Source organism: Variovorax atrisoli, from assembly GCF_014195185.1.
GTDB lineage: Bacteria > Pseudomonadota > Gammaproteobacteria > Burkholderiales > Burkholderiaceae_C > Variovorax > Variovorax atrisoli.
Genome location: NZ_JACIBG010000003.1, coordinates 774,812 through 830,025, shown reverse-complemented (window position 1 = coordinate 830,025; position 55,214 = coordinate 774,812). Strand labels below are relative to the sequence as shown.

Annotated in this window: 57 protein-coding genes and 1 pseudogene (2 of these 58 running past the window's edge); 38 read left to right on the top strand and 20 right to left on the bottom strand. The window is 68.9% G+C overall.

The window, feature by feature from the left end; all coding sequences use genetic code 11:
• The 6 genes and pseudogenes from FHY06_RS15160 to FHY06_RS15140 all read left to right on the top strand — a co-directional run.
• Positions 1-1,996 (top strand): annotated as a pseudogene (locus FHY06_RS15160) (YadA family autotransporter adhesin); its annotated part reaches 843 nt to the left of the window's first position; the annotation flags it as partial.
• Complete coding sequence (locus FHY06_RS35155) at positions 1,979-2,389, top strand: YadA-like family protein (protein WP_409327456.1); 411 nt, start codon at positions 1,979-1,981, stop codon at positions 2,387-2,389. The pseudogene FHY06_RS15160 and the gene FHY06_RS35155, both read left to right, overlap by 18 nt.
• Before the next feature lie 91 nt (positions 2,390-2,480).
• The gene (locus tag FHY06_RS15155; RefSeq protein WP_184605651.1) at positions 2,481-3,632 is read left to right on the top strand and encodes a DUF2827 domain-containing protein; all 1,152 of its coding nucleotides are present in this window, start codon (positions 2,481-2,483) and stop codon (positions 3,630-3,632) included.
• Positions 3,629-4,753: a DUF2827 domain-containing protein gene (locus FHY06_RS15150; protein WP_184605650.1), complete on the top strand. Its 1,125-nt coding sequence runs from the start codon at positions 3,629-3,631 to the stop codon at positions 4,751-4,753. Before FHY06_RS15155 ends, FHY06_RS15150 begins: the two co-directional genes overlap by 4 nt.
• Before the next feature lie 8 nt (positions 4,754-4,761).
• Positions 4,762-5,373: a hypothetical protein gene (locus FHY06_RS15145; RefSeq protein WP_132797192.1), complete on the top strand. Its 612-nt coding sequence runs from the start codon at positions 4,762-4,764 to the stop codon at positions 5,371-5,373.
• Positions 5,374-5,550: 177 nt separating this feature from the next.
• Positions 5,551-7,821, top strand: a complete 2,271-nt coding sequence (locus FHY06_RS15140; RefSeq protein WP_184605649.1) for an acyl-CoA dehydrogenase — start codon at positions 5,551-5,553, stop codon at positions 7,819-7,821.
• On the opposite strand, the gene FHY06_RS15135 is transcribed toward FHY06_RS15140, so the two are convergent.
• A complete protein-coding gene (locus tag FHY06_RS15135; RefSeq protein ID WP_184605648.1) occupies positions 7,715-8,572 on the bottom strand; it encodes a helix-turn-helix domain-containing protein in 858 nt (285 codons plus the stop codon). The genes FHY06_RS15140 and FHY06_RS15135 overlap by 107 nt on opposite strands.
• A 134-nt stretch (positions 8,573-8,706) precedes the next feature.
• Between FHY06_RS15135 and FHY06_RS15130 the strand changes: the two genes are divergently transcribed.
• The 11 genes from FHY06_RS15130 (at position 8,707) to FHY06_RS15080 (ending at position 21,207) form a co-directional block, all read left to right on the top strand.
• Positions 8,707-9,120 (top strand): hypothetical protein, encoded by a 414-nt coding sequence (locus FHY06_RS15130; RefSeq protein WP_126185366.1) that lies wholly within the window; start codon positions 8,707-8,709, stop codon positions 9,118-9,120.
• 196 nt (positions 9,121-9,316) lie between these two features.
• Entirely contained in the window at positions 9,317-12,184 is a 2,868-nt protein-coding gene (locus FHY06_RS15125; RefSeq protein ID WP_126185367.1) for an aconitate hydratase, read from the top strand.
• A 118-nt stretch (positions 12,185-12,302) separates the two neighbouring features.
• Positions 12,303-12,764: a metallophosphoesterase family protein gene (locus FHY06_RS15120; protein ID WP_184605647.1), complete on the top strand. Its 462-nt coding sequence runs from the start codon at positions 12,303-12,305 to the stop codon at positions 12,762-12,764.
• A gap of 187 nt (positions 12,765-12,951) precedes the next feature.
• Positions 12,952-13,788, top strand: coding sequence for an iron uptake transporter permease EfeU (gene efeU / locus FHY06_RS15115; protein WP_184605646.1), 837 nt, complete (start codon positions 12,952-12,954; stop codon positions 13,786-13,788).
• Positions 13,789-13,796: 8 nt separating this feature from the next.
• Positions 13,797-14,987: an iron uptake system protein EfeO gene (gene efeO / locus FHY06_RS15110; protein ID WP_184605645.1), complete on the top strand. Its 1,191-nt coding sequence runs from the start codon at positions 13,797-13,799 to the stop codon at positions 14,985-14,987.
• Between the two features lie 20 nt (positions 14,988-15,007).
• The gene (efeB, locus tag FHY06_RS15105) at positions 15,008-16,297 is read left to right on the top strand and encodes an iron uptake transporter deferrochelatase/peroxidase subunit (RefSeq protein ID WP_221404247.1); all 1,290 of its coding nucleotides are present in this window, start codon (positions 15,008-15,010) and stop codon (positions 16,295-16,297) included.
• Positions 16,298-16,356: 59 nt separating this feature from the next.
• Positions 16,357-17,193, top strand: coding sequence for an iron uptake system protein EfeO (efeO, locus tag FHY06_RS15100; protein WP_184605643.1), 837 nt, complete (start codon positions 16,357-16,359; stop codon positions 17,191-17,193).
• A 211-nt stretch (positions 17,194-17,404) separates the two neighbouring features.
• Positions 17,405-17,707 (top strand): FeoA family protein, encoded by a 303-nt coding sequence (locus FHY06_RS15095; RefSeq protein WP_019654612.1) that lies wholly within the window; start codon positions 17,405-17,407, stop codon positions 17,705-17,707.
• Positions 17,700-19,595 carry a ferrous iron transporter B gene (gene feoB / locus FHY06_RS15090; RefSeq protein WP_019654613.1) on the top strand — a complete coding sequence of 632 codons (1,896 nt, stop codon included), beginning with the start codon at positions 17,700-17,702 and terminating at the stop codon, positions 19,593-19,595. Before FHY06_RS15095 ends, feoB begins: the two co-directional genes overlap by 8 nt.
• Before the next feature lie 131 nt (positions 19,596-19,726).
• Positions 19,727-20,017: a DUF6587 family protein gene (locus FHY06_RS15085; RefSeq protein WP_184605642.1), complete on the top strand. Its 291-nt coding sequence runs from the start codon at positions 19,727-19,729 to the stop codon at positions 20,015-20,017.
• Between the two features lie 5 nt (positions 20,018-20,022).
• A complete protein-coding gene (locus FHY06_RS15080; RefSeq protein WP_184605641.1) occupies positions 20,023-21,207 on the top strand; it encodes an FAD-dependent monooxygenase in 1,185 nt (394 codons plus the stop codon).
• A gap of 135 nt (positions 21,208-21,342) precedes the next feature.
• Here FHY06_RS15080 and FHY06_RS15075 read toward each other — a convergent pair whose 3' ends face one another.
• The 8 genes from FHY06_RS15075 to FHY06_RS15040 form a co-directional block, all read right to left on the bottom strand.
• Positions 21,343-22,593, bottom strand: a complete 1,251-nt coding sequence (locus tag FHY06_RS15075; protein ID WP_184605640.1) for an SMI1/KNR4 family protein — start codon at positions 22,591-22,593, stop codon at positions 21,343-21,345.
• A 128-nt stretch (positions 22,594-22,721) separates the two neighbouring features.
• Positions 22,722-23,582, bottom strand: coding sequence for a tryptophan 2,3-dioxygenase (gene kynA / locus FHY06_RS15070; RefSeq protein WP_126185374.1), 861 nt, complete (start codon positions 23,580-23,582; stop codon positions 22,722-22,724).
• Positions 23,579-24,865 (bottom strand): kynureninase, encoded by a 1,287-nt coding sequence (kynU, locus tag FHY06_RS15065; RefSeq protein ID WP_184605639.1) that lies wholly within the window; start codon positions 24,863-24,865, stop codon positions 23,579-23,581. The genes kynA and kynU overlap by 4 nt, the downstream gene beginning before the upstream one ends.
• 10 nt (positions 24,866-24,875) lie before the next feature.
• Positions 24,876-25,529 carry an arylformamidase gene (gene kynB / locus FHY06_RS15060; RefSeq protein WP_184605638.1) on the bottom strand — a complete coding sequence of 218 codons (654 nt, stop codon included), beginning with the start codon at positions 25,527-25,529 and terminating at the stop codon, positions 24,876-24,878.
• Between the two features lie 83 nt (positions 25,530-25,612).
• The gene (locus FHY06_RS15055; protein ID WP_019654620.1) at positions 25,613-25,927 is read right to left on the bottom strand and encodes a YkgJ family cysteine cluster protein; all 315 of its coding nucleotides are present in this window, start codon (positions 25,925-25,927) and stop codon (positions 25,613-25,615) included.
• Positions 25,924-26,478: a hypothetical protein gene (locus FHY06_RS15050; protein WP_126185377.1), complete on the bottom strand. Its 555-nt coding sequence runs from the start codon at positions 26,476-26,478 to the stop codon at positions 25,924-25,926. Before FHY06_RS15050 ends, FHY06_RS15055 begins: the two co-directional genes overlap by 4 nt.
• A gap of 37 nt (positions 26,479-26,515) precedes the next feature.
• Complete coding sequence (gene argF, locus FHY06_RS15045) at positions 26,516-27,445, bottom strand: ornithine carbamoyltransferase (RefSeq protein WP_019654622.1); 930 nt, start codon at positions 27,443-27,445, stop codon at positions 26,516-26,518.
• Positions 27,442-28,650: an aspartate aminotransferase family protein gene (locus FHY06_RS15040; protein ID WP_132797218.1), complete on the bottom strand. Its 1,209-nt coding sequence runs from the start codon at positions 28,648-28,650 to the stop codon at positions 27,442-27,444. Before FHY06_RS15040 ends, argF begins: the two co-directional genes overlap by 4 nt.
• 161 nt (positions 28,651-28,811) lie before the next feature.
• On the opposite strand from FHY06_RS15040, the gene FHY06_RS15035 reads away from it, so the two are divergent.
• Positions 28,812-29,177 (top strand): DUF3579 domain-containing protein, encoded by a 366-nt coding sequence (locus tag FHY06_RS15035; protein ID WP_126185378.1) that lies wholly within the window; start codon positions 28,812-28,814, stop codon positions 29,175-29,177.
• Between the two features lie 156 nt (positions 29,178-29,333).
• Here the strand turns inward: FHY06_RS15035 and rpsT are convergent, their stop codons facing one another.
• Positions 29,334-29,648, bottom strand: coding sequence for a 30S ribosomal protein S20 (rpsT, locus tag FHY06_RS15030; RefSeq protein WP_019654625.1), 315 nt, complete (start codon positions 29,646-29,648; stop codon positions 29,334-29,336).
• Positions 29,649-29,766: 118 nt separating this feature from the next.
• On the opposite strand from rpsT, the gene murJ reads away from it, so the two are divergent.
• The 7 genes from murJ (at position 29,767) to FHY06_RS14995 (ending at position 36,809) form a co-directional block, all read left to right on the top strand.
• Positions 29,767-31,320: a murein biosynthesis integral membrane protein MurJ gene (gene murJ / locus FHY06_RS15025; RefSeq protein WP_184605637.1), complete on the top strand. Its 1,554-nt coding sequence runs from the start codon at positions 29,767-29,769 to the stop codon at positions 31,318-31,320.
• 82 nt (positions 31,321-31,402) lie between these two features.
• Entirely contained in the window at positions 31,403-32,254 is an 852-nt protein-coding gene (locus tag FHY06_RS15020; protein WP_184605636.1) for a SirB1 family protein, read from the top strand.
• Positions 32,255-32,258: 4 nt separating this feature from the next.
• Positions 32,259-32,687 (top strand): bleomycin resistance protein, encoded by a 429-nt coding sequence (locus FHY06_RS15015; RefSeq protein WP_132754738.1) that lies wholly within the window; start codon positions 32,259-32,261, stop codon positions 32,685-32,687.
• Between the two features lie 138 nt (positions 32,688-32,825).
• Positions 32,826-33,257 carry a YciI family protein gene (locus tag FHY06_RS15010; protein WP_019654629.1) on the top strand — a complete coding sequence of 144 codons (432 nt, stop codon included), beginning with the start codon at positions 32,826-32,828 and terminating at the stop codon, positions 33,255-33,257.
• A 34-nt stretch (positions 33,258-33,291) separates the two neighbouring features.
• The gene (locus FHY06_RS15005; protein WP_184605635.1) at positions 33,292-33,717 is read left to right on the top strand and encodes a YciI family protein; all 426 of its coding nucleotides are present in this window, start codon (positions 33,292-33,294) and stop codon (positions 33,715-33,717) included.
• Entirely contained in the window at positions 33,714-35,006 is a 1,293-nt protein-coding gene (locus FHY06_RS15000) for an RNA polymerase sigma factor (protein ID WP_132797226.1), read from the top strand. Before FHY06_RS15005 ends, FHY06_RS15000 begins: the two co-directional genes overlap by 4 nt.
• A gap of 195 nt (positions 35,007-35,201) precedes the next feature.
• Complete coding sequence (locus FHY06_RS14995; RefSeq protein WP_184605634.1) at positions 35,202-36,809, top strand: M14 family metallopeptidase; 1,608 nt, start codon at positions 35,202-35,204, stop codon at positions 36,807-36,809.
• 6 nt (positions 36,810-36,815) lie between these two features.
• Here FHY06_RS14995 and FHY06_RS14990 read toward each other — a convergent pair whose 3' ends face one another.
• The 5 genes from FHY06_RS14990 to purM form a co-directional block, all read right to left on the bottom strand.
• Positions 36,816-37,820 carry a GlxA family transcriptional regulator gene (locus FHY06_RS14990; RefSeq protein ID WP_184605633.1) on the bottom strand — a complete coding sequence of 335 codons (1,005 nt, stop codon included), beginning with the start codon at positions 37,818-37,820 and terminating at the stop codon, positions 36,816-36,818.
• Positions 37,781-38,413, bottom strand: a complete 633-nt coding sequence (locus tag FHY06_RS14985; protein WP_184605688.1) for a DJ-1/PfpI family protein — start codon at positions 38,411-38,413, stop codon at positions 37,781-37,783. Before FHY06_RS14985 ends, FHY06_RS14990 begins: the two co-directional genes overlap by 40 nt.
• Positions 38,414-38,427: 14 nt before the next feature.
• Positions 38,428-38,988 carry a cysteine hydrolase family protein gene (locus FHY06_RS14980; protein ID WP_019654634.1) on the bottom strand — a complete coding sequence of 187 codons (561 nt, stop codon included), beginning with the start codon at positions 38,986-38,988 and terminating at the stop codon, positions 38,428-38,430.
• A gap of 126 nt (positions 38,989-39,114) precedes the next feature.
• Positions 39,115-40,206, bottom strand: coding sequence for an AI-2E family transporter (locus FHY06_RS14975; RefSeq protein ID WP_126185385.1), 1,092 nt, complete (start codon positions 40,204-40,206; stop codon positions 39,115-39,117).
• A gap of 53 nt (positions 40,207-40,259) precedes the next feature.
• Positions 40,260-41,309, bottom strand: coding sequence for a phosphoribosylformylglycinamidine cyclo-ligase (purM, locus tag FHY06_RS14970; protein WP_184605632.1), 1,050 nt, complete (start codon positions 41,307-41,309; stop codon positions 40,260-40,262).
• 129 nt (positions 41,310-41,438) lie between these two features.
• On the opposite strand from purM, the gene hda reads away from it, so the two are divergent.
• The 5 genes from hda (at position 41,439) to FHY06_RS14945 (ending at position 46,183) form a co-directional block, all read left to right on the top strand.
• The gene (gene hda, locus FHY06_RS14965; protein ID WP_026346369.1) at positions 41,439-42,125 is read left to right on the top strand and encodes a DnaA regulatory inactivator Hda; all 687 of its coding nucleotides are present in this window, start codon (positions 41,439-41,441) and stop codon (positions 42,123-42,125) included.
• Positions 42,126-42,151: 26 nt separating this feature from the next.
• On the top strand, positions 42,152-43,765 hold the full coding sequence (gene pcnB / locus FHY06_RS14960; RefSeq protein WP_132754724.1) for a polynucleotide adenylyltransferase PcnB: 1,614 nt from the start codon (positions 42,152-42,154) through the stop codon (positions 43,763-43,765).
• A 164-nt stretch (positions 43,766-43,929) separates the two neighbouring features.
• Complete coding sequence (folK, locus tag FHY06_RS14955) at positions 43,930-44,388, top strand: 2-amino-4-hydroxy-6-hydroxymethyldihydropteridine diphosphokinase (RefSeq protein ID WP_019654639.1); 459 nt, start codon at positions 43,930-43,932, stop codon at positions 44,386-44,388.
• Positions 44,389-44,513: 125 nt separating this feature from the next.
• Positions 44,514-45,158, top strand: coding sequence for a DUF47 domain-containing protein (locus tag FHY06_RS14950; RefSeq protein WP_184605631.1), 645 nt, complete (start codon positions 44,514-44,516; stop codon positions 45,156-45,158).
• A gap of 14 nt (positions 45,159-45,172) precedes the next feature.
• The gene (locus FHY06_RS14945) at positions 45,173-46,183 is read left to right on the top strand and encodes an inorganic phosphate transporter (protein WP_019654641.1); all 1,011 of its coding nucleotides are present in this window, start codon (positions 45,173-45,175) and stop codon (positions 46,181-46,183) included.
• A 6-nt stretch (positions 46,184-46,189) separates the two neighbouring features.
• Here the strand turns inward: FHY06_RS14945 and FHY06_RS14940 are convergent, their stop codons facing one another.
• Positions 46,190-46,636: a TM2 domain-containing protein gene (locus FHY06_RS14940; RefSeq protein WP_126185389.1), complete on the bottom strand. Its 447-nt coding sequence runs from the start codon at positions 46,634-46,636 to the stop codon at positions 46,190-46,192.
• Positions 46,633-47,157 carry a GNAT family N-acetyltransferase gene (locus FHY06_RS14935; protein WP_126185390.1) on the bottom strand — a complete coding sequence of 175 codons (525 nt, stop codon included), beginning with the start codon at positions 47,155-47,157 and terminating at the stop codon, positions 46,633-46,635. Before FHY06_RS14935 ends, FHY06_RS14940 begins: the two co-directional genes overlap by 4 nt.
• 189 nt (positions 47,158-47,346) lie before the next feature.
• Here FHY06_RS14935 and rpsP point away from each other — a divergent pair, with 189 nt between their 5' ends.
• The 8 genes from rpsP to FHY06_RS14895 all read left to right on the top strand — a co-directional run bounded on the left by rpsP (position 47,347) and on the right by FHY06_RS14895 (position 53,538).
• A complete protein-coding gene (rpsP, locus tag FHY06_RS14930) occupies positions 47,347-47,610 on the top strand; it encodes a 30S ribosomal protein S16 (RefSeq protein ID WP_007831311.1) in 264 nt (87 codons plus the stop codon).
• A 15-nt stretch (positions 47,611-47,625) separates the two neighbouring features.
• Positions 47,626-48,180 (top strand): ribosome maturation factor RimM, encoded by a 555-nt coding sequence (rimM, locus tag FHY06_RS14925; protein WP_132797242.1) that lies wholly within the window; start codon positions 47,626-47,628, stop codon positions 48,178-48,180.
• 19 nt (positions 48,181-48,199) lie between these two features.
• A complete protein-coding gene (gene trmD, locus FHY06_RS14920; RefSeq protein WP_184605630.1) occupies positions 48,200-48,946 on the top strand; it encodes a tRNA (guanosine(37)-N1)-methyltransferase TrmD in 747 nt (248 codons plus the stop codon).
• Positions 48,947-49,056: 110 nt separating this feature from the next.
• Complete coding sequence (rplS, locus tag FHY06_RS14915; protein WP_026346370.1) at positions 49,057-49,437, top strand: 50S ribosomal protein L19; 381 nt, start codon at positions 49,057-49,059, stop codon at positions 49,435-49,437.
• A 138-nt stretch (positions 49,438-49,575) separates the two neighbouring features.
• Complete coding sequence (locus FHY06_RS14910; protein ID WP_019654647.1) at positions 49,576-50,319, top strand: CoA pyrophosphatase; 744 nt, start codon at positions 49,576-49,578, stop codon at positions 50,317-50,319.
• A 51-nt stretch (positions 50,320-50,370) separates the two neighbouring features.
• Positions 50,371-51,372 (top strand): CobD/CbiB family protein, encoded by a 1,002-nt coding sequence (locus tag FHY06_RS14905; protein WP_019654648.1) that lies wholly within the window; start codon positions 50,371-50,373, stop codon positions 51,370-51,372.
• Positions 51,373-51,388: 16 nt separating this feature from the next.
• Positions 51,389-52,498, top strand: coding sequence for a histidinol-phosphate transaminase (gene hisC / locus FHY06_RS14900; RefSeq protein ID WP_184605629.1), 1,110 nt, complete (start codon positions 51,389-51,391; stop codon positions 52,496-52,498).
• Entirely contained in the window at positions 52,495-53,538 is a 1,044-nt protein-coding gene (locus FHY06_RS14895; protein WP_240650123.1) for a hypothetical protein, read from the top strand. The genes hisC and FHY06_RS14895 overlap by 4 nt, the downstream gene beginning before the upstream one ends.
• An 18-nt stretch (positions 53,539-53,556) precedes the next feature.
• Here the strand turns inward: FHY06_RS14895 and rsgA are convergent, their stop codons facing one another.
• The 3 genes in view from rsgA to FHY06_RS14880 are tightly spaced (at most 32 nt apart) and all read right to left on the bottom strand, a layout consistent with a single transcriptional unit that may run on beyond the window.
• Entirely contained in the window at positions 53,557-54,510 is a 954-nt protein-coding gene (gene rsgA / locus FHY06_RS14890) for a ribosome small subunit-dependent GTPase A (protein WP_184605628.1), read from the bottom strand.
• A 15-nt stretch (positions 54,511-54,525) separates the two neighbouring features.
• Positions 54,526-54,879, bottom strand: coding sequence for a 4a-hydroxytetrahydrobiopterin dehydratase (locus tag FHY06_RS14885; RefSeq protein WP_019654652.1), 354 nt, complete (start codon positions 54,877-54,879; stop codon positions 54,526-54,528).
• Between the two features lie 32 nt (positions 54,880-54,911).
• A protein-coding gene (locus FHY06_RS14880) for a M48 family metallopeptidase (RefSeq protein ID WP_145760413.1) crosses the window boundary here: on the bottom strand, positions 54,912-55,214 show its final stretch. It continues 960 nt past the right edge of the window; the window shows 303 of its 1,263 coding nt (coding positions 961-1,263); its start codon lies off the right edge, out of view; its stop codon occupies positions 54,912-54,914.

Genomic DNA, 55,214 nt, shown 5'->3' with positions numbered 1-55,214 from the left:
TAGTACAACCAACAGCAGTGTCGCGAGCCTGTCGACTTCGACGTCGACTGGCCTGAGCACCGCGACCAGCAGCATCGGCAGCCTGTCGACGGGCCTCAGCACGACCAACAGCAGCGTTGCGAGCCTGTCGACTTCCGCGTCCACCGGCATCAGCAGCCTCTCAACCGGCCTGAGCACGACCAACAGTGCGGTCGCCAGTCTGTCGACTTCTACCTCCACGGGCCTGAGTACGGCCACGAGCAGCATCGACAGCCTGTCCACGTCGACCTCGACGGGCCTGAGCACAGCGACCAGCGGCATCAACAGCTTGTCGACCGGGCTCAGCACGACCAACAGCAGCGTCGCCAGCCTGTCGACATCCACATCGACAGGCATCAGCAGCCTGTCGACCGGCCTGAGTACGACGAACAGCGGCTTGGCGAGTCTGTCGACCTCGACGTCCACTGGCTTGAGCACGGCGACCAGCAGCATCGGCAGCCTTTCGACCGGCCTGAGCACGACCAACAGCAGCCTGGCCAGCCTGTCGACCTCGACCTCCACGGGCCTGAGTACGGCCACGAGCAGCATCGACAGCCTGTCCACGTCGACCTCGACGGGCCTGAGCACTGCGACCAGCAGCATCGGCAGCCTCTCGACCGGCCTGAGCACGACCAACAGCAGCCTGGCCAGCCTGTCGACCTCGACCTCCACCGGCCTGAGCACCGCCACGAGCAGCATCGACAGCCTGTCCACGTCCACATCGACAGGGCTGAGCACTGCTACCAGCAGCATCGGCAGCCTGTCGACCGGGCTCAGCACCACGAACAGCAGCCTGGCGAGCCTGTCGACCTCCACGTCGACCGGCATCAGCAGCCTGTCGACGGGTCTCAGCACGGCGACGAGCAGCATCGACAGTCTTTCGACCTCGACCTCGACCGGCCTGAGCACTGCGACCAGCAGCATCGGCAGCCTTTCCACCGGGCTGAGCACCGTGTCGAGCACGGTCGACAGCCTGTCCACCGGCCTGAGCACCACGACGAGCAACATCGGCAGCCTGTCGACGGGCCTGAGTACGACGAACAGCAGCCTGGCCAGCCTGTCGACCTCGACCTCCACGGGCCTGAGCACGGCCACGAGCAGCATCGACAGCCTGTCGACTTCCACCTCGACGGGTCTGAGCACCGCAACCAGCGGCATCGGCAGCCTGTCGACCGGCCTGAGCACGACGAACAGCAGCGTCTCAAGCCTGTCGACCTCCACCTCGACCGGCCTGAGCACGGCGATCAGCGGCATCGGCAGCCTGTCGACGAGCCTGAGCACGACCAACGTCAACCTCAGCAGCCTGAGCACCTCGGTCGGCGACATCTACAACAACGGCACCAAGTATTTCCACGCCAAGTCGACGGCGGGCGACTCGGTGGCCAGCGGCCAGGAGGCGGTGGCGATCGGCCCGCAGTCGGTGGCCAGCGGTGCCAATTCCTTCGCCGCCGGCAACGGCGCGAAGGCGACTGCCGACGGCGCGGTGGCGGTGGGCTTCGGCGCACAGGCGACGGGCACCAACGCGATCGCCATCGGTTCGGGCGCCCTGGCCACGGGCTCGCAGGCCATCGGTGCCAATGCACGAGCGGGCGGCGGCGGCGTGGCCCTGGGCGACAACGCGGATGCCGGCGGCACGCCGCTGAGCCAGGCGCAGAACGTCTCCAAGGGCACGGCGATCGGCTTCGGCGCGGTCGTGCAGCAAAGCGGCGGCGTGGCGCTGGGCTCGGGCTCGGTGGCGTCCACCGCGGCGGGCATGGCCGGCTACGTGCCGGGCGGTGCGACGGCGCAGCAGGAGGCCGCGATCAGGGCCACCACCAGCACGCAGGCCGCGGTGTCGGTGGGCGATGCGGCCAACGGCCAGTACCGCCAGATCACCGGCGTGGCGGCGGGCACGGCCGACAGCGACGCGACCAACGTGGCCCAGCTGAAGGCGGCCTCGGCGGCTGCGAAGGCCAGCAGCGTGCAGTACGCGACCAACCCGGACGGCTCGGTCAACTACAACCAGATCACGCTGGGCGGCGGCCAGGCGCCGGGCGGCACGCGCATCAGCAACGTGGCGCCAGGCATCCTTCCGGGCGACGCGGTCAACGTGCAGCAGCTCAACCAGGTGCAGGGCCAGCTCGGCGACGTGGCGCGCATCGCCTACTCGGGCACGGCCATGGCGTTCGCGATGTCGGGCACCTACCTGCCGACGCTGTATCCGGGCGAGAAGACGGTGGGCGTTGGACTGGGCAGCTACAAGGGCTACAGCGCGGTGGCGCTGACCTTCAAGGCGCTGTCCGACGACGGCAAGATGTCGTGGGGCGCAGGCCTGACGACCACCGGCAAGGAGTGGGGCATCAACGCCGGCATCGGCTGGAAGTGGAAATAAGCCACTGAAAGGCCGCCGAACCGGCCCTCGGCCGGGCGGCTCCCGCGCTTCGCGGCGTGGGAGCCGTTCCTTTTGGTACACACTCCGCCTCATGCGCATCGGCATTTCAGTCCTTACCCATGCGGGGCAGAACATCTGGGAGAACGGAATGGGGCAGAACGTCCTGTTCCTGGCCCGGCTGCTGCAACGCATCGGCTTCGTCGAGTCCGTGACCCTCATCGACGCGGGTGACCAGCAGGCCATGCCGCCGCAGGTCGACATGGCCGCCATGGGCCTGGGCTTCGGCCGCGCCCGCGAGCTCACCGGCGCGCTCGACGTGGTCATCGAGATGGCCGGCGCGCTCGACGTCCAGTGGCTCTCCTACTTCCGCGCGTGCGGCGGCCGCGTGGTGTTCCATTGCGTGGGCCAGCCCTTCGCGGCGCTGGCCGAGCCCATCGTGTTCACCGACAAGGGCCACTTCAGCAGGCCCGACCGCTGCGACGAGGTGTGGCTGCTGCCCAAGGACGAGGCGTTCGCGCCCATGATGCGCACCATCCACCGCTGCCCGGTGCACGAGGTGCCGTACCTCTGGTCGCCGCAGTTCCTGGCCCAGCGCGTCGCCGAGGTCGACGCGGCGGGCTACCCCTTCGGCTACAGGCCGCGCACGGCTGAACAGCCGGGCTTCCGCGTGGCGATCTTCGAGCCCAACATCTCGGTGGTGAAGACCTGCAGCGTGCCGATGCTGATCTGCGATGGAGCGTACCGTGCCGACCCTTCCACGGTGGCCTCGATGCAGGTGCTCAACACCCTGCACCTGAAGGATCACCCGACCATGCTCTACCTGGCGAATTCGCTCGATCTCGTGCGCCAGCACAAGGCGACCTTCCACGGCCGCAACGACTTCGCGGGCTTCATGGTGCAGTTCGCCGACGCGGTGGTCTCGCACCAGTGGCAGAACGACCAGAACTACGGCTATCTCGACGCGCTCTACGGCAACTACCCGCTGGTGCACAACTCGCCCTGGCTGCGCGACGCCGGCTATTACTACCCCGACTTCGACATCGCCACCGGCGCGGCGCAGCTGCGCGAGGCCGTGCGATCGCACGACCGGCAGCTCGACGACTATCGCGCCCGCGCGCAGCGCGTGTTCCAGTCGGTCGATCCCTTCAGCCCCGCGAACATCGAGGGCTACGCGCAGCGGCTGCTGCACCTGGTGGGCGGCAACGCCGACTTCCGCGCCGATGCCGCGAGGGCTGCCGCATGATGCCGGCCAAGCTCAGGGTCGGCGTCTCCATCTTCATCCGCAAGGGCGAACAGAGCCTGTGGGAGAACGGCGTCTACCAGAACTGCCTGTTCCTCGTGATGCTGCTGCTGCGCTCGCCGCGCGTGGAGAGCGCGGTGCTGGTGGCCGGCGGCGGCGACGGCGGCCCGGCGGACGCCACCAGCTTCCTCGCCGATTCGCCGGTGCCCATCATCGACATGGCCACCGCGGGCCAGCAGCTCGACCTCATGATCGAGATGAGCGCCCAGCTCGCCATGCCGTGGTCGGTGGCCTTCCGGGAGCGCGGCGGCAGGATCGTCTCGATGCGCGTGGGCAACGACTACGTGATCGACATCGAGCGCATGATCTTCGACAAGCCGCACGGCCTGCTGATCTCCGGCGCGCCCTACGACGAGGTCTGGACGATTCCTGAGTACGAGGTGTCGTGCAAGCCCTATTTCGAGAGCACCTTCCGCGCGCCGGTGCGCCTCATGCCGCACCTGTGGAGCCCGATGGTGCTGGAGCGCGCCATGGCCCGCGCGCCGCAGAGTCCACCTTTCGCCTACGAGCCCGGCCGCAGGCAGTGGCGCGTGGCCATCTTCGAGCCCAACATCTGCATGGTGAAGACCAGCTTCATCCCGATGCTCGGCTGCGAGGCCGCGCACCGCGCGCAGCCCAGGCTCATCGAGAAGATGTGGGTCTACAACAGCTTCCACCTGAAGGACAAGCCGCTCTTCATCGGCTTCGCGCAGAGCCTGGACATCGTGCAGCACGGCCTGGCCACCTTCGAGGGACGCTTTCCGATGTTCCAGGTGATGCCCGGCAAGATCGACGCCGTGTTCGCGCACCACTGGGAGAACGCGCAGAACTATCTCTATTACGAGGCGCTGTACGGCGGCTATCCGCTGATCCACAACTCGCACCTTGTCGGAGACTGCGGCTACCGCTACCACGGCTTCGACTGCGAGGAGGGCGGACTCGCGCTGCGGCGCGCCTTCGCCGAGCACGACGCCGACCTGCCTGCCTACCGCGAGCGCGCGCGCCGCTTCATCGCAACCCTCGACCCCGAGGGCGAGGAGAACGTGCGCGTCTACACCGCCGCCATCGAGAACCTTTACGCATGAGGACCGGGATGAAGCCGACCCCACGATTCCCCCGCCTGCTCATCGCCGCCCTGGCATGGGCCGCCGCCGGTGCTGCGTTCGCCCAGGGCGTGCTGGTGCCGCAGGCGCCGCCCGCCGCGCCGCAGGACACGCTCACGCGCGCCGCCGCCAGCGTGGGCGTCAAGCGCTGCCTGCCGGCGATCACGCGGCTGTCCACGCTCACTGTGCAGGGCAGCCGCAGCCACGACGTGCTGCTCGACTGGGACCGCAAGCGTCCCGACGCCGGCCCGATGTTCTCGCTGATCGGCATGGAGTTTCCGAACGCGGGCGTGGCGGCGTCGATCACCGCGATTCCCGACGAAAGCGGTGCCTGCACAGTGTCGGCCGAGCGCATCTCGGTGGCGCCCTTCACCTGCGCAAGCGTCGGCCAGCAGGAACTGGCCAGCTACAAGATGACGCGGCTGCTGCCCAACTATGCCGTCTACACCGACGAGAAGGAGCCGACCTCGTCGGTCTCGCTGATCGACTCTCCGCCTGGTTGCCTGATCATCCGGCGCTACGTGGAATACGGCTGGCGCGATCCAGCGGCCGTGCCTGCCGCGGCCCCTGCCGCGGCGCCACAGCCTGCCCGGAAGAAGTAGGACGGCAGTACACACCTGCAAGCCAGGAGGCGCCCGTCTCCGACAAGCGGGGAGGCCCTTGGCCGTCCCCGGGCAAGGGCCGCAGGTTCGAAGAATGGTGCATGTCCGCGCCAATGCTGGATTTGCTGGATTGGATGAGTCGTGAATCCGCCGCGGACGCAAGGAAGGACACGCACCATGCCTCTGGCTTCATTCATCGGCCGCCGGGCCATGCAAGCTTTCTCGAAGGCGCTGCCGCCGCTGGGCGACACCGAGCGCGCGGCGCTGGAGGCCGGCACCGTCGGCTTCGAGGGACGGCTGTTCGCGGGACACCCTGACTTCGACGCGCTCTCAGCCATGGGCCCTAATCGCCTGAGCGAGCGCGAGCAGGCCTTTCTCGACAACGAGGTCCGCGAGTTGTGCCGCATGCTCGACGACCACGCCATCGACGAGGCCCGCGACCTGCCGCCCGAGGTATGGCGCTACCTGCGCGAGAAGCGCTTCTTCGGGATGATCATTCCCGAGGAGTTCGGCGGCCTCGGCTTCGGCCACCACGCGCATGCCACGGTGGTGGCGCGCATCGCCACCGTCAACGTGGCCACCGCCGTCACGGTCATGGTTCCCAACTCGCTGGGGCCGGCCGAGCTGCTGCTGCGCTACGGCACCAATACCCAGAAGGCCCACTACCTGCCGCGCCTGGCCGACGGCCGCGAACTGCCGTGCTTCGGCCTGACGTCGCCCTACGCGGGCTCCGATGCGGCCTCGATCCCCGACCGTGGCGTGTTGGTGGAGCGCGAAGTCGACGGGCACGGGGTGCGCGGCTTCCTGGTCGACTTCGACAAGCGCTACATCACGCTCGCGCCGGTCGCCACCGTGGTCGGGCTGGCCTTCCATGCCGTCGATGAAAGCCGGCCCGAAGGCGAGCGCGAACTGGGCATCACCTGTGCGCTGATCCCGGTGCCGCAGGCCGGCATGGAGATCGGCCGCCGCCACCGGCCGATGGACAGCGCCTTCATGAACGGACCGATCCACGGCCGCCAGGTGTTCGTGCCGATGGACTGGATCATCGGCGGCGAGCAGCAGGTCGGACAGGGCTGGCGCATGCTGATGGAATGCCTGGCCGCGGGCCGCGCGATATCGCTGCCGGCGCTGGGCTCGGCGATGCAGCAGACCGCGCTGTACGTGGCCAATGGCTACGGCCAGATCCGCGAGCAGTTCGGCATGCCGGTGGGCAGGTTCCACGCGGTCGCGGGGCTGGTCGCGCAGATATCGGCCGAGCTGTACGCGAGCGATGCGGCGCGGCGCTTCACGGCGGCCGCGCTCGACAAGGGCGAGCGGCCCAGCGTGGCGAGCGCCATCCTCAAGGTGCAGCTGACCGAGGCAGGGCGGCGCGCGGTGAACCACGGCATGGACATCCTCGGCGGCAAGGGCATCATCTCGGGCCCCTCCAATCTGCTGGGCGTGGCCTACAGGCAGGCGCCGATCGCGATCACCGTGGAGGGTGCCAACATCCTGACGCGCGCGCTGATCGTGTTCGGGCAGGGCGCGGTGCGATGCCATCCGCACGTGCTCGATGAGATGGCGGCAGTGCAGGCAGGGGACGAGACCGCGCTCGGCGAGGCGCTGATGGCGCACGGCAGGCACGTCGCGGTGAACCTGTGGCGCAGCCTGTTCGGCGCGCCGCTGGTCGGCTCGCCGCCCGACGATCTGGCGCACGAGGCGCGGCTCATCGCGCGCATGAGCGCCAAGTACGCGCTCACGGCCGACCTTGCGATGGGCCTGCTCGGCGGCAGCCTCAAGCGCATGGAGCTGCTCTCGGCGCGACTGGGCGACGTGCTCGCGCATCTCTACCTGGCGAGCGCCTGCGTGTGGCGCTATGGCGTGGAGCAGGCGCCGGAGATGCTGCCCTTCGCCAGGGCCGCGATCAGGCTGCAGATCGACGAGGCGGGCAGCATCCTGCGCGATCTGTACGCCAACCTTCCGACGCGAGGGCGCCGCCTGATCGGCGCGATGGTGCTGCGCCGCACCGCTCACCTGGCACCGCTGCGCGACGTGCAGCTGCTCGAGCTTGCCGAACTGCTGCGCAAGGACCCGCGCATCGTCGAGCGCCTGGCGCCCGACCTGAGCGAGCCCGCCGCGGGCGGCCTGCGCGACCTGATGCAGGCGATGGAACTGGGCGCGAAGCTCGGCGACGGCACCGCGGCGCTCAACAAGGTGCTGCGCCGCACGAACTCGCTCGAAGAGGCGGCGCGCTCTTCAACCGACCCCGAACTGGCGCTGGCCTACCTGAAGGCGGCCGACAAGGTCATCCAGGTGGACGACTTCGAAGGCCCGCCGCGCGACGGGGAGGGCAGGGCGGACTTCAGCGAGCTGGCTGCTGCTGTTGCTGTGCCGCCAGCGCCGCCAGTGCGGCCGCCGTCTGTTCGTCCGCCGGAAAGAACGATTCGACCGCGAGTTCCTGCAGCGTGACGTCCACCGGCGTGCCGAAGATTGTGGTGGTGCTGATGAAGCTCAGCACGCCGCTGGGCATCACCACCTGGAAGGGCACGGCCACCGCCGACAGCGCGGTGTCGATGACGGGCGCGTCGTGGCTCACGGAGGGCGCCGGATAGGCCTCGAGTTCGTCGTGCAATGACTGCAGCTCGGGGTCGCCCGTGGCGGCGATCTGCTGCTGCAGCCGCTCGAGCAGGTGCAAGCGCCACTGCGCCAGGTTGGCGATGCGCGGCGCCACGCCTTCGGGGTGCAGGCTCAGGCGCAGCACGTTGATCGGCGGCTTCAGCAGCTCGGGTGATGCGCCCTCCATCAGCAGCGGCACCAGCGCGTTGTGCGCCACCAGGTTCCAGTGGCGGTCGACGGCAAGTGCCGGAAAGGGCTCGTGGCCCTTCAGGACCATCTCGATGGCGCGGCGCGCGGAAGCCATCGCTGGGTCGTCGAGCGAGCGCTGCCTGTACATCGGCGCGAAGCCGGCGGCCACCAGCAGCGCGTTGCGCTCGCGCAGCGGAACTTCCAGCCGCTCGGCCAGGCGCAGCACCATCTCCCGGCTGGGGGCGGCGCGGCCGGTTTCCACATAGCTCAGGTGGCGGGTCGAGACCTCGGCTTCCTGCGCGAGGTCGAGCTGGCTCAGGCGGCGATGGGTGCGCCAATGCCGAAGGTGCGCGCCGAACGGATCGCGCGCGCCGGGCTGGCTGGCCTTGTTCGTGTGGGAGCGGGTGGTGTTCATGGGCCTGCATTCTGGCGCGGCGGTGGAGCGGCGCCATGACCTCCCAGGTCATCGACCCGATGCGCGCGGCCCGGAATCATCGACCCCAACGCGGCAGGACCGGCTTGCAGCGTAACCACCCAAGGAGAGATTCCATGTCCGTCTTCGCATCCCCCCGCTTCCTGCCCAACGTGATGTGGGCCGACGCCGTCTCCTGCGCCGCCACCGGCGCGCTGCAGGTGGCCTTCACCGGCGTGCTGGCTCGCCTGACCGGGCTGCCGGCACCGCTGCTCATGGGCACGGGCGTGTTCCTCCTGGCCTACGCGGCCGCCGCGGCCTTCATGGCGAGCCGCAGCACGCCGCCGCGCACGCTGATCGGGCTCGTGGTGGTCGGCAACTTCGGCTGGGCCGTGGCCTGCGTCGCGCTGCTGGTGAGCGGCATGTTCCCGGTGACGGCGGTTGGCGTGGCCTGGGTGCTGGCGCAGGCCGTGTGCGTGATCGTGCTGGCCGAGCTGCAGTGGACCGGACTGCGCCGCAGCCGTGGCGGCGCGAACATGGCCCTGGCCTGAAAGGCTCACGGAGCCTTGTTCGAGAAACACCGAGGATCCGGCTCTGCCGGTCCTCGGCCGTTGTCCCGGATCAGGGACGGGTGAAGCGACACGAAGTGCGCGCAGCCTGAGGGCGAGTCAAGTTTCCCGACTAAGCCTGTTGACATTGATCCCCGCTATCCTTGAGAGGCTTCCACGAACAAACAGGAGTCTCTCTATGGCCAAAGCCCCGGCGCATGCCTTTGCGTCCACCCTCAAGACCTTCAAGACCCCGTCGGGCAAGTCCGGCAAGTACTGGTCGCTGAAGGAGCTGGCCAAGCAATATCCCTCCGTCGATCGCCTCCCCGTCTCCATCCGCATCGTTCTGGAATCGGTGCTGCGCAACTGCGACGGGCAGAAGGTCACGGCCAAGCATGTCGAAGAACTGGCCCACTGGGCGCCGAACGCCGAGCGCGTCGACGAGATCCCCTTCGTCGTCACCCGCGTCGTGCTGCAGGACTTCACCGGCGTGCCCCTGCTGGCCGACCTGGCCGCCATGCGCAGCGTGGCCGGCAAGCTGGGCAAGTCGCCCAAGACCATCGAGCCGCTGGTGCCCGTCGACCTGGTGGTCGACCACTCGGTGATGGTCGACCACTACGGCACGCCCAAGGCGCTCGACCTGAACATGAAGCTGGAATTCCAGCGCAACAACGAGCGCTACCAGTTCATGAAGTGGGGCATGCAGGCCTTCGACACCTTCCGCGTGGTGCCGCCCGGTTTCGGCATCGTGCACCAGGTCAACCTCGAATACTTCGCGCGCGGCGTCTACAAGAGCCCGAACGACAAGGAAGACAAACCTACGTACTACCCCGACTCGCTGGTCGGCACCGACAGCCACACCACCATGATCAACGGCATCGGCGTGGTCGGCTGGGGTGTCGGCGGCATCGAGGCCGAGGCGGCCATGCTGGGCCAGCCGGTCTACATGCTGACGCCCGACGTGGTGGGCTTCGAGCTCACCGGCCAGCTGCGCGAAGGCGTCACCGCGACCGACCTGGTGCTTTACGTCACCTCGATCCTGCGCGCCGAGAAGGTGGTGGGCAAGTTCGTCGAGTTCTTCGGCCCCGGCGCAGCCTCCATCGCGGTGCCCGACCGCGCGACCATCGGCAACATGGCGCCCGAGTACGGCGCGACCATGGGCTTCTTCCCGGTCGACGAGATGACGGTGGCCTACTTCGAGGGCACCGGCCGCACCAAGGAAGAGGTCGAGCGCTTCGAGGCTTACTACAAGGCGCAGGGCCTGTTCGGCATGCCCAACCCGGGCGATATCGACTACACCAAGGTCGTCAGGCTCGACCTGAGCACCGTGTCGCCCAGCCTGGCCGGCCCGAAGCGCCCGCAGGACCGCATCGACCTGGGCCACCTCGCCACCAAGTTCTCGGAGCTCTACAGCAAGCCGAACGACGCCAACGGCTTCAACCAGCCGGCCGACAAGCTCAAGCTGCGCTATCAGCTCGCCGCCGCCGGCAAGAGCGGCGACGACGAAGCCGCCCCGCCGCCCGCGGGCGCGCCGCTGGACGTGGTCGAGATGGTGGCCAACCGCTCGACCAAGGCCGCTGCGCATGTGAGCGCCAGCGCGCCCGCTGCGCCAAAAGGAGCGGTCACCATCGGCAACGGCGACGTGCTGATCGCGGCCATCACCTCGTGCACCAACACCTCGAACCCCAGCGTGATGCTGGCCGCCGGCCTGCTCGCGAAGAAGGCGGTGGAGGCCGGCCTCAAGGTCAAGCCGCACGTGAAGACCTCGCTGGCCCCGGGCTCGCGCATCGTCACCGAATACCTCGAGAGGGCCGGCCTGCTGCCGTACCTCGAGAAGCTGGGCTTCTACCTCGCGGGCTACGGCTGCACCACCTGCATCGGCAACGCCGGCGACCTCACGCCCGAGATCAACGAGGCCATCGTCAAGAACGACCTCGTCGGCGCGGCCGTGCTCTCGGGCAACCGCAACTTCGAGGCGCGCATCCATCCGAACCTGAAGGCCAACTTCCTGGCATCGCCGCCGCTGGTGGTGGCCTTCGCCATCGCCGGCAACGTGATGGTCGACCTGATGACCGAGCCGGTGGGCAAGGGCAAGGGCGGCAAGGACGTGTACCTGGGCGACATCTGGCCGACCGCCAGGGAGATCGACGAGAACCTGCGCTACGCCATGAATGCCAAGTCGTTCCGTGCGAACTACGACAAGGTCAAGACCGACCCGGGCAAGTTCTGGAGCAGCATCAAGGGCACCACCGGGCAGGTGTACGACTGGCCCGAGTCGACCTACATCGCCGAGCCGCCGTTCTTCGAGGGCTTCAAGATGGAGCCGCATGCGTCGGACGCGGGCTTCAAGGGCGCGCGCATCATGGCGCTGTTCGGCGACTCGATCACCACCGACCACATCTCGCCGGCCGGCTCCATCAAGGAAAGCTCGCCCGCGGGCATCTGGCTGAAGGCGCACGGCGTCTCGAAGGCCGACTTCAACAGCTACGGCTCGCGCCGCGGCAACCACGACGTCATGATGCGCGGCACCTTCGCCAACGTGCGCATCAAGAACCTGATGATTCCGCCGGACGCCAACGGCACGCAGGAAGAAGGCGGCGTCACGCTGTTCCAGCCCTCGGGCGAGAAGATGTTCATCTACGACGCGGCGATGAAGTACATCGCCCAGAACACGCCCACGGTGGTGTTCGGCGGCGAGGAATACGGCACCGGCTCGTCGCGCGACTGGGCCGCCAAGGGCACGCAGCTGCTGGGCATCAAGGCCGTGGTGGCACGCAGCTTCGAGCGCATCCACCGCGCCAACCTGGTCGGCATGGGCGTGCTGCCGCTGCAGTTCCGCGGCGCCGATTCATGGCAGACGCTGGGCCTCACCGGCAAGGAGCAGATCGACGTGGTGATCGGCAGCGAGCTGAAGCCGCAGATGGACGTGAAGCTGGTGGTGCACCGCGCCGACGGCACGCACCAGGAGGTGACGGTGCGCCTGCGCATCGACACGCCGATCGAGGTCGACTACTACAAGCACGGCGGCATCCTGCCCTTCGTGCTGCGGCAGCTGCTGGCTGCCTGAACCCAGCCGAGCGAGGCGGCGGAAACCGGCCCGGCTCGACTTGCTGCCGGCGGCGTCGAGCCGCCGCGCAAGGCGGTCGAGTACGGGGCCGGTCTTCTCGCCCGCGCTCCTTCCTCCCATGCTTCGCATCGGCCTGATCTCCGACACCCACGGACTGCTGCGGCCCGAGGCGCTCTCCTTCCTGGAGGGCAGCGACTTCATCGTCCATGGCGGCGACATCGGCAACGCCGCCATCCTCGAGACGCTGGCGCGCATCGCGCCGTTGACGGTCGTGCGGGGCAACAACGACCGCGAAGCCTGGGCCGATCGCATCGCGGAAACCGAACTGGTGAAGTTCGGCGGCGTGTGCGTCTACGCCATCCACGACCTCGCGCAGATCGACATCGACCCGCGCGCGGACGGCGTGCGCGTGGTGGTCTCGGGCCATTCGCACAAGCCGAAGGTGGAGGAGCGCGACGGCGTGCTCTACGTCAACCCAGGCAGCGCGGGTCCGCGGCGCTTCAGGCTGCCGATCTCCGTGGCGGAGTTGCGCATCGATGGCGGCGCGGTCAGCGCCCACGTCGTCGAACTGGCTTCCTGATGCCGCTGCCCCGACGCGGGGCAATCATTACCATTCGGCAAGAAAAGCCCACAGATGAGAATGTTTCTTATTTGATGCGCTATGCTCGGACGCTCCTCCGTGGAGCCAGAAGCAAAGGCAAACGCAGACTCGCGCGCTGACCCATGCCGGCTCCGGAGAGCTTCAACCGCCTCCATTTCCGAAGCCGATGCTCATTCCATTCCTCATCATGCTGCGCGAAGGCATCGAAGCCGCGCTGATCGTCGGCATCGTTGCCAGCTACCTCAAGCAGAGCGGGCGCGGCGCGCTGATGCCCGCGGTGTGGGTCGGCGTGCTGCTGGCCACGGCGCTCTCACTGTTCGCGGGCGCCGGCCTGCAGCTGCTGGCGGCTGAATTCCCGCAGAAGCAGCAGGAGCTGTTCGAAGGCGTCGTCGGCCTGATCGCGGTGGTCATGCTGACCTCGATGGTGTTCTGGATGCGCAAGGCCGCGCGGTCCATCAAGGGCGAACTGCAGGCTTCCATCGACAAGGCGCTGGGCAGGGGCGCGGACGGGCAGGGCTGGGCGCTGATCGGCATGGTGTTCCTCGCCGTGGCGCGCGAGGGGCTGGAGTCGGTGTTCTTCCTGCTGGCCGTGTTCCAGCAGAGCAGCGGCTGGGAGGCGCCGGTGGGCGCGCTCGCGGGCATCGCCGTGTCGGTGGCGATCGGCTGGGGGCTCTATTCGGGCGGCGTGCGGCTCGACCTGAGGCGCTTCTTCCGCTTCACCGGCCTCTTCATTCTCCTGGTGGCCGCGGGCCTGCTCGCCGGCGTGCTGCGCAAGCTGCACGAGGGCGGCGTGTGGAACCACCTTCAGACGGTGGTGTTCGACATGAGCGCCACGCTGCCGATGGACAGCCCCCTGGGGGCGGTGCTCTCGGGCCTGCTGGGCTACCAGGCCGCGCCCGTGGTGGGCGAGGTCGTCGTGTACCTGGCCTTCCTGGCGGTCTCCCTGTTCTTCTTCCTGCGCTCGGGCGCTGCGCCTGCGCCTCGTACGGCCGCGGCCCGCTGAAACCTGCAATGTCTTCCTCCTCTCCCGACAACAAACCCCCTTCTTCGAACCTGATGCGCGTGGCGGTGGCCGCGTCGGCCCTGCTGGCGGTCGCCGGCCTCGCGGCCTTCTGGTACGCCTCCGGCGAAGCGAAGAAGGCGCCGGCCAAGGCGGCCGACAGCGCCGTCACCGTCACCATCCAGGGCAACGCCTGCGAGCCCAACGAGATCACGGTGCCCGCGGGGCGCACCACCTTCACCATCGTCAACAAGTCCAACCGCGCGCTCGAGTGGGAAATTCTCGACGGCGTGATGGTGGTGGAGGAGCGCGAGAACATCGCGCCGGGCTTCTCGCAGACCATGACGGTCAAGCTGCAGCCGGGCGAGTTCGCGATCACCTGCGGGCTGCTGAGCAACCCGCGCGGCAAGCTGCGCGTGACGCCCTCTGCCGCCTCCGAGGCGGAGGCCGCGCGGCCCTCGCTGGTCAACTACGTGGGCGCGCTGGCCGAGTACCAGACCTTCCTGCGCCTGGAGGCCGGCTCGCTCGACGATGCGGTGCGTGCCCTGGCCGACGCCATCAAGGCCGGCGACCTGCAGCAGGCGAGGGCGCTCTACGTGCCTGCGCACCAGGCCTACAAGCGCATCGAGCCGATGGCGGAGCTCTTCGCCGACCTCGACACCCGCATCAATGCGCGCGCCGACTACTTCGAGAAGCGCGAGGCCGACCCGGGCTTCAGCGGCTTCCACCGCATCGAGTACGCGCTGTACGGCCAGAACGACACGAAGGGCCTCGCGCCCGTCGCCGACAGGCTGATCGCCGACATCGGCGTGCTCAAGGAGCGGCTGCGCGGCCTGAACGTGCCGCCCGAGCGGCTCGCCGGTTCCGCGTCGAAGCTGCTGCGCCGCGTGGCCGACAACCTGCCGGCGGGCGGCGAGGACCACTACGGCCACGCCGAGGCGGCGAACCTGCAGGGCACCTACGAAGGCACGAAGAAGATCGCCGACCTGCTGCAGCCGCTGCTCGTGAAGGCGGCGCCCGCGCTGCAGAAGAGCGTGGACGAGCGCTTCGCGGCCCTCGATGCCGCGCTGGCGCCTTACCGCGATGGCGACGGCTTCAAGCCCGCGCCGCTCGACGAGGCGCAGCGCAAGGCAATGGCCGAGACCGTGCGCGCGCTGGCCGAGGAACTCGGCAAGGTGAATGCCGCGCTCGGCCTGGAATGAGTCAGTTGAGAGACAGCACCATGGACAAGTCGAACGAGCCCGTTTCCCCGCACCGCCGCCGCATGCTTGGCGCGGCAGGTGCCGCCTTCGCCGGCCTCGCCGCCGCATCGGCCCACGCCGCCGCTGCGCCCGCTGCCGCGGACGGCGGCGCGCAGGTCACCGACGCGCCGCAGAGCACCCACACGCAGGACCGCGTGCCCTTCCGCGGCAGGCACCAGGCCGGCATCGTCACGCCGCGTCCGACCGCCGGCATGATCGCGTCGTTCTACGTGCTGGCCGAGAACCGCGCCGACCTGGAGCGCCTGTTCCGCACGCTCACCGAGCGCATCGCCTTCCTCACGCAGGGCGGGCCGCAGACGGACCCCGACCCCAGGCTGCCGCCGGCGGGCTCGGGCATCCTCGGTCCGGTGGTGCAGCCGGACGGGCTGACGGTGACGGTGTCGGTCGGCTCATCGCTCTTCGACGAGCGCTTCGGCCTCGCGAAGAAGAAGCCGCTGCGGCTGAACCAGATGCAGCGCCACCCCAACGACGCGCTCGATGCCGCGCTGTGCCACGGCGACCTGTCGATCCAGTTCTGCGCCAACACGCCCGACACCAACATCCACGCGCTGCGCGACATCATCAAGAACACGCCCGACCTGCTGGTGCTGCACTGGAAGCAGGAAGGCACGGTGCCGCCGATCCCGGCGGTGCCGGGCAAGCCGGCCGAGAGCGCGCGCAACTTCCTCGGCTTCAGGGACGGCTCGGCCAACCCCGACTCGGCCGATGGCGGGCTCATGGACCGCATCGTCTGGGTGCAGCCCGGCAGCGACGAGCCGGCCTGGGCCGCGGGCGGCAGCTACCAGGCGGTGCGCATCATCCGCAACTTCGTCGAGCGCTGGGACCGCACGCCGCTGCAGGAGCAGGAGGCCATCATGGGTCGCCTGAAGCCGACCGGCGCGCCGATGGACGGCGGCAGGACCGAGCACGACGTGCCCGACTACACGAAGGACCCCGAAGGCAAGGTCACGCCGATGGATGCGCACATCCGCCTGGCGAACCCGCGCACCAAGGCCACCGAAAAGAACCTGATGCTGCGCCGGCCCTTCAACTATTCGAACGGCGTCACCAAGTCGGGCCAGCTCGAGATGGGGCTGCTGTTCATCTGCTACCAGGCCAACCTCGAGGACGGATTCATCGCCGTACAGAAGCGCCTCGACGGCGAGCCGCTCGAGGAATACATCAAGCCCATCGGCGGCGGCTTCTTCTTCACGCTGCCGGGCGTGCGGGACGAGCGCGACTGGCTGGGGCGCTCGCTGATGTCCGCCTGAAGGCCGGGCCTTCCGAGGCCCCGCAAGTTTTTTCATCACTGCCCAGAACAAGGAGATCCATGACCGTGCAGTTCCGCCGCCACTTCCTCGCCACTCTCGTCGCAGGCTTCGCCGGGCTCCATGCCGCCGGCGTGCAGGCCGCCGTGTCGCCGCTCGAGCTGGTCGGACCGATCTCCGACTACAAGATCTACGTCGCCGAGAACGTGCGCAAGCTGGCGGCGGACACGCGCGCCTTCACCGCCGCGGTGAAGGCCGGCGACATCGAGAAGGCGAAGAAGCTCTACGCACCCACGCGCACGAGCTACGAGCGCATCGAGCCGGTGGCAGAGCTCTTCAACGACCTCGACAAGGCCATCGATTCGCGCGCCGACGACCACGAGAAGGCGGAGAAGGACCCCGATTTCGGCGGCTTCCACCGCATCGAGTACGGCCTGTGGGTGCAGAAGAGCACCAAGGAGCTCGCCCCCGTGGCCGACAAGCTGCTGGCCAACGTGCTCGAGTTGCAGAAGCGCCTTTCCGCGCTGACCTTCCCGCCCGAGAAGGTGGTGGGCGGCGCCGCCGTGCTGATGGAGGAGGTGGCCGCCACCAAGATTTCCGGCGAGGAGAACCGCTACAGCCACACCGACCTGTGGGACTTCCAGTCCAACTTCGAGGGTGCCTACAAGATCGTCGAGCTGCTGCGCCCGCTGGTCGTGAAGGAGAACAAAGCCTTCTCGGACAAGACCGAAGCCAACTTCAAGGTGGTTTTCGACACGCTGGCCAAGTACAGGACGGCCGAAGGCGGCTTCGAGACCTACTCGAAGCTCAGCGAGCGCGACCGCAAGCTGCTGGCCGGGCGGGTCAACACGCTGGCCGAAGACCTCTCCAAGCTGCGCGGCATGCTGGGGCTCAACTAGGCTCTCCCCCAGGCCTCGCGCACTTCGCGTCGCTGCGCCGACCCCCTTCCGGGGGCACCACCTGAGGCCCGGCAAAGCCGGTTCCTCGGTGTTTCTGGCCTTGCAGCCCCCTTTTTGAGGGGGTAGTCAGGTTTTCGCGAGTGAGAATTGCTAGCATCTGGGTTTTGCTTAAAGAGATGCGCCCGATATTCAGGGCGTCTCCGCCCCCACCGTGCGAACCAACGATTTCGGCGCAGCGCCGACCACCGCCGTCGCCCTGAGCCTCGACCAGCTTCCCGACAACCAGTGGGCCACCGTGCTCGACGTAGCCCGCCCCGACAGCGCCGACGACCGTGACCTCGTGCTGCGCCTGACCGAAATCGGCTTCGTTCCGGGCGAGGCGGTACGCATCGTCGCCAGCGGCATCCCGGGCCGCGAGCCGCTGGCCGTGCGCCTGGGCCACACCACCTTCGCGCTGCGCCGCCACGAGGCCGCGCTGATCCACGTCACGCCGGGAGCCGCCAACCATGGTTGAAGCCGTCATCCAGGGCCCGGGCCGGCTCGCACCCACCGCCCAGCCGGGTCGCATCGCGCTGCTGGGCAATCCCAACTGCGGCAAGACCGCGCTGTTCAACCTGCTCACCGGCAGCCGCCAGAAGGTCGCCAACTACGCGGGCGTGACCGTCGAGCGCAAGGAAGGCACGCTGCGCACGCCCTCGGGCCGGCGCGTCTTCGTGCTTGACCTGCCCGGCGCCTACAGCCTGAACGCGCTGAGCGCCGACGAGGCCGTCACCCGCGACATCGTCACCGGCCAGAGCAAGGAAGCGCTGCCCGACCTGCTGGTGTGCGTCACCGACGCCACCAACCTCCGCCTGAACCTGCGGCTGGTGCTCGAAGCCCGACGGCTCGGCCTGCCGATGGTGGTGGCGCTCAACATGACCGACATGGCGAAGAAGCAGGGCATCGCGGTCGACACCGCGGTGCTCTCGCGCGAACTCGGCGTGCCGGTCATCGAGACGGTCGGCGTGCACACCGGCGGCGCGCAGGGCCTGCTCGCGGCGCTCGACACGCCCGTGGCCGCCGCCGCGCCGCAGCCCTGGCAGGCGCCGGACCTCGACGACGTGCTCGCCACCCAGCGCGAGGTGCGCCGCATCCTCGGCCTCGCGGTGAAGGAGCCGGTCGGCAGCCTCGCCACCAGCGACCGCATCGACCGCGTGGTGCTTCACCCCGTGTGGGGCATGCTGGTGCTGGCCGTCACCATGTTCCTGATGTTCCAGGCCGTGTTCAGCTGGGCCAACGTGCCGATGGACGCCATCAAGGCCGGCACGGAAGGGGTGGGCACCCTGCTGAAGACCTACATGCCCGAGGGCATGCTGCAGAGCCTGCTGGTCGACGGCGTGGTCGCCGGCGTGGGCGGCGTGATCGTCTTCCTGCCGCAGATTCTGATCCTTTTCCTGTTCATCCTCGCCCTGGAAGACTCGGGCTACCTGCCGCGCGCGGCCTTCCTGCTCGACCGCGTGATGGGCACCGTGGGGCTGTCGGGCCGCTCGTTCATTCCGCTGCTGTCGAGCTTCGCCTGCGCCATTCCGGGCGTGATGGCCACGCGCACCATCAGCAACTGGCGCGACCGCATCACGACGATCATGATCGCGCCGCTGATGACCTGCTCGGCGCGGCTGCCGGTGTATGCACTGCTCATCGCGGCCTTCATCCCGGCGCGCACCGTGGGAGGCATCTTCAACCTCCAGGGCGTGGTGCTGTTCGGGCTCTACGTGTTCGGCATCGTCTCGGCCATGACCGTGGCCTGGGTCATGAAGCGCTTCCGCGACAACGCGCAGCATTCGCCGCTGCTGATGGAGCTGCCGGCCTACCGCTGGCCCAACCTGCGCAACCTGGCGCTGGGCCTGTACGAGCGCGCTTGGATCTTCATCCAGCGCGTGGGCACGATCATCCTCACGCTGACGATCCTGCTGTGGTTCCTCTCGACCTTCCCGTCGCCGCCCGAAGGCGCGACCGGCCCGGCCATCCAGTACAGCCTGGCCGGCATGATCGGCCGCGGCCTGGAGCACATCTTCGCGCCCATCGGCTTCAACTGGCAGATCTCGATCGCGCTGGTGCCGGGCATGGCGGCGCGCGAGGTGGCCGTGGGCGCGCTCGGCACGGTGTATGCGCTGTCGGCCACGGGCGACGACGTGGCGGGTGCGCTGGAGCCGCTCATCGCCGGCAGCTGGACGCTGGCCACCGCGCTGTCGCTGCTGGTCTGGTACGTGTTCGCGCCGCAGTGCATCTCGACGCTGGCTGCCGTGAAGCGCGAGACCGGCTCGTGGAAGTACGTCTGGATCATGGCGGGCTATCTCTTCGCGCTGGCCTACATGGCCTGCTTCATCACCTACCACGTTGCGGTGGCACTCGGAGCGGGGTAAAAGAGCACATCCCCAGGCTTGCCAGCTTCGCGTGGCCGCTACGCCCTCGCCAAGGCAATGCCTGCGGCCCGGCAACGCCGGCTCCGCGGTATCCACCGCGGTGTAGGCTTCGGGATTGGAGTATTTGAGATATGACGCAACAACTGATCGTCGGATTGATCGTCGCGGCCGCCGCGTTCTACGCGGTCTGGCGCTGGATGCCCGCAGGATGGCGCCGCGGTGCCGCGCAGAAGCTGGCGGCCGGCACGCAGCGCGCCGGCCTGATCGACGAAGAACGCGCCAGGGAGCTCGCCGCCTCGCTCGCCAAGACATCGGGCTGCGGCTCGTGCGACACCTGCGGGAGCTGCGCTCCCAAGACCCCCCTCAAGCAACCGCAAGCCGACCAGGCCGTCAATCCCAGCCCGTCCACGCACGGCCGCTGAGACCGATGCCCGCGCACATCCTCGTCGCCGGGGGCGGCATCGGGGGGCTGGCCACTGCGCTGGCACTCGCCCAGCGCCGCCACCGCGCCGACGTCTTCGAACAGGCTGCGGCCTTCGGCGAGATCGGCGCCGGCGTGCAACTGGGCCCCAATGCCACGCGGCGGCTCCAGAAGCTCGACCTCGGCACCGGGCTCGCCGCCATCGCGGCGCGGCCCGAGGCGCTGGCGGTCCACAGCGCCGAAAGCGGCTCCGAGCTGGCTCGCATGCCGCTGGGCGACGCCATGCAGCAGCGCTACGGCGCTCCCTACTTCTGCGTTCATCGCGCCGACCTGCACGGCCTGCTGCTCGAGGCCGTGCGCACGCGCGGTACCGGCACGCTGGTGACCGGCGCCCAGATCCGGCAGGTCGAGACCAGCGACGACCTCGTCTGCCTCTCGAGCACCGACGCGCGCGCCTGGGAGGGCGAAGCCGTGGTCGGGGCCGACGGCCTGTGGAGCATGGTGCGGCGGCAGCTCGACAGCCCCGGCGCCGCGCAGCCGCCACGCGTCACCGGCCACACGGCCTGGCGCGCGCTGGTGGAGCAGTCCGCCTTGCCGGCCGCATTGCGACGTTGCCGGGTCGATGTCTGGCTCGGTCCGCGCCTGCACGCGGTTGCGTATCCGGTGCGCCGCGGCGAATGGCTCAACGTGGTCGTGATCGCCGAGTCCGCCCCCGCCGGCGACGCGCGCGACTGGGACCAGTCCACCAGCATCACCGCCCTGAAGCAGGCCATGGGCCGAAGCTGTGCCGGCCTGCAGTCGCTGCTCGACGCCATGCCCGCCTGGCGCGCATGGTCTCTGGGCGACCGCGCGCCGATGACAGGCCCTGCCGACATGGCGCACGAACGCGTCGCGCTGGTGGGCGACGCTGCGCACCCCATGGTGCCGTACCTCGCGCAGGGCGCGGGCATGGCCATCGAGGACGCGGTGGCGCTCGCCGACGCGATGGCCGACGCGGATGCGGCCGACGTGCCCGCAGCCTTCGCCCGCTACGCCGAGGCGCGCTGGGCTCGCAACGCGCAGGTGCAGGCACGCGCACGCCGCAACGGCGAGATCTTCCACGCCACCGGCCCGGTGCGGCTGGGCCGCGACATGGCGATGCGCCTGCTCGGCGCGAAGCTGCTGGACCAGCCCTGGCTGTACGGCGGCTGATATCCGGCTCGGCCTCCAGGCAGCACCCCAATACCAGGAACACCGCGGAACCGGCTTTGCCGGGCCGCTGGTGCTGCCCCCGGTGAGGGGGGGGCGCGGCGACACGAAGTGCGCGATTGCCTGGGGGAGAGCCTTTTACAAGCTGAAGGTCTGCAGATGGTCGATGCGCTCGGCCAGCCCTTCCTGTCCGAGGTAGTGGCCGTACTTGCCGCCCTGCATCTTCGCAAGCGCGGTCTCCAGCTCGAGCAGCATCGCGTCGCGCTCAGCGATGAACGCGGCAGGCACGTCGATGCCCGCCTTCGCGCATGCATCCGCGATCAGGTGCGCGCTCGCCGGCGCACCGCAGGCCGCGCACTTGACGATGGCCGCGACGTTGGGTTCTGCGCCGTTGTCCAGCAATGCGGCCGTGAGTTCGGGCGAGATCTGGCCGTCGATGTTGCGCAGTGCATCGGCTGCCACCGGCGCGCCGGCGCGCACCAGCGCCGAGGCGGCGGCGAAGGCCCCCTGGCCCACCGCGACGTCGGTGGCCAGCGCGCTGCCCTGTTGCGGTCCGTCGAAGGCCACGCCCGCAGCGGCGAGCTCGGCGATGAGCCGCGCGTCGTCTGTTCCGATCGCATGGCGCAGGGCCACCCGCGCCAGTTGCGGCTTGTGGCGCAGTGTGCCTTCGGCCAGCGGCGTGCGCCAGTCGACGACGGCGCGGCAGTAGAAGGTCACCAGCTTGTCCATCAGGTCGAGGTCGAGCCCATGGTCCTCGTGCCTGTCGTCGAGGTAGGCGAGCAGCGTCTGGCCCGAGAAGTAGTCGCTGGTGGGCGCGAGCGGGTCTTCGTCCAGGTGCAGCGCCGCGAAGGCGCCGTGCAGGTCTGGCGCGATGGTGTTCACGCTGTCTTCGTGCAGCGCGTGTGTCCAGGCAGGCGGCAGGCCTTTCTTCCAGGCGACGATCTGCCCGTGCGCAGCGCCGGGCTCGACCACCGCGTAGATCCTGTCGGTGTACTCGAAGCCGCCGAAGGGCAGGTGCGTGAGCTTGCCGCTCCACGGCGTGCCGCTTTCCTCGGCGGCCTCCTGGGCCAGCTCCTGCTCGTGGTCGATCCAGCCCTGCAGGTCGTTGTAGCCGTCGCTGCCGTTCCAGAAGAGCTCGCTCCAGCTGATGCCCTCCAGGTTGCCGTTCATCTCCAGCGACAGGTCGTAGTCGAGACGCCCGCCGGCGGTCTCCCGCCAGAGCGCGACCAGCGCTTCGGGCAGAGGGCCAGAGCAAAGTGCCTGCACCGCGTCGATCTGCTCTTGCGGCATCGGCGGCTGCGCTTCGAAGATCACGCGATCGGCGAAGAGCACGATGCCGTGCTCGCGCAGTGTGGTCAGCTCGTCGGGTGTGAACCGGATGTCGTTCATGTCGGCGCCTCCATCGTTCTCAAAAATGTAGCGCTTTGAGCTCGCGGGGCAATCCGGTCCACCCCAGCTCCATGAGGGCGTTTGCGGCGGGTGAAGGGCGTGCCGGTGCTTCATCCGCCGCGCGCAGGCTACAGATCCGTGCGCAGCTTCCAGATCTCGGGGAACAGCACCACGTCCAGCATCTTGCGCAGATAGCTCACGCCGCCGGTGCCGCCGGTGCCGCGCTTGAAGCCGATCACGCGCTCGACCGTCGTCACGTGGCGGAAGCGCCAGAGGCGGAAGGCGTCTTCCAGGTCGGTGAGCTTCTCGCCGAGCTGGTAGAGGTCCCAGTGGTCGTGCGGGTTGCGATAGACCGTGAGCCAGGCGGCCTCCACGCCGTCGCTGAGCTCGTAGGGCTGGGTCCAGTCGCGCTCCAGCCGGTCGGCGGGCACGGGCAGGCCGTGGCGCGCGAGCAGGCGCAGCGACTCGTCGTAGAGCGACGGTGCGCGGTACGCGGCATCGACCTGCGCGAGCAGATCGGCGCGGTGCGCGTGCGGCTTGAGCATGGCGGCGTTCTTGTTGCCGAGCGCGAACTCGATGCAGCGGTACTGCGCGCTCTGGAAGCCGCTGGAGCTGGCGAGGTAGGGGCGCATGGCCGTGTACTCGGGCGGCGTCATGGTCGACAGCACGGTCCAGGCGTTGACCAGCTGTTCCATGATGCGGCTCACGCGCGCGAGCATCTTGAAGGCGTCGGGCAGCTTCTCCTGCGCGATGCAGGCGATGGCGGCATGCAGCTCGTGCAGCATCAGCTTCATCCAGAGCTCGCTGGTCTGGTGCTGGACGATGAAGAGCATCTCGTCGTGCGCGGGCGACAGCGGATGCTGCGCGTTGAGGATCTCGTCGAGGTGCAGGTAGTCGCCGTAGCTCATGGACTTGCTGAAGTCCAGCTGCGCCTTCTCCTCGTGGACGATGCTCTCGGGGCTCGCGGAGGTGTTGTTGTCGGCGCTCATGTCACTGCGTTCTTGCGGTTGAATTCGGGGCGTCGCCACTCGCCGGTCTCCAGCACCTGCACGAGGTGCTCGACCGAGTTCCACACGTCCTCGAAGCCGATGTACAGCGGCGTGAAACCGAAGCGCAGGATGTCGGGCATCTGCGAGTCGCCGGCGCGGTAGTCGCCGATCACGCCGCGTGCGATGAGGGCCTGCACGATCGCGTAGGCGCCTTCTTCCCTGCTGAGGCAGACCTGCGAGCCGCGCTGGGCATGGTCGCGCGGCGTGACCAGCGAGAGACCGTGGCCGGCGCAGCGCTCCTCGACCAGCCTGATGAACATGTCGGTCAGCGCGAGCGACTTGGCGCGCAGCGCGGACATCGCACCGTGGTCCCCGTTGAAGGACTCGGCCGCGAGCACCGTGTCGAGCCCGCATTCGAGCCCGGCCAGCGCGATGATCGGCTGCGTGCCGCACAGATAGCGGCCCACGCCCGGAGCGGGGCGGTAGTGCGGCGTGAACTCGAAGGGCGCCGCGTGGCCCCACCAGCCGGACAGCGGCTGCTCGAACTGGCCCGCGTGCCTAGTGTTCACCCAGGCGAAGGCCGGCGCGCCGGGGCCGCCGTTGAGGTACTTGTAGCCGCAGCCGATGGCGTAGTCGGCGTTGCTGTCGTTCAGCGCCACTGGCACGGCGCCTGCGCTGTGCGCAAGGTCCCACACGGTGAGCGCGCCCACGGCGTGTGCTGCGGCGGTGACGGCCTTCATGTCGTGCATGGCGCCGGTGCGGTAGTTGACATGCGTGAGCATCAGCACCGCCACTTCCTCCGTCAGCACCGAATTCGGACCTTGCAGTTCGCTCGCGTCGATCAGCTTCAGCGTGAAGCCGCGTTCGCGGCACAGCGACTCGGCGATGTAGAGGTCGGTCGGGAAGTTGCTGCGCTCGCTGATCACCAGCTTTCGGCCGCTCGCCTTCTGCTGGGAGAGCGCGGCGAACAGCACCTTGTAGAGATTGACGGACGTGCTGTCGGTGCATACCACTTCGCCGGGCGCGGCGCCGATCAGGCGGGCCACCTTGTCGCCCAGGCGCTGCGGCAGGTCGAACCAGCTCGCGGTGTTCCAGGAGCGGATGAGGCCTTCGCCCCATTCCTTGGTCACCACTTCGGCGATGCGCGCGGGTGCGGCCTTGGGCATCACGCCGAGCGAGTTGCCGTCGAGGTACAGCACGCCTTCGGGAATAGTGAATTGGTCGCGCAGGGCGCGCAGCGGATCTTGCGCGTCGAGCGCGCGGCAGTCTTCAAGGGTCGTCATGGCGGAGGTTTCAGCGAGGGAGTTCGCGCAGCACGGCGCGAACGGGGGAAGCATCGGCGCTGACCAGCTTGAGCGGCAGCGCGATGAGTTCGTAGTCGCCTTCGGGCACGTCGTCGAGCACGAGGTTCTCGAGCACGCGCAGGTCGAGGCGGCGGATGCGTTGGTGGCTTTCCAGCGTCTTGCTGTCGGCCGGGTCGATGCTGGCGGTGTCGATGCCGATGAGCTTCACGCCCATGGCGGCCAGGCGCTCGACGGTGGCGGGCGCGTAGGCAGCGAGCTCCGGGTCCCAGCGGCCGACCGGCATCGTTGCGTAGGTGCGCACCAGCACGCGGGCGGGCAGGTGGCTGTCGATGGCGTGGGAGATGTGCTCCCACTCGATCAGCGGGCCCTTGTCGATGGCGTGGATCACGCGGCAGGGGCCGAGGAAGGGCGTCAGGTCGACGTCGCCGATGGTCTGGCCTTCGGGGTCGTAGTGCAGCGGGGCGTCGGCATGGGCGCCGACATGAGGCGAGAGCTTGATCTCGCTGACGTTGACCGGGCAGCCCGGCGAAATGGTCGCGGCCCAGCGCTGCTGGTAGGGTGTGTCGCCGGGAAAGACCGGCGCGCCTTCATGCACGGGCGGCGAGATGTCCCAGATACGGGGGCGGGGTTGCAGTGAACGCATGGCGCGAAGTTAGCGCCGGGCGAGGGGTCGTGGTGTCGGTTATTTCCAACACCAGACGTGACGAGTTGAAGCCGGGGCCGCGATCAGTGCAGCGAAGACAGCGCGGGCAGGCCGTGCCGGGCCCGCGCACGCTCGCAGGCGTCGCTGCCGGCCTCCAGCTCGTGGCACGGATTCGGTCGCCACTCGTAGATGCCGCAGCCCACCGACTGCCCGATCTTGCCGGTGAGTGCGGCGCAGCGCGGCGATGCGTGGTCGGTGCCGCGCATGCGGCAGATGGCGTCGTTCACCTCTACGGCGAGGCCCGAAGGCACCTTGCCGCCGTTCTCGTCGAGCTCATGCACGCTGAAGTCGACGCGGTAGCTGGCGCAGCAGGCGCCGCATTGCTGGCAGGTGTTCATGGTTGCAGGGCTGCGTCGTGCACGCGCCGCAGGAGCCGGCGGCGGATGAGCCCGCTCGCGGGACGGATCAGCAGCCAGTAGAGGTTGAAGCGGCGCCGCGAGGCCTCGTCGCCGCACCAGATGCGCGTGCGGGTGGTGAGGCGCGTGCCCTGGCCCTCGGGCTGGGCGGTGAAGTTGAGCACCAGCTTGGCAAGGCCGGTGGCGTCGAGCGCGGTGAAGGCGCAGGCGTCGGCGAGCGGAACCAGCCCATAGTCGGACTGCCAGAAGCGGCCCGCGAGGCCGAAGGCCAGCTCGCTCTCGCCATCGCGGCCCAGCGGCGTGAACTCGGCCAGGCTGAAGGCAGGGCGGTGCTGCAGGTTCGACGCGAAACCCAATCGACCTGCGAGCCGGTTCGGCAGCTCGCGCAGCGCGATCAGCTGGCGGGCGACCGGGTCGTCGACCACCTCGGGGCGGCTCGCGATCTCGAGCACGCGACCGGGCGCGGCCGGCACGTGGAGGCTGTGCTCCTCCGCGAACTGGTAGCGCGGCAGGTAGCGGTTCATCAGTTCCATGCGCGGCGCTTCGCGGCTCGGAAGGTTGCCTGCCCGATCAGAGCCTGCCGAGCAGCAGGAACTCCATCAGGGCCTTCTGGGCGTGCAGGCGGTTCTCCGCCTCGTCCCACACCACCGACTGCGGACCGTCGATGACCTCGGCCTGCACTTCCTCGCCGCGGTGGGCGGGCAGGCAGTGCATGAAGAGGGCGTCGGACTGGGCCGCGCGCATCATTTCCTCGTCGACGCACCAGTCGGCAAAGGCCTTGCGGCGCGCCTCGTTCTCTGCCTCGTAGCCCATGCTGGTCCAGACGTCGGTGGTGACGAGGTCGGCACCGCGGCAGGCTTCCATCGGGTCCTTGAAGACCTTGTAGCTGTCGCCCGAGCGGATGCCGGCGATCGACTGGTCGACCTCGTAGCCGCTGGGCGTGCTCACGTGCACGGTGAAGCCCAGGATCTCGGCCGCCTGCAGCCAGGTGTTGGCCATGTTGTTGCCGTCGCCGACCCACGCCACCGTCTTGCCCTGGATGGATCCGCGGTGTTCGATGTAGGTGAAGATGTCCGCCAGGATCTGGCAGGGATGGAACTCGTTGGTCAGGCCGTTGATGACCGGCACGCGAGAGTGTGCGGCGAAGGCGTCGATCTTGGTCTGCTCGTAGGTGCGGATCATCACCAGGTCGACCATGCGGCTGATGACCTTGGCGCTGTCCTCGATGGGCTCGGCGCGGCCGAGCTGGCTGTCGCCGGTGGTCAGGTGCACGACGCTGCCGCCGAGCTGGTACATGCCGGCCTCGAAGCTCACGCGGGTGCGCGTGCTGGCCTTCTCGAAGATCATGGCCAGCGTGCGGTCGACCAGCGGCTGGTGCTTCTCGTAGGTCTTGAACTTCTTCTTGATGATCGCCATGCGATCGAAGAGGTAGGCGTATTCGTCGGCCGTGAAGTCCGAGAACTGCAGGTAGTGGCGGATGGCGGGCGCGGTCGTCGTCATTGGGCTGCAGGCTCCGACAGGAAGTTTTTGACGATGGGCGCGAGGATCGCGACGATCTCGTCGGCCTCGGCGATGCTCAGGATGAGCGGCGGCACGAGGCGGATCACCTTGTCGGCCGTCACGCTCAGCAGCAGGCCGGCGTCGCAGGCGCGGTTGAGGATGGCGCCGCAGGGACGGTCGAGCTCGATGCCGATCATCAGGCCCTGGCCGCGCACTTCCTTCACGCCGCTCAGGCCGCCGAGCTCGCGCTCCAGCGCCGCCTTCAGGTGGGCGCCCACGGTGGCGGCGTTCTCGAGCAGGTTCTGCTCTTCCATGATGCGGATGGTCTCGACGCCTGCGCGCATCGCCAGCGGGTTGCCGCCGAAGGTGGTGCCGTGGTTGCCGGGGCCGAAGATGTTGGCGGCCCTGGGGCCGGCCACCACCGCGCCGATCGGCACGCCCGAGCCCAGGCCCTTGGCCAGCGGCATCACGTCGGGCTTGATGCCCGCCCACTGGTGGGCGAACCACTTGCCGGTGCGGCCCATGCCGCACTGCACCTCGTCGATCATCATGAGCCAATCGCGCTCGTCGCACAGCTGGCGCACCTGCTTGAGGTAGTCCCAGCGCATCGGGTTGATGCCGCCTTCGCCCTGGATGGTCTCGAAGAACACGGCGACCACGTTCGGATTGCCTTCGGTGGCCTTCTTTAGCGCCTCGATGTCGTTCAGCGGTACGCGGATGAAGCCCTCGACCAGCGGGCCGAAGCCGGCCTGCACCTTTGGATTGCCGGTGGCCGAGAGGGTGGCGATGCTGCGGCCGTGGAAGGCGGCTTCGTAGACGACGATCTCGGGGCGCTCGATGCCCTTGTCGTGGCCGAACTTGCGCGCCAGCTTGAGGGCGGCTTCGTTGGCTTCGAGGCCGGTGCAGCAGAAGAAGGCGTTGGTGAGGCCCGAGAGTTCGGTCAGCTTGGTGGCGAGCTGCTCCTGGCCGGGCACGTGGTAGTAGTTGGAGCTGTGGATCAGCTTGGTCAGCTGGTCCTGCAGAGCGGGCACCAGCTCGGGGTGGTTGTGGCCCAGCGTGTTCACCGCGATGCCGCCGAGGCCGTCGAGATAGGCCTTGCCCGCGGTGTCCCAGACTCGGCAACCCTGACCGTGCGACAGTGCGATCGGCAGGCGACCGTAGGTGTTCATGACGTGGGGCGAGGTGGGCTGGGCGGTAGCGCTCATTCGGGTTCTCCAGATAGGGAAGGCGGATTCTAGGCGTGTGCCTTGACGGCTTCGTTGAGGATTGCGCATCACAGCAATGCCCCATGTTCAGGATGCAAAAAGGGGCGCGGATAGAATCGCTTGCTGCACCGCAGCACCTGCCTCGGTCGCTTCATTCAACGATGATTTCCCCCACAGCCAAAGAAATCTTCATCCAGGGCATCACCAAGGATGGCCGGACCTTTCGCCCGAGCGATTGGGCCGAGCGTCTGGCCGGCGTGATGAGCTCCTTCCGGCCCGGCGGCGCCTTTCCGGGCAGCTACCTGAGCTATTCGCCGTGGTGCATTCCCACGACCATCAACGGCGTGAAGTGCGTGGTCGTGAACCGCGCGCTGCGCGACGCCGAGCCGATGGCCTGGGACTTCTGCGTGAACTTCGCCAGGGACAACGACCTGCAGGTCGCCGAGGCCTGCCTGGTGCCCGACGCACCCATCCCGCCTGCGTCAGCCTCTGCGCAGATCCCTGCGACCCCACCCAAGAAGGCCTGACAGGGCCTTTTTCTTTGCCCGCCGTCCGGGTCCGCCTGCATCTGCCAACCGTTCGGGCATGAAAAAACCGCCCGAAGGCGGTTTTTCACTTTGCTGCAGCGCACCCCGATCAAACGGCGGACCGGAGGATTCCGGTCCGGGCTTGCCTGACAGGTGTCAGGCGGCGGCCTTTGCAGGCGCGAGGGCGAGGGCCTTGACCTTGGCCGACAGGCGGCTCTTGTCGCGGGCGGCCTTGTTCTTGTGGAAGATGCCCTTGTCGGCGATCGCGTCGACGATGCTCTGGGCCTTCGCGAACAGCTCGCTTGCCTTGGTCTTGTCGCCAGCCAGAACAGCCTTTTCGACGTTCTTGACAGCGGTACGGTACTTGGAACGCAGCGAGGTGTTCGCAGCGTTCAGCTTGGTGTCCTGGCGGACGCGCTTACGGCCGGAGGCGAGGCGCGGGTTCTTTTTCTTGGGCTTGGCGGATGCCATGATTTATGTCCTTAGGTGTCTGAGGATGATGCAGCAAAGCCCTCCATTATAGGCCGGGTTGGCTTTTCCGCCGAATCCGGGCGTTTCGGGGCTCCGGCGGGGCCTAAACTCGGCCCCCGTGTCCCTGCTCAAATCCGCCTCCACCGTCTCCCTGCTGACCCTCGCCTCGCGGATCACGGGCCTCGTGCGCGACGTGCTCTTCGCCTCGGTTTTCGGCGTCAGCGCGCTCACCGATGCCTTCAACGTCGCATTCCGCATCCCGAACCTGTTCCGGCGCGTCTTCGGCGAGGGCGCCTTCAGCCAGGCCTTCGTGCCGGTGCTGGCCGCCCGCAAGACCGAGGCAGGGGAGGAGGGCGCCCGCCAGCTCATCGACCACGTTGCCACGCTGCTGACCTGGACCCTGGTGATCGTCTGCGTGGCCGGCGTGGCCGGGGCGCCGCTGCTGGTCTGGGCCATGGCCAGCGGGCTGCCCGGCTTCGACGCCGCGGTGGTCATGACGCGGTGGATGTTCCCGTACATCGGCTTCATGTCGCTGGTGGCGCTGGCGGGCGGCATCCTCAACACATGGCGCAAGTTCGCGGTGCCGGCGGCGTCGCCGGTGCTGCTCAACGTGGCGCTGATCCTGTCGATCCTGGTCGGGGCGCCGCTCTTCCGGCACTGGGGCATCGAGCCGATCTACGCCCAGTGCGTGGGCGTCATGGCCGGCGGCGTGCTGCAGCTGGCCCTGCAGATTCCCGCATTGCGCAGGCTGGGCCTGCTGCCGCGGCTGGGCATGAGCCTGCGGGCGCTGCGCACCGCCTGGACCGACCCGAACACGCGCAAGGTGCTCAAGCTGATGCTGCCGGCGCTGCTGGGCGTCAGCGTGGCGCAGATCTCGCTGCTCATCAACACGCAGATCGCATCTCACCTCGCGGTGGGCAGCGTCACCTGGATCACCAATGCCGACCGGCTGATGGAGTTCCCGACCGCGATGCTCGGCGTGGCGCTGGGCGTGGTGCTGATGCCGCAGCTGGCCGGCGCCCGCGCCGCCAAGGACGACGCGCGCTATTCCTCGCTGCTCGACTGGGGCCTGCGCCTCGTGGTGCTGCTGTCGGCACCGTGCGCGATCGCCTTGCTGCTGTTCGCCAAGCCGCTGGTGGCGGTGCTCTTCCACAACGGGGCCTACTCGGGCGAGGACGTGAACCGCACGACCTTGGCGCTGATGGGCTATGGCGTCGGGCTCGTCGGTATCGTGGCGGTGAAGGTGCTCGCGCCGGGCTACTACGCCAAGCACGACACGCGCACGCCGATGCTCATCGCCGTGGGCGTGCTGGTGTTGACGCAGATCCTCAACGTGTTCCTGGTGCCGGTCCTGCAGCACGCGGCGCTCACGCTGACGATCGCCATCGGCGCGCTGGTGAATTCGGCCTGGCTGCTCGTCGGGCTGATCCGCCGCGGCAGCTACAAGCCCGAGCCGGGCTGGGGCAGGTTCGCGCTGCAGGTGGCCGCCGGCACCGCGGTGCTGGCGGGCCTGCTGGTGTGGGGCTCGGCGCATTTCGACTGGGTCGCGCTGCGCGAGCAGCGCCTGCTGCGCATCGGCCTGCTGGCCGCGCTGATCGCCGGCTCGGCACTGCTGTATTTCGGCGTGCTGGCGGCGGTCGGCGTGCGGTTGCGCAGCTTCATCCGCCGCTGAGACCTTGCAGGGGCCTTTCAGGCGTGCGCAATACGCGTGTGCCCCTTCTTGACGCTCCGGAAATGCTCCTCTACAAAGCCACATGACGTTCAGCTTTCAGGTTCCGACCGCCCTGGAATATTTCGAGTCGCTGGTGCGCAGCGACGACCAGTTTCCGCTGCTCGAAGCCGCCGCCAGCCTGGCGCAGGACGAGTACCCCGACCTCGACGTGCAGCAGGTGCTGGGCGACGTCGACCAGCTCCTGGCCCGCCTGCGCCGCCGCCTTCCGGCCGACGCCGCACCGCTGGCCCGCCTGCGGGCGCTGAACCAGTTCTTCTTCAGCGACCTGAACTTCGGCGGCAACGTCAACGACTACTACGACCCCGACAACAGCTACCTCAACGCCGTGCTGCGCACCCGCCGCGGCATTCCGATCTCGCTGGCGGTGCTGTGGATGGAGCTGGCGCAGGGCCTGGGCCTGCAGGCACGCGGCATCGGGTTTCCGGGGCACTTCATGCTCAAGGTCACGCTGCCCAAGGGGCAGGTGGTGATCGACCCGTTCACCGGCAAGTCGCTGTCGCGCGAGGAGCTGGGCGAACGCCTGGAGCCCTACAAGCGCAGCAACGGCCTGGTCGGCGACTTCGACGTGCCGCTGGGCCTCTACCTGCAGCCGGCCAGCTCGCGCGAGATCATCGCGCGCATGCTGCGCAACCTGAAGGAAATGCACCACGCGCAGGAAGACTGGCAGCGCGTCATTTCCGTGCAGGACCGCCTGATCGCGCTGCTGCCCAGCGCCTGGGGCGAGTACCGCGACCGCGGCATCGCCCATGCCGAGCAGGGCAACACGACGCTGGCGGTGCGCGACCTCGAAACCTACCTGGCGAAGGCCGAGGACGCCCTGGACCTCGACGCCATCGCCGAGCGGGTCGCCGCCCTGCGCCGGCTGGCGAGCTGAGCAGATGGCAACCCAGGCCGGCGTCAGCTCCGCGCCCGACCTGGGCACACTGCATCAGTTCCACGGCGTGCAGCCCGTGCTGCCGGTGTCGGACGTCACCCGCGCCGCGCGGTGGTTCCGCGACGTGCTGGGCTTCGAGCTCGACTTCATCGCCGGCGAGCCGCCCAGCTACGCCCGGGTAAAGAAGGGCGACCGCAGCTACGGCGACCCGGTCTACCTGCGGCTGTGGCAATGCAACGCGCGCGAGGCGAAACCCTGGCGCGGCGAGATCGTGATCCACGTGGGCAAGGACATCGACGGCCTGCACGCCGCCTACGTGAAGCGCGGCGTGACGGTCATCGAGCCGCCCGTTTCCCAGCCCTGGGGACTGCGCGAATTCGCGATACGCGAACCCGACGGCCATGTGCTGCGCTTTTGCGGCTACCTGCCCTGAAACCCCAGTTTCCGAAACACAAAATTACAAATGGATCGACGCTTCCGTGTCGATCCGGCGTCCGCCCGTCCGACGTGTGAACAGGAGCGGGCAGGTTCCCTGGCCGCTTCACCCCCATCAACCTTCAGGAGAAACGACATGCGATTCATGATTCTGGTCAAGGCCAACGCCGATTCCGAAGCCGGCGTGATGCCCAGCACCGAAATCCTCACCGCCATGGGCAAGTTCAACGAGGAACTGGTCAAGGCCGGCGTGCTGCTGGCGGGCGAGGGCCTGCACCCGAGCTCCAAGGGCGTGCGCGTGCGCTGCGAGGGACCGACCAAGCGCACCGTCATCGACGGCCCCTTCGCCGAGACCAAGGAACTGCTGGCCGGCTTCTGGCTGTTCCAGTGCAAGTCGAAGGAGGAGGCTATCGAGTGGATCAAGCGCAGCCCCTTCCAGGAAGGCGAGATCGAGATCCGCCAGGTGTTCGAGGCCGCCGACTTCGGCGACTCCATGACGCCCGAGCTGCTCGCCCAGGAAGACCGCCTGCGCGCCGAGACCGAGGCCCGCACCAAGGCTGGCGGCTGAGCCGGCCGCGCCGCCACACCGAAGGAGACGCACCATGCGATTCATGCTGCTGATGATTCCCCACGGCTACGAGAACGCCGCGCCCGGCACCGTCCCAGACGACGTCGAGGCGGTGTCGGCCATGATGGCCTACAACGAGTCGCTGCAGAAGGCCGGCGTGCTGGTCAGCTGCGACGGCCTGCACCCGCCCTCGATGGGCGCGCGCGTGAGCTTCAAGAACCGCAAGCCCAAGGTCGTCGACGGCCCCTTCGCCGAGGCCAAGGAAGTGCTGGGCGGCTTCTGGATCATCGACGTGCCCTCGCGCGCCGCCGCCATCGAGTGGGCCAGCCGCTGCCCCGGCGGCGACAACGAGGTCATCGAGGTGCGCCAGATCCAGGAGATGGAAGACTTCCCGGCCGACGTGCAGGCGGTGGCCGGCGAATTCACCTCGATGCAGACGGTGAAGAAGCCCGAGGCATGAGCCGGGGCGAGGGCCGCGCGGACGCTGCCGCCATCCACCGCACCATCGAGGCGGTGTGGCGCATCGAGTCCGCGAAGATCATCGCCACCGTCGCGCGGATGGTGCGCGACGTGGGCCTGGCCGAGGAGCTGGCCCAGGACGCGCTGGTCTCGGCCCTGGAGCAATGGAGCGAATCGGGCGTGCCCGACAACCCCGCTGCATGGCTCACGGCCGTGGCCAAGCGCCGCGCCCTCGACCGCCTGCGCCACCTGCAGCTGGCCGAGCACAAGGCCGGCGAGATCGGCCGCGAGCTCGACGCGCAGCACGAGATGGCGCAGGACGACTTCGCCGAGGCCGTCGATGCCGCGCTGGACGACGACATCGGCGACGACCTGCTGCGGCTGGTGTTCACCGCCTGCCACCCGGTGCTCTCGACCGAGGCGCGGGTGGCGCTCACGCTGCGGGTGATGGGCGGCCTGACCACCGACGAGATCGCCCGCGCCTTCCTCGTGCCCGAGGCCACGGTGGCGCAGCGCATCGTGCGCGCCAAGCGCACCCTGGCCGAGGCGCGCGTGCCCTTCGAGGTGCCGCGCCGGCACGAGCTGGAGGCGCGGCTCGCCTCGGTGCTGGAGGTGATCTACCTGGTCTTCAACGAGGGCTACTCGGCCACCGCCGGCGACGACTGGATGCGCCCCTCGCTGTGCGAGGAAGCGCTGCGCCTGGGCCGCATCGTGGCCGAGCTGGTGCCGAAGGAATCCGAAGTGCACGGGCTGGTCGCGCTGATGGAAATCCAGGCCTCGCGCACCGCCGCGCGCATGGGGCCCTCGGGTGAGCCAGTGCTGCTGCTGGAGCAGAACCGCGCGCGCTGGGACCAGATGCTGATCCGACGCGGCCTCGCTGCGCTCGCGCGGGCCGAGTCGCTGGGCGGCGCGCTCGGCCCCTATGCGCTGCAGGCCGCCATCGCCGCCTGCCACGGCCGCGCGCGCTCCGCCGACGAGACCGATTGGGGCCGCATCGCCGCCCTCTACGACGCGCTGGCCGAACTCGCGCCGTCGCCCATCGTCGAGCTCAACCGCGCGGTGGCGCTGTCGATGGCCTTCGGCCCGGCGGCCGGGCTGGAGGTGGCCGATGCGCTGCTGGACGAGCCCGCGCTCAAGGGCTATCACCTGCTGCCGGCGGTGCGCGGCGACCTGCTCTTCAAGCTCGGCCGCCTCGACGAGGCGCGCAGGGAGTTCGACCGCGCCGCCTCGCTCACGCGCAACACCCGCGAGCGGGCCCTGCTGCTGGGGCGCGCCCGGGCCTGCACTTGACTCGCCCCCAGGCTTCGCGCACTTCGTGTCGCTGCGCCAATCCCCTTCCGGGGGACGATACCTGCGGCCCGGCGGAGCCGGTTCCGCGGTATCTCTGGAAGAAGAGGGTGCGCCTGCGGCTTTCGGATGCCGGCACAGGTTGAACTGAACGACAGCTGAATCTGCTACGAGTCGCGCCGGAGGACAATGCGCGCCATGCTGCGCGCCCCCTTCCTCCGCTTCCTGTGCGTTTCCGGCCTGGCCCTGCTGTCGTCCGCCTCGGCCCTGGCCCAGTTCGAGCCCGCCAAGGTGTGGGTCGAGCCGCCGGCCATCGCCGCGCGCTTTCCCGATCCGCCGGTAAGCTATGCAACGCCGGGCTTTCGCCCGGGCCGCACCGACTTTCCCTCGCATGCCGAAATGCTTGCCTTCCTCGACGAGTTGGCGCGCCAGTCGTCCAGCGTGCGCATCGAGCGCATCGGGACGTCGCAGCAGGGACGCGAGATGCCGCTGGTGGTGCTGGCCGAGCAGGGCCGCGTCGACCCGACCCGGCCCACGGTGATGGTGATCGGCCAGCAGCACGGCAACGAGCCGGCCGGCGGTGAAGCAGTACTGGCGCTGGCGCAGCAGTTCGCCGCGGAACCGGGCTCGGCGCTGCTGAAGAAGGTCAATCTCGTGCTGGTGCCGCGCGGCAATCCCGACGGCGCCGAGCGCTTCACCCGCGTCACCGCCAACGGCATCGACGTCAATCGCGACCACCTGCTGCTGCGCACACCCGAGGCGCGCGTGATCGCGGCGGCCACCCTGCGCTACGCGCCGCAGGTGGTGCTCGACCTGCACGAATTCACTGTCGGCGGGCGCTGGATCGACAAGTTCGGCGCCGTCATGAAATACGACGGCCTGCTGCAGCCCGCCACCGTGGGCAACATCGACGCTGCCATCGCCGCGAGCGCGCAGCGCGACTACGTCGACGCCATCCAGGCCGCCTTCGCGCGGGCCGGGCTGCAGGGCTTCAAGTACCACACCACCTCCGGCGGCAAGTCCGACGATCGCACGGTGTCGATGGGCGGCGTGCAGCCCGACACCGGCCGCAACGTGAGTGCGCTGCACCAGGCCGTGAGCCTGCTGCTCGAAGTGCGCGGTGTGGGGCTGGGCCGGGCGCATTTCGCGCGCCGCGTGCACACGCAGGTGCTCGCGGCCACCACGGTCATCGAGACAGCGGCGAAGCAGGGGCCTGCGCTGATGCAGCTCACCGCGCAGGCCGGCCAGCGCGCCAAGGCCGATGCCTGCCGCGGCGATCTGGTGGTCGAGGCCTGGCAGACGCCGACGAAGCAGCGGCTCGAATTCCTCGATGCGAAGACCGGCGAGGACAAGGCCGTCGACGTCGAATGGCGCGCCGCCGAGCCGCTGAAGATCGTCAATGCGCGTCCTCGCCCCTGCGGCTACCTGCTGGCTTCGAGCGAGACCGTGGCCGTGCAGCGCCTGCAGATGCTGGGCGTGCGCGTGGAACGCATCGACAGTGCGGCGCCATGGTCGGTGGAGCGCTACGAGATCCTCTCGCAGGCCGATGGCCAGCGGCAGGACGCGCGCGGCGCCATCGAGGACGGCGAGGCGATCCGCAGCTTCCGCGTGCGGCTGCGCCACGGCCGCGCGGTGGTGCAGCCGGGCAGCTTCTACGTGTCGCTGGCGCAGCCGCTGTCGCCGCTGGTCAGCGCGGCGCTGGAGCCCGATTCGCAGAACAGCTACGCGGCCAACCGGCTGCTGGAGATCGGCGACGACAAGCTGCTGCGCGTGCCGGGGCCGGCGCCCGCAGGCGTCTGGCACTGAGCGGCGTCAGGCGCGGGAAGACGATCCCGCTTCCGAAGGCGACCCCGGCAGCCCGAACTGGTGCCATGCGCGGCGCAGCTGCGTGTCGGAGCCGAAGCCCGATTGCTCCGCCGCCCGCGTCACGCTTGCGCCCGAGGCCAGCGCCAGCTGGGCCGTCGCGAGCCGCAGCCGCCGCAGGTAGGCCAGCGGCGCCACGCCCGCATGCTCGACGAAGAGCCGCGTGAGGTGCCGCGCAGAGGTGTGCGCCACCTCGGCCATGCGCGGCACGTTCCAGTCGGCCTGCGGCCGCTCGCTCACGGCGTCCTGCACGCGATGCAGGGCGGCGTGCAGGTGGTTGCGGTAGGCGAGGAAGGGCGAGAGCTCTGGATCGTGCGGCCCCCGGCGCAGCGGCATCACCATCGACTGCGCGACCTGCGCCGCGAGCGCCTCTCCGCACAGCTCGCCGATGCGGTGCAGGATCAGGTCGATGCCGGTGGTCACGCCCGCGCTGCTGTAGAGCGGCGGATCGATCACGAACACGCGGTTGCTCACCACCTCGCAGCGCGGCTCGACCTCGCGCAACTCGCCCAGGTGATGGTGGTGCGTGGTGGCGCGACGGCCAGCCAGCGCCCCGGCGTGCGCGGCCAGCACGGCGCCGGCGCAGACCGTCACCAGCTCCAACCGGCCGCGTTCGAAGCGCAGGCCGCGCAGCCAGTGCAGCAGGTCCTGTGTCTCGGGGTTGTCGATGGCGATGGCGTCGCCGGGCAGGCCGACCAGCACGACCCAGCCGGGGCCGTCCCACGCCGTGGGCAGCGGTGAGAGCCCTGCGAGCGCCACGCCGACCGAGCCCATGGCCGTCGGCCGCGGGCTGGCGAACTCGATGGCGAAGCGCTCGGCCCGCCCCGCCGCGTGCAGCCGCTGGTTGGCGATGCGCAGCGCCTCTGCCGGGCCAGCCCAGTCGAGCACGAGGCTGCCGGGCAGGAGGACGAACACTACGCGGATGGGGGCTGGTTCGGGTTGCTGCGGTTCCATTCGTAGTCCATCTGTCGCGCGGTGCGCTCTGCGAGCTCGAGCCCGGCCAGCCGTTCGACGAGGTGCAGGCTCATGTCGATGCCGGCGCTGATGCCCGCCGAGCTGACGATGCGGCCGTTGTCCACCCAGCGCACGCCCTCGCGCACGTCGAGCGAGGGGAAGCGCTCGCGTAGCTCGGCGATGTCTTCCCAGTGGGTCGTGACCGGGTCATCGGTCACCACGCCGCTTCGGGCCAGCAGGAAGGCGCCGGTGCAGACCGAGGCGACGATCTTCGCGCCGGCTGCCTGATCGGCTATCCAGCGCAGGGTGTCGGAGCAGGCCATCGGCGCGTCGACCACGCCGCCGGGAACGATCAGCACGTCGGCCGCCGGACTGCCGGCCAGCGTGTGGCTGGCCAGCAGCCGGAGGCCTGCACGCGCCTGAACGGCCTGGCCTGCGGTGGCGTGGGCCACCGAAGCGACCTCGAACAGCGCCGGCGAGCCCGGCCGCAGCCGCTGCCCGACCCGGCTCGCAGTGGTGAACACCTCGAAGGGGCCGGCGAAGTCCAGCGCCTCGACGCCGTCGAACGCGAGGATCAGCACGCGCCTGGTCATGCCGCTCATGCCGTTCACGCCACGGCCCGTTCGAGCGCCTGCGCCACGGTGCAGACGGTGGCGAACCGCTCATGCAGCACGGCGGCCGTGCGGGCCTTGATGTCGGCGGCGGCGAGCGGGCTGCCGTCGGGATGCTTCATGTCGAAGGTGAGGGTGGCGTCGGTGACGTAGTCCACTTCCCAGCCCAGGTCGGAGGCGTGGCGGGTGGTGGTCTCGCAGCATTGCTCGGTGCGGATGCCGCTCACGATCAGCCGCCCGATGCCGTTCTGCGTGAGCCAAACGTCCAGTCCGCTGTTGACCAGCGCGCTGTGGCGGTGCTTGGTGAAAGTGGCGGCCGCGTCGAAGGCGGCGAGGCCGCCGATGGGGCGCACGTGGCCCGATTCGATCGCGAAGGGGTTGCTCGCGTCGGAGGGCTCGTCGGTGTGGAAGACCCGCACGATGGGCAGGCTCGCGGCTGCGGCGCCTTCGATCAGCGCGTTCTGCGCGGCGAAGTAGGGCGCGGCCTGGCTTTCGTTCCAGTAGGCGCGCTGGCGGAACGACTCCTGGGCGTCGATCACTATCAGACAGGTTTTCATTGCGGGGCTCGCGGGCGGGAGCGGAGTGGATGATGCCGCTCATTCTTGCGGCGCGCCAGCTTCCGGTCCGCTCGGCGCAGGACCAGAATCGATCAGATCAGGACATCGACCGGGGCGAAGGCCCCGTCAGACCAGCGAAGCCGCCTGCAGCTCTTTCTTCAGGTACGCGTAGTACAGCGGCGCCGCCACCAGCCCGGCCGGGCCGAAGACCGCCTCGGCCACGAACATCACCGCCAGCAGTTCCCACACGCTCATCTGCGTGCGCGCGCCCACCACCTTGGCATTGATGACGTACTCGGCCTTGTGGATCACGATCAGGAAGATCAGGCAGGCCGCGGCCGTGACCGGCGACACCGACAGGCCCACCAGCGTGATCACCGAGTTGCAGACCAGGTTGCCCACGATCGGCACCAGGCCGGCCAGGAAGGTGAGGGTGATGAGCGCCGGCGTGTAGGGCAGGTGCGCGTCCCACAGCGGCATGATGAAGAGCAGGAAGATGGCCGTCAGCAGCGTGTTGAAGGCGGCGATCCAGAACTGGGCCGCCACGATCTGGGCGAAGGCCTCGCCGAAGGTCTGCACGCGCCGGTGCAGCTGTTCGGCCAGCGGCAGGCGCCGCATCGGCGCGTGGGACACGGCGGCCAGGCTGCCGATGATCAGGCCCACGTACGAGAAAAGAATGCCGTGCAGCCACGCGCGTCCTGCCACGGCCAGCGAGCCGGCCTGCGCGCGCAGGTAGTTGGCGATCACGCGCTGCACCTCGGCCGCGCCCTCGGGCAGGTAGACCGCGATCTCCACCGGCAGCTTGGAGCGCAGCTCCAGCACGGTGCGCGCGGTGTAGTCGAGCAGCTCGCGGTACTGGTCGGGCGCATCGACGATGTATTCGCGGGCCTGCGACAGCCCCAGCGTTATCAGCGCGATGGGCGCCAGCAGCACCACCGTGACGGCCACCACGCCGGCCCAGCCCTGGGCGCTGCCGGGCCGCCTGGCCAGCGCCGGAATGCGTCCCAGCCCCGAGGCCAGCAGGCGCGCGAACCAGCGCGTGACGAGAAAGCCGATGCAGACGCACAGCAGGCCCGGCAGCAGGTGCTCCCACATCACCAGCATCAGGGCGCCCAGCATCAGCAGGTAGCTGGCGATGGTCACGCCGCGCGATGCGGCCGGACGGAAGGCGGAGGACGCCGGCGAGGCGATGGGGGAGGGCTGCGGCTTGTTGGCCATCCGGTGCGGGTGCGTGCTCTGTTCTTCGAAAAAGTGGACGCAGCAGCCGGCGGTCAGCCGACGACCACGGCCGCGCCTTCGCCGCGCTCGGCGATCACGCCGATCTCGTGCACCGTTTCGCCGGCGGCACGCAGCGTGGCGGCGCAGGCGGCAGCTTCGGCGGCGTCGATGACCACCACCATGCCGATGCCGTTGTTGAAAGTGCGGTTCATCTCGATGTCGTCGATGCCGGCCACCTTCTGCAGCCAGGCGAACAGCTCGGTCTGCGGCCAGCTGCCCTTCTTGAGGTGGGCGGCCGTGCCTTCGGGCAGCACGCGCGGGATGTTCTCGAGCAGGCCGCCGCCGGTGATGTGCGCCAGCGCCTTGATCGGGTGCTTGCCCAGCGCCTCGAGCACCGGCTTCACGTAGAGGTGGGTGGGCTCCATCACGGCCTCGCGGAAGGGCTTGCCGTCGAGGGTGGCGGGCAGGTCGGCCCCACCTTGTTGCGCGCGCTCGATCACCTTGCGCACCAGGCTGAAGCCGTTGGAGTGCACGCCGGCCGAGGCCAGGCCCAGCACCACGTCGCCGGGCTTGACGTTCTGGCCCGTGAGGATCTTCGACTTCTCGACCGCGCCGACCGCGAAGCCCGCCAGGTCGTATTCGCCGGCCGGGTACATGCCGGGCATCTCGGCGGTTTCGCCGCCGATCAGCGCGCAGCCGGAGAGCTCGCAGCCGCGGGCGATGCCGCCGACGACCGCCGCGGCGGTGTCCACGTCGAGCTTGCCGCAGGCGAAGTAGTCGAGGAAGAAGAGGGGCTCGGCGCCCTGCACCAGCACGTCGTTGACGCTCATGGCCACCAGGTCGATGCCGACCGTGTCGTGCATGTTCCATTCGAAGGCCAGCTTGAGCTTGGTGCCCACGCCGTCGGTGCCGCTCACGAGCACGGGTTCCTTGTAGCGCTTGGGCACCTCGAACAGGGCGCCGAAGCCGCCGATGCCGGCCAGCACGCCTTCGCGCAGGGTTTTCTTCGCCAGCGGCTTGATGCGGTCGACCAGGGCGTCGCCTGCATCGATGTCGACACCGGCGTCCTTGTAGCTGAGCGGGGTGGGCGTGGAGGAAGTCATGGGTGGTCGAGGTCGGAAGAGACGCAAAGAGTGGGGGCGGAAGGGGCGCCGGCAACCATGTTGGCCGGGCCGATAGAATTCCCGATGATTTTAAGGGCCCCCGCGGCCCCCTCCATGAACCTTCCCGGGATGAAACAGCTCGCGCTCGATATCGGCATTGCGACGGGCCCCAGCTTCGACGCCTTTTTCGCCGGCCCCAACGAGGCGGCTCTGCGGCACCTGCAAGTGTGGGTGGGCGGCGCCGGCAGCCCCGTGCTGCACTCGCCGGTGCCCACCTACCTGTGGGGCGACGGCGGCAGCGGCAAGACCCATCTGCTCGAATCGGTGCGCGTCGCACTGCGCGAGCAGGGCGCCAGCGTGGGCTGGCTCCATGCGGGCCTGCTGGAGCCGCCCGAGTTCGACGAGCGCTGGGGCGCCGTCCTGCTCGACGACGTGCACCTCTACACCGCCGTGCAGCAGCACGCGGCCTTCAACTGGTTCGTCAACGCCCAGACGCTGCAGCGCGGCGTGGTCGCCGCCGGCGCATTGCCGCCGGCCGACCTGCCGCTGCGCGAGGACCTGCGCACCCGCCTCGGCTGGGGCCATGTCTTCCACATGCAGGTGCTCAGCGAAAGCGAACGCCGCGCGGTGCTGCGCCAGGCGGCCGACGCGCGCGGCGTGATGCTGTCGGACGACGTGCTCGACTACATGCTCCACCGCTTCAGCCGCGACCTCGGCAGCCTGATGGAGCTGCTCACGCAGCTCGACGGCTACGCCCTGCAGACGCAACGCGCGATCACCATTCCGCTGATCCGCTCCATGCTCGAGAACGAATAGAAGAGCGAACAAGGCTTCCAACAACAATGATCAAGAAATTCATCGACAAGCTGCTCGGCAAGGGTGCCGGCGGCACGCAGGGCAAGAGCCGTTTCGGCAAGCGCCAGGAGGTGCCGGCCGAGGTCCACGGAATTGATCCTGCCCTGGTCGACGAGCGGGCGAAGAACGTGGTCACCACGCTCCAGCAGGCAGGCTACGAGGCCTACGTGGTGGGCGGCGCGGTGCGCGACCTTCTGCTGGGCCTGCGTCCCAAGGACTTCGACGTGGCCACCAACGCCACGCCGGAGCAGGTGAAGGCGCTGTTCCGCCGCGCCTTCATCATCGGGCGGCGCTTTCGCATCGTGCACGTGGTGTACGGCCGCGGGCGCGAGCACGAGGTGATCGAGGTCTCGACCTTCCGGGCCTACATGGACAACGCCGCGGCCGAGCAGGTGGCAGGCAACGAGCGCACCAGCAAGGGCGAGCTCGCGAGCATGAAGCACGCGGTGGACGCCAGCGGCCGTGTGCTGCGCGACAACGTCTGGGGCCCGCAGGAAGAAGACGCCGCGCGCCGCGACTTCACCGTGAACGCCATGTACTACGACCCGGCCAACCAGGTGGTGGTGGACTATCACAACGGCATCAAGGACGCCCAGAAGCTCACCCTGCGCATGATCGGCGACCCCGCCACGCGCTACCGCGAAGATCCGGTGCGCATCATCCGCGCCATCCGCTTCTCGGCCAAGCTCGCGGCCCTGGGCTTCAAGCTGGAGGCCAAGACGGCGGCGCCGCTGGTCGAATCGAGCAAGCTGCTGGCCGACGTGCCGCAGAGCCGCCTCTTCGACGAGATGCTCAAGCTGCTGCAGACCGGCCACGCCATCGCGACGGTCGAGCAGCTCCGCAAGCTCGGCCTGGCCCGCGGCATCTACCCGCTGCTCGACGTGGTGGTGGAGCGCGCCGACCAGCCGTTCGTGAAGGCTGCCCTGCAGGACACCGACCGCCGCGTGGGCGAGGGCAAGCCCGTGGCGCCCAGCTTCCTGCTGGCCTGCGTGCTGTGGGCCGACGTGCGCGACGGCTGGGCCCAGCGCCAGGAGGGCCGCAACGGCCAGCGCGCGCAGCCGCCGTTCCCGGCGCTGCAGGACGCGATCGACGACGTGTTCAACGCCCGCATCGGCGACGTGTCGGGCCGCGGCAAGCTGGCGGCCGACATGCGCGAGATCTGGATGATGCAGCCGCGCTTCGACAAGCGCACCGGCTCCACGCCCTACAGCCTGGTCGAGCAGGCCCGCTTCCGTGCCGCCTTCGACTTCATGCGCCTGCGCGCGGACGTGGGCGAGGTGAGCGAAGCCATCGCCGAGTGGTGGCAGGAATTCAGCACCTCCGACGACGCGCGCCGTTCGGACCTGCTGGAGCAGGTGCGCGAGGAGCAGAAGGTGCGCCAGCGCGTGCGCGTGCGCGAAACGCCCCAGCCCCCGAAGCCCCGCGCCGAGCCGGCAGGCCGCCGTGCGGCCGACGCGGGCCGCAGCGACGAGGGCGACGAGGTCGAGACCGTGGCCGTGCCGCCCGACGGCGAAGCCGTGGTGCCGCGCAAGCGCCGGCGTCGGCGCAAGCCGCGCACCGGAGGCGGTGGTGAGGGCGGCGGCAGCGCTGCGGGCGCATGAAGAACAAGCCCGACCGCCCCAGGGGCGACGGTGACGGCAGAAAGGGGAGCTCGCCCCGTGCTCCCGCAGGCAAGCGCGCTGCCCCGCCGCCCGCGAAGCGCGCACAGGCCCGGCCTCCGGGCGGTGCCCAGTCTGCGCGACGTCCGAAGGACGAATACCCGACCGTGCAGGCTTTCGTCGCCATCGGCGCCAACCTGGGTGATGCCCAGGCCGCGGTGAAGGCGGCCATGGAGGCCATCGGCACCATCGAGCGCACCGTGGTCACGGCGCGCTCGTCGCTCTACCGCAGCGCGCCCATCGAATCCTCGGGGCCCGACTACATCAATGCGGTGGTGGCGGTGCGTACCGGCCTGACGGCCGAGGCATTCCTCTCGGAGCTGCAGCTGCTCGAAGACCAGGCCGGGCGCGAGCGGCCCTTCCCCAACGCGCCGCGCACGCTCGACCTGGACCTGCTCACGCATGGCAACACCGTCAAGGACACGCCCGCGCTGAGCCTGCCGCATCCCCGCATGCGCGAGCGGGCCTTCGTGCTCAAGCCGCTGGCCGAGATCGCCCCCGACAAGGTGCCGCGCGCCGCGCTGGCGCGGGTTTCCGGCCAGGTCATCGAGCGCATCCGCAGCTGACCGACGGCGGGGCGGGAGCCCGGCCCCCCGGCCCGGCTTTGCCCTCCCATTACACTTGCACGGTTTTTCATCACCCTGTCACGCGGATGTGACGGGCAAGTTCCGAGATCCCAGGAGAGCGCCACATGTTCGGCAAGCTGCTGCCCCGCGAGGGGAATTTTTTTGAGATGTTCAACCAGCACGCCGAGCGCATCGTCGAGGCGGCGCGGGCCTTCGAGCAACTGGTGGCCAACTACAGCGACGTGCACCTGCGCGAGCAGTACAACCGCGACGTCGACAACGCCGAGCGCGCTGCCGACCGCGTCACGCACGACGTCAACCGGCTGATCCACAAGACCTTCATCACCCCCATCGACCGCGAGCAGATCCACAAGCTCATCAACACGATGGACGACGTGGCCGACCTGATCCAGGACTCGGCGGAGACCATGGCGCTGTACGACGTGCGCCACATGACGGAAGAGATCGTGCGCCTCACCTCGCTGAGCGTGAAGTGCTGCGACCGCCTGAAGGACGCCGTCAAGTTCCTGGGCCGCATCGCTGACCCGACCATGGCAGAGGCCACGCTGAAGACCTGCGAGGAGATCGACCGCCTCGAATCGGACGCCGACCGCGTGATGCGCAGCGCCATGAGCAAGCTGTTTCGCGAGGAGCCCGACGTGCGCGAGGTGATCAAGCTCAAGGCGATCTATGAGCTGCTGGAGACCATCACCGACAAGTGCGAGGACGTGGCCAACGTGATCGAGGGCATCGTCCTCGAGAACTCGTAAGCGGGCAGCGACCGATGGCAACGGTTCAGGTCGCCCTCTGGGTGGTTGTGGTGCTGGTCGCTCTGGCGATCCTGTTCGACTTCATGAACGGATTCCACGACGCCGCCAATTCGATCGCGACGGTGGTCTCCACCGGAGTTCTCAGGCCCGGGCAGGCGGTGGTCTTCGCGGCCTTCTTCAACCTGATCGCGATCTTCATCTTTCATCTCAGCGTGGCCGCCACCGTGGGCAAGGGCATCGCCCAGCCGGGGGTGGTCGACGTGCACGTGGTGTTCGGCGCGCTCGTGGGCGCCATCAGCTGGAACCTCGTGACCTGGTACTACGGCATTCCGAGCAGCTCGTCGCACGCGCTGATCGGCGGCATCGTGGGTGCCGTGATCGCCAAGACCGGCACCAGCGGCCTGGTCGCCTCGGGCATCTGGAAGACGGTGGCCTTCATCTTCGTGTCGCCGCTGCTGGGCTTCGTGCTCGGCTCGCTGATGATGGTCGTGGTGGCATGGGGCTTCCGCCGCGCCACCCCGTCGCGCATCGATCGCTGGTTCCGCCGGCTGCAGCTGGTTTCGGCCGGCGCCTACAGCCTGGGCCACGGCGGCAACGACGCGCAGAAGACCATCGGCATCATCTGGATGCTGCTGATCGCCACGGGCTACGCCTCCGCCAGTGAATCGGCCCCGCCGACCTGGGTCATCGTGAGCTGCTACGCCGCGATCGCGCTGGGCACCATGTTCGGCGGCTGGCGCATCGTCAAGACCATGGGCCAGAAGATCACCAAGCTCAAGCCCGTGGGCGGCTTCTGCGCCGAAACCGGCGGCGCCCTGACGCTGTTCCTGGCCACCGCGCTGGGCATCCCGGTGTCGACCACCCACACCATCACCGGCGCCATCGTCGGCGTCGGCTCCACGCAGCGCGCGAGCGCGGTGCGCTGGGGCGTGGCGGGGAACATCGTGTGGGCCTGGATCTTCACGATCCCGGCTTCGGCGTTCGTGGCGGCTATTGCCTACTGGATCAGCATGCAGCTGTTCTGACGGCGGCTACTGCGAAATCTTCCGTCCCTCTTCGATCTGGTGCTCGAAGTAGCGCTGGAAGCTGAAGACGATGCTCGCCATCAGGATCGTGCTGCCGAAGAAGAGGGCCAGCACGACCGCGCCGATGGTGAACCAGTTGGTGCGGCCCGGTTCGGCGTCGGCCGGGGCGCTGGCGTTGAAGCGGGCGTTCCACTTCTCGGGCGTCATGAGGCCGTAGACGATGGCCATCAGGGCGCAGCCGGCGATGGTGAATCCCAGCAGCGGAATCAGCACCCAGCTCAGCCCGTCGTCCACGCCGTACATGCGCACGCGCTCGATGCCGTAGACGCCCAGCGCGGTAGGAATAGGCAGCAGCCAGCCGAGCCAGTCGCCCAGGCCGCGCAGGTAGAAACGGTGCAGTCCCAGGGGGCCGCCGAGGAAGGAAAGCCAGGCGGCAACGGTCTTGTTTTTCATTCGGGTCTGGTGGTGCTGCCTTCGCCGAGCACCTTCTCCATCAATACGACGTCGCGCCATTCGCCGAACTTCCAGCCGCAGTCCTTGAGCACACCGACGTGCGTGAAGCCCTGGCTGCGATGCACGCCGATGGAGCCCGCGTTGGCCGAGTCGCCGATGACCGCGATCAGCTTGCGCACGCCCGCTGCCTCGGCCGCCTGCGACAGCGCCGCCAAGAGCTTGGCGCCCAGACCCTTGCCGCGCGCTGACTCCGACACGTAGATCGAGTCCTCGGCCGAAAAGCGGTAGGCCGGGCGCGGCTTGAACCAGTTGCAGTAGGCAAAACCCAACACTTCGCCATCTTCTTCCGCGACCAGGTAGGGCAGATTCCTCGCGAGCACATCGGCGCGGCGGGAGGCCATTTCGGCGGGAGAGGGCGGCTCGGTCTCGAAGGTGCCGGTACCGTGCAGCACGTGGTGTGCGTAGATGGCGGTGATGGCTGCGATGTCTTCTTCGCGGCTGGGTCGGATGGCGAGGGGCATGCGGGTGAAACGGGCGGCGCGAGGATCGGGCGAGGTCGGAATTCGGAGAAAAACGCGGGTCGGGCTATAATCGCGGGCTTTTCAGCGTGTCGCTGGCCGGGTGGCCAGTCGCGTGTCTCGACGCTGGAAGAACATTGTGAGCGGGCCTTTTTCAATCCACGAGGCCTGCTGACCACCCAAGGATAAATCATGGTCGTCATTCGACTCTCCCGCGGCGGCTCCAAAGGCCGTCCGTTCTTCAACATCGTCGTGTCGGACAAGCGCGTTCGCCGCGATGGCCGTTTCATCGAGCGCCTGGGCTTCTACAACCCGACCGCCAAGGAAAACGAAGAAAGCATCCGTATCGCCCAGGACCGCCTGGCGTACTGGAAGAGCGTCGGCGCACAAGCTTCGCCCACCGTTCTGCGCCTGATCAAGCAAGCTGCTGCTGCAGCTCCCAAGGCGGCGGCCTAAGCCGCCCGCACGGCGATGCTGCCTTCACTCGAAGCCGCCGAATTGCCGGCGGATGCGATCGAAGTAGGGCGCATCGCCGATGCCTGGGGCATCAAGGGCTGGTTCAAGGTCCTGCCCCACAGCGCCCAACCCGAGGCGCTCTTCTCATCGAAGCGCTGGTTCCTGCAGGCTCCCGGAGCCTCGGCGAGCACAGCCTTCCGGCTCGCGATCCGCGAAGCCAAGGAACATTCCGACTGCATCGTCGCCGCATCCGCGGACGTGCCTGACCGCAACGCGGCCGAGGCGCTGCGCGGTGCGCGCGTGTTCGTGCCGCGCTCGAGCTTCCCGACGGCCGGAGACGACGAGTACTACTGGGTCGACCTGATCGGCCTGGCCGTGGTCAACCGCGAAGGCGTCGCGCTCGGCACGGTGCGCGAGCTTCTCGCCACCGGCCCGCAGACCACGCTCGTGCTGGCCGCCGAAGAGGGCGGCAAGGCGATCGAGCGCATGGTGCCTTTCGTCTCGGCCTTCGTCGACAAGGTCGACCTGCCCGGGCGTCTCATCACGGTCGACTGGCAGCCGGACTACTGACCGGCGGTCCGCGCGGCGCATGCGCTTCGACGTCCTCACGCTCTTTCCCGAACTGTTCGCGCCCTTCATGGCCAGCGGCGTGACCCGACGCGCCTACGAGTCGAAGCAGGTCGAGGTAGTGCTTTGGAATCCGCGCGACTTCGCGCAGGGCAACTACAAGCGCGTGGATGACAGGCCCTTCGGCGGCGGTCCCGGCATGGTCATGATGGCCGAGCCTCTGTCCGACTGCCTCGACGCGGCGCTGGCCGCGCGAGGTGCCGATGCGCCGGTCATCCTGTTTTCCCCCATCGGCGAGGTGCTGCGGCACGAGGTGGTCGAGCGCTGGTCGGGCAGCGAAGGCGCCGTGCTGGTCTGCGGCCGCTACGAGGGCATCGACCAGCGTTTCATCGATGCGCGCGTCACCCACCAGATCAGCCTCGGAGACTTCGTGCTCTCCGGCGGCGAGGTCGCGGCCATGGCGCTGCTCGACGCCGTGGCGCGCCTTCAGCCGGGCGTGCTCGGGGACGAGGCCAGCCACGTGCAGGATAGCTTCAATCCGGCCCTCGACGGCCTGCTCGACTGCCCGCACTACACGCGGCCGGAGCAATGGAACGGGCAGGGCGTTCCGGCGCCGCTGCTCTCGGGCCATCACGCGCAGATCGAGCGCTGGCGGCGCGATCAGCGCCTGGCGATCACGGCCGAGCGGCGCCCCGGGTTGATCGAGGCAGCCCGTGCGGCGGGGCGCCTGGGCAAGGCCGATGAGGCCGTGCTGAAAAAAAAGCTATAATCCTTGGCTCCCCGATCCTCTGTCCGGCCGCGCCCGGTCTTTTCGCGGTCTTCCCGTGAAAGCCAAAGGCGCCTTTTGTGCAGCCCGACAAGATCGAATATCAGGAAATCATGAACCTCATCCAGACCCTCGAGCAGGAAGAAATCGCCCGTCTCGGCAAGACCATCCCCGAATTCATGCCCGGTGACACGGTCATCGTCAGCGTGAACGTCGTCGAAGGCACCCGCAAGCGCGTGCAGGCCTACGAAGGCGTCGTGATCGCCAAGCGCAACCGTGGCCTCAACAGCGGCTTCACCGTTCGCAAGATCTCCAGCGGCGAAGGCGTGGAACGTACCTTCCAGACCTACAGCCCGCTGATCGCCGGCATCGAAGTCAAGCGCCGTGGCGACGTGCGCCGCGCCAAGCTGTACTACCTGCGCGACCGCAGCGGCCGTTCGGCACGCATCAAGGAAAAGCTGCCGAGCAAGTCGACGGCTGCGACGGCCGCTTAAGCGCCGTCTCCTGTCGTGCAAGAAAAGCCGCCGCTCTGGCGGCTTTTTGCGTTGTTGCCCCTGCTTGACGACAAGTTCTCCTTTTTCCGCTCTACTCCCATCCAGTCCCGACCACCCGACTTCGGTACCTTTCCGCTCTTGACCACCTCATCCCCTTCCCAACAGACCGCTTCAGCCGAAATCGTCAACGCCGTGGCGCCGCCCGCGCTGATGCAATTCGACCCGCGAACGGTGCCGTTCGTGGGCGGGGAGGTCCAGGGCCTGCCGGCGGTGGCCGCCGAGCAGCTGACGGCGCAGGCGTTGCGGGCACGTTTCGCCACCCCGCCCATCTGGACGCCCGAAGTGCGCCGCGATGCGCGCACGACCGACCGCGTTCCCGCGCAGGCTGCGGTGCTGGTGCCGATCGTGCAGCGAGCCGAGGGCGCGACCGTGCTGCTGACCGAGCGGACCTCGAACCTGTCGACGCACTCGGGGCAGGTTGCATTTCCCGGCGGCCGAGTCGATCCCGAGGATGCCAACATCGCTGCCGCCGCCCTGCGCGAGGCCTGGGAAGAAGTGGGCCTCTCCGCCCGGTACATAGAGGTGCTGGGCAGCCTGCCGACGTACACGACCGTGACCTCGTTCATCGTCACGCCGGTGGTCGCGCTGGTGCAGCCCGATTTCGAGCTCACCATCAACCCGTACGAAGTGGCCGAAGCCTTCGAGGTGCCGCTTGCCTGGCTGATGGATCCGGCGAATCACCGCCATCACACGGTGCCCGCGCCCGACGGCACCCGGCGCCAGTGGTATTCGATGCCCTACCAGGACGGCGCGGCCGAGCGCTTCGTGTGGGGTGCCACTGCGGGCATGCTGCGCAACCTCTATCGCTTCCTCGCGGCCTGAGCGGGCCTGAACGCGGGCTGAACCTTCGGGCGCTCTCGCTATCATCGAAGGATGAGCTTTTTCGCCATCCTGTGCGCGCTGCTGATCGAGCAGGTGCGGCCTTTGGGCCCGCACAACCCCGTGTACGGCGCGGTGCTTGCGTGGACACGCTGGACCAGCCGCAACTTCGACGCGGGCAAGCCGCATCACGGATGGATCGCCTGGGGGCTCGCCGTGTTCGTGCCCACGCTGGGCGCGCTGGGCGTCCACTGGCTGCTGGTGCTCACGCTGGGCCTGCCCTTCGCGGTGCTCTGGAGCATCGCGGTGCTCTACGTCACGCTGGGCTTCAGGCAGTTCAGCCACCACTTCACCGACATCCGCGACGCGCTCGAGGAAGGCGACCAGCCGCTGGCGCGCTCCCTGCTCGCGCACTGGCAGGGCGTCGACGCGGCGGACCTGCCGCGCAGCGAGATCGTGCGCCACGTCATCGAGCATTCCGTGATCGCGGCGCACCGCCACGTGTTCGGCGTGCTTGCATGGTTCTCGATCGTCGCAGCCATCGGCCTGGGCCCGGCAGGCGCGGTGTTCTACCGCATGAGCGAGTTCGTCTCGCGCTACTGGGCTCACAAGAACGGCGCCGCGGTGCAGCCTTCCAGCGCCTCGGTGCAGGAGGCCGCGGAGCGCGCCTGGCATGCGATCGACTGGCTGCCCGCGCGCATCACCGCGCTGGGCTTCGCGGTGGTCGGCAGCTTCGAGGAGGCGATCGACTGCTGGCGCAACGACGCGCAGCGCTTTCCCAACGAGAACGACGGCGTGATCCTTGCGGCCACCTCCGGTGCGGTGAACGTGCGCTTGGGCGGCGGCTCGCTGCGCCCGATCCCGGTCGCCGATCCGCTGCCGCGCGCCCAGGCCGGCGAATCGCTGGCCGATGGCCGCCGCACCGACAGCGGCAGCACGCCGGGCCGCGAGCCCGAGCCGGCCCACCTGCGCAGCGTCGTCGGCCTGGTCTGGCGCTCGGTCGTGATGTGGATGGTGCTGCTGGCCTTGCTGACCTTGGCTCGCCTGCTCGGCTGAGCAAAGGTTCGAAGCCATGACCCAGCAACAACAGCCGCAGCAACCCGTGCCGTCCTTCTGGAGCCCGCGGATCGCCGCGCTCGAGCCGTACGTGCCCGGCGAGCAGCCGCGTATCGCGAACCTCGTCAAGCTCAACACCAACGAGAACCCGTATCCGCCGTCGTCGATCGCTGTGGAGGCCATCCGCCGTGCCGCCGAAGAAGGCCTGGAGCGCTACCCGGACCCCACTTCGCTAGCGCTGCGCGAGGCCGTCGCCCGCCGGCACGGCCTGCAGCCCGGCGAGGTGTTCGCCGGCAACGGTTCAGACGAAGTGCTCGCGCACGCCTTCTTCGCGTTCTTCCAGCAGTCCGAGCCGCTGCTGATGCCGGACGTGAGCTACAGCTTCTACAAGGTCTATGCGCAGCTCTACGGCATTGCCTGCGAGCAGCAGCCGGTGGACGCGGGCCTGCGCATCGACGTCTATGCCCTTGCCGCCCGTGCGCGCCAGGGTTGCGCAGGCATCGTCATCGCCAATCCGAACGCGCCGACCGGCATCGGCCTGCCGCTGTCGCGCATCGAGCAGCTGCTCGAGGCCTGCCCCGACCGTGTCGTGCTCGTCGACGAGGCCTATGTCGATTTCGGCGGCGAGAGCGCGCTGCCGCTGATCGGCAGGTATCCCAACCTGCTCGTGGTCCAGACCCTCTCGAAGTCGCGCGCCCTGGCCGGCTTGCGCGTGGGCTTCGCCTGCGGCCAGGCGCATCTGATCGACGCGCTGGTCCGCGTCAAGGACAGCTTCAATTCGTACCCGCTCGATCGTCTCGCCTCGGCGGGCGCGATCGCCGCATTCGAAGACGAAGCCTGGTTCCGCGACGCCTGCGCCCGGATCGTCGACACGCGCGAGGGCCTCACGCTGCAGCTCGAGGACCTGGGCTTCGAGGTGCTGCCCTCGCAGACCAACTTCGTCTTCGCGCGCCACCCGAAGCGCGATGCGGCCGAGCTGGCTGCGTTGCTGCGCGAGCGCGCGGTGCTGGTGCGTCACTTCAGGCAGCCGCGCATCGCGCAGTACCTGCGCATCAGCATCGGCACGCGGGAGCAATGCAGCGTGCTCGTGCAGCGACTGCAGGACATCCTCGAATCGACTCCATGAAAGACGCCCAGCCTATGCCGATCGAAGCCTCGGACCCGCGCGCCGAGGCGTGCGCGGCGTTCTGGAATGCCGTCAGCGCCCGGCTCGAGAGCCTGCGGGCCTTGCCCGCCCGCGAGCTGATGGAGGGCCTGAACCAGCTGCTGGAGCCGCACTTCCCGAGGCTGGCCGCCGAGGTTGCCGGCGATCCGCCCGCGTTCAAGCTCGTGCTGACCGCGCACGGGTCGGTGGACGACTTCGAGGATCTGATGACTCTGGTGCGGTCCCGTCCCAGGCTGCCGCAGGTCGAGGTGGAGGCCTTCCGGCAGCGCGCGAGCGACGGCTTCGGCATGCGCATGAACAACTTCGAGCTGGCGAGCTCCGAGGTGCTGGTCAGGCACGAGCCCTATCGGGGTCGGGTGGCGCTGGAGATCGGCTTCTCCAAGCCCATTCCGATGGACATGCGCGACCATGCCCGTCACATGAGCCTGATCATGCTCGACCACATCCTCGGCGAGTACGACTTCGCGGTGAAGGTCGGCGCGGTCGACTACGTCGAGCCGGACGCGCAGGCCGATTTCAAGGGCGTGCCGCTCGACGATTTCGTGCCCCTGTTCGACGCCTGCTGGCGCGAAGAGCTCGGCCACACGGGTGTGTTCGCCCCGGGTGAGCATGCCTGGTCGGGCTTGAGCGCGACGCGCACCTCGGAGGACGGCGGCGAGATCGAGATGGTCGTCATGCGCAACGACTCGGCGACCGCGCTGGTGGGCCGCGCCGACCTGTGCCATCGACTGTCCGTGGCGGTTCCGGTCGAATCGGGCGAGGAGCTGGAAGAGGCCCGCGCCTACGAAGACCGGCTGACGGCGCGGCTGCAGGTCCATGAGGCGGGCTGCTGCACGCACGTGGTGCTGGAGGAGGGCGTGCGCACCATCCACTTCCAGGTGGCCGATCCGGACAGCGCGATCACGCAGGCCCAATCGTTGCAGGACGACATGGAACTGGCGACGACGATGGAGCTTGTCTTCGACCCGACCTGGCAGTCCTACCGGGTCTGGCTCGGCTGAGCCTGTGGCCGGCTGCGCTCAGTAGCGCTTCTGGCTGAGCTCTTCGAACAGCTCGCCGTAGATCCGGTAGCGGCTCGCGCTGATGGCGCCTGGCGCATCGGCGGTCTCCACGTTCGCGATCACGCCGCAACCCGGCTCGTGCAGGTGCGTGCAGTTGTAGAACTTGCAGTCGCCGGCATGCTCGGCGATGTCGGGCATGAGGCTGGCCAGCTGCATCGGCGCGATGTGGTTCAGGCCGAATTCCTGGAAACCCGGCGAGTCGATCAGGCCGGTGGTGCGGGCCTCGTCGATCCAGTACCAGGTGGTGCTGGTGGTCGTGTGCTTGCCCGAGTTGAGGGCTTGCGAGATCTCCTGCGTCAGCACAGCAGCGCCGGGCACCAGCAGGTTGGTCAGCGTGCTCTTGCCGGAGCCCGAGGGGCCCAGCACCAGGGTGGACTTGCCTGCGAGCAGCTTCATCAGCGAGCCGTGGTCCGCCTCGGCCGAGGCCTTCAGCGACAGCGGCAGCACACCGTGGTGCATGCGTCGATAGGGCGCGAGCCTGGCCCATGCGCGCTCGAAGGGTTCGACCAGGTCGCTCTTGTTGAGCGCGATGATCGGCGCGATGCGCTCGGCTTCGGCGGCGATCAGCGCGCGGGCCAGCTGGTGTTCGGAGAACTCCGGCTCGGCCGCTATCAGGATCAGCACATGGTCGAGATTGGCCGCGAAGGACTTGGTGCGGATCTCGTCCTGGCGATAGAAGAGGTTGCGCCGCGGCAGCACCTGCTCGATGGTGCCCTCGTCCTCGCTGGCCTGCCAGTGCACGCGGTCGCCGACCACGGCCTGGCTCTTCTTGCCGCGCGGGTGGCAGATCAGCCGCTCGCCGGAGGGCGTTTCGACCAGGCAGTGGCGCCCGTGGCTGGCGACGACGAGGCCTTCGTGGAGGGCCTTCGCAGCAGCTGCTGCTGCGGGCGCGGCGCGGCCGGGCTTAGCCAAGGACGCGTTCCTCCATCAGGCGGCGGGCGCGGCGCCGACCAGCGCGTCGGCCTGGCGGGCGCAGTCGAAGTCGGTGGCCGACAGGCCGCCCACGTCGTGCGTGTTGAAGCGCACGACGCAGCGGTTGTAGTGCACCGACAGGTCGGGATGGTGGTCTTGCGTGTGCGCCACGAAGGCCAGCGCATTCACGAAGGCGATGGTCTCGAAGTAGTTGGCGAAGCTGAAGGTCTTCTCGATGGCGACATCAGCGCCGTCGCCCGTGAGCTTCCAGCCGTCGAGGCGCGCCAGGGCGGACACGATCTCGGTGGCGCTCAGCGCCTTGCGGGGAGGGAGGTTCTTCCAGTCCTTGGGCTTGAACATGCTGCTCATGATGGGCTTCTGCGGGTGAGGGGCCGGCCGGGTCAGGCCGGGGCTGCCATGCGCGCGAGGCGCTCGGAAGCCGGGGGATGCGAATAGTAGAACTTGACGAACACCGGGTCGGGCGTGAGCGTCGATGCGTTGTCCTGGTAGAGCTTGAGCAGCGCGGCCGACAGGTCGGCGCCGCTGGTCTGGGCCACCGCGTAGGCGTCGGCCTCGAACTCGTGCTTGCGCGAGAGCTGCGCCGGCAAGGGCGCGACGAAGAAGCCGAACACCGGCACGGCCAGCATGAAAAGCAGCAGTGCCAGCGCGCTGTTGGGTGCCGCCATGTTGGGCTGCACGCCCAG

Coding starts and splice junctions, on each gene's coding strand:
- FHY06_RS15155 (WP_184605651.1), top strand. CDS start 2,481: ATGCGCATCGGCATTTCAGTCCTTACCCATGCGGGGCAGAACATCTGG.
- FHY06_RS15150 (WP_184605650.1), top strand. CDS start 3,629: ATGATGCCGGCCAAGCTCAGGGTCGGCGTCTCCATCTTCATCCGCAAG.
- FHY06_RS15145 (WP_132797192.1), top strand. CDS start 4,762: ATGAAGCCGACCCCACGATTCCCCCGCCTGCTCATCGCCGCCCTGGCA.
- FHY06_RS15140 (WP_184605649.1), top strand. CDS start 5,551: ATGCCTCTGGCTTCATTCATCGGCCGCCGGGCCATGCAAGCTTTCTCG.
- FHY06_RS15135 (WP_184605648.1), bottom strand. CDS start 8,572: ATGAACACCACCCGCTCCCACACGAACAAGGCCAGCCAGCCCGGCGCG.
- FHY06_RS15130 (WP_126185366.1), top strand. CDS start 8,707: ATGTCCGTCTTCGCATCCCCCCGCTTCCTGCCCAACGTGATGTGGGCC.
- FHY06_RS15125 (WP_126185367.1), top strand. CDS start 9,317: ATGGCCAAAGCCCCGGCGCATGCCTTTGCGTCCACCCTCAAGACCTTC.
- FHY06_RS15120 (WP_184605647.1), top strand. CDS start 12,303: ATGCTTCGCATCGGCCTGATCTCCGACACCCACGGACTGCTGCGGCCC.
- efeU (WP_184605646.1), top strand. CDS start 12,952: ATGCTCATTCCATTCCTCATCATGCTGCGCGAAGGCATCGAAGCCGCG.
- efeO (WP_184605645.1), top strand. CDS start 13,797: ATGTCTTCCTCCTCTCCCGACAACAAACCCCCTTCTTCGAACCTGATG.
- efeB (WP_221404247.1), top strand. CDS start 15,008: ATGGACAAGTCGAACGAGCCCGTTTCCCCGCACCGCCGCCGCATGCTT.
- efeO (WP_184605643.1), top strand. CDS start 16,357: ATGACCGTGCAGTTCCGCCGCCACTTCCTCGCCACTCTCGTCGCAGGC.
- feoB (WP_019654613.1), top strand. CDS start 17,700: ATGGTTGAAGCCGTCATCCAGGGCCCGGGCCGGCTCGCACCCACCGCC.
- FHY06_RS15085 (WP_184605642.1), top strand. CDS start 19,727: ATGACGCAACAACTGATCGTCGGATTGATCGTCGCGGCCGCCGCGTTC.
- FHY06_RS15080 (WP_184605641.1), top strand. CDS start 20,023: ATGCCCGCGCACATCCTCGTCGCCGGGGGCGGCATCGGGGGGCTGGCC.
- FHY06_RS15075 (WP_184605640.1), bottom strand. CDS start 22,593: ATGAACGACATCCGGTTCACACCCGACGAGCTGACCACACTGCGCGAG.
- kynA (WP_126185374.1), bottom strand. CDS start 23,582: ATGAGCGCCGACAACAACACCTCCGCGAGCCCCGAGAGCATCGTCCAC.
- kynU (WP_184605639.1), bottom strand. CDS start 24,865: ATGACGACCCTTGAAGACTGCCGCGCGCTCGACGCGCAAGATCCGCTG.
- kynB (WP_184605638.1), bottom strand. CDS start 25,529: ATGCGTTCACTGCAACCCCGCCCCCGTATCTGGGACATCTCGCCGCCC.
- FHY06_RS15055 (WP_019654620.1), bottom strand. CDS start 25,927: ATGAACACCTGCCAGCAATGCGGCGCCTGCTGCGCCAGCTACCGCGTC.
- FHY06_RS15050 (WP_126185377.1), bottom strand. CDS start 26,478: ATGGAACTGATGAACCGCTACCTGCCGCGCTACCAGTTCGCGGAGGAG.
- argF (WP_019654622.1), bottom strand. CDS start 27,445: ATGACGACGACCGCGCCCGCCATCCGCCACTACCTGCAGTTCTCGGAC.
- FHY06_RS15040 (WP_132797218.1), bottom strand. CDS start 28,650: ATGAGCGCTACCGCCCAGCCCACCTCGCCCCACGTCATGAACACCTAC.
- FHY06_RS15035 (WP_126185378.1), top strand. CDS start 28,812: ATGATTTCCCCCACAGCCAAAGAAATCTTCATCCAGGGCATCACCAAG.
- rpsT (WP_019654625.1), bottom strand. CDS start 29,648: ATGGCATCCGCCAAGCCCAAGAAAAAGAACCCGCGCCTCGCCTCCGGC.
- FHY06_RS15020 (WP_184605636.1), top strand. CDS start 31,403: ATGACGTTCAGCTTTCAGGTTCCGACCGCCCTGGAATATTTCGAGTCG.
- FHY06_RS15015 (WP_132754738.1), top strand. CDS start 32,259: ATGGCAACCCAGGCCGGCGTCAGCTCCGCGCCCGACCTGGGCACACTG.
- FHY06_RS15010 (WP_019654629.1), top strand. CDS start 32,826: ATGCGATTCATGATTCTGGTCAAGGCCAACGCCGATTCCGAAGCCGGC.
- FHY06_RS15005 (WP_184605635.1), top strand. CDS start 33,292: ATGCGATTCATGCTGCTGATGATTCCCCACGGCTACGAGAACGCCGCG.
- FHY06_RS15000 (WP_132797226.1), top strand. CDS start 33,714: ATGAGCCGGGGCGAGGGCCGCGCGGACGCTGCCGCCATCCACCGCACC.
- FHY06_RS14995 (WP_184605634.1), top strand. CDS start 35,202: ATGCTGCGCGCCCCCTTCCTCCGCTTCCTGTGCGTTTCCGGCCTGGCC.
- FHY06_RS14990 (WP_184605633.1), bottom strand. CDS start 37,820: ATGGAACCGCAGCAACCCGAACCAGCCCCCATCCGCGTAGTGTTCGTC.
- FHY06_RS14985 (WP_184605688.1), bottom strand. CDS start 38,413: ATGACCAGGCGCGTGCTGATCCTCGCGTTCGACGGCGTCGAGGCGCTG.
- FHY06_RS14980 (WP_019654634.1), bottom strand. CDS start 38,988: ATGAAAACCTGTCTGATAGTGATCGACGCCCAGGAGTCGTTCCGCCAG.
- FHY06_RS14975 (WP_126185385.1), bottom strand. CDS start 40,206: ATGGCCAACAAGCCGCAGCCCTCCCCCATCGCCTCGCCGGCGTCCTCC.
- purM (WP_184605632.1), bottom strand. CDS start 41,309: ATGACTTCCTCCACGCCCACCCCGCTCAGCTACAAGGACGCCGGTGTC.
- hda (WP_026346369.1), top strand. CDS start 41,439: ATGAAACAGCTCGCGCTCGATATCGGCATTGCGACGGGCCCCAGCTTC.
- pcnB (WP_132754724.1), top strand. CDS start 42,152: ATGATCAAGAAATTCATCGACAAGCTGCTCGGCAAGGGTGCCGGCGGC.
- FHY06_RS14950 (WP_184605631.1), top strand. CDS start 44,514: ATGTTCGGCAAGCTGCTGCCCCGCGAGGGGAATTTTTTTGAGATGTTC.
- FHY06_RS14945 (WP_019654641.1), top strand. CDS start 45,173: ATGGCAACGGTTCAGGTCGCCCTCTGGGTGGTTGTGGTGCTGGTCGCT.
- FHY06_RS14940 (WP_126185389.1), bottom strand. CDS start 46,636: ATGAAAAACAAGACCGTTGCCGCCTGGCTTTCCTTCCTCGGCGGCCCC.
- FHY06_RS14935 (WP_126185390.1), bottom strand. CDS start 47,157: ATGCCCCTCGCCATCCGACCCAGCCGCGAAGAAGACATCGCAGCCATC.
- rpsP (WP_007831311.1), top strand. CDS start 47,347: ATGGTCGTCATTCGACTCTCCCGCGGCGGCTCCAAAGGCCGTCCGTTC.
- rimM (WP_132797242.1), top strand. CDS start 47,626: ATGCTGCCTTCACTCGAAGCCGCCGAATTGCCGGCGGATGCGATCGAA.
- trmD (WP_184605630.1), top strand. CDS start 48,200: ATGCGCTTCGACGTCCTCACGCTCTTTCCCGAACTGTTCGCGCCCTTC.
- rplS (WP_026346370.1), top strand. CDS start 49,057: ATGAACCTCATCCAGACCCTCGAGCAGGAAGAAATCGCCCGTCTCGGC.
- FHY06_RS14905 (WP_019654648.1), top strand. CDS start 50,371: ATGAGCTTTTTCGCCATCCTGTGCGCGCTGCTGATCGAGCAGGTGCGG.
- hisC (WP_184605629.1), top strand. CDS start 51,389: ATGACCCAGCAACAACAGCCGCAGCAACCCGTGCCGTCCTTCTGGAGC.
- FHY06_RS14895 (WP_240650123.1), top strand. CDS start 52,495: ATGAAAGACGCCCAGCCTATGCCGATCGAAGCCTCGGACCCGCGCGCC.
- FHY06_RS14885 (WP_019654652.1), bottom strand. CDS start 54,879: ATGAGCAGCATGTTCAAGCCCAAGGACTGGAAGAACCTCCCTCCCCGC.